Origin of the sequence: Aurantimonas litoralis, assembly GCF_026153195.1 — a bacterium.
GTDB classification, from domain to species: Bacteria; Pseudomonadota; Alphaproteobacteria; order Rhizobiales; family Rhizobiaceae; genus Aurantimonas; species Aurantimonas coralicida.
Genome location: NZ_JAPFBM010000003.1, coordinates 1 through 54699, shown reverse-complemented (window position 1 = coordinate 54699; position 54699 = coordinate 1). Strand labels below are relative to the sequence as shown.

60 protein-coding genes, 1 tRNA gene and 3 pseudogenes (1 of these 64 only partly in view) are annotated in these 54699 nt (G+C 62.3%); 16 read left to right on the top strand and 48 right to left on the bottom strand.

Going from position 1 to position 54699, the window contains the following annotated elements:
• The 12 genes from N7I30_RS07765 to N7I30_RS07710 all read right to left on the bottom strand — a co-directional run.
• A protein-coding gene (locus N7I30_RS07765) for a lytic transglycosylase domain-containing protein (protein ID WP_498637917.1) crosses the window boundary here: on the bottom strand, positions 1–330 show its 5' portion. 381 nt of this gene lie to the left of the window's left edge; 330 of the gene's 711 nt are visible here — the first part of the coding sequence; its start codon is at positions 328–330; its stop codon lies beyond the left edge, outside the window.
• A gap of 4 nt (positions 331–334) precedes the next feature.
• Complete coding sequence (locus tag N7I30_RS07760; RefSeq protein WP_009450545.1) at positions 335–670, bottom strand: DUF736 domain-containing protein; 336 nt, start codon at positions 668–670, stop codon at positions 335–337.
• A 35-nt stretch (positions 671–705) separates the two neighbouring features.
• Positions 706–1251: a S26 family signal peptidase gene (locus tag N7I30_RS07755; RefSeq protein WP_498638468.1), complete on the bottom strand. Its 546-nt coding sequence runs from the start codon at positions 1249–1251 to the stop codon at positions 706–708.
• On the bottom strand, positions 1248–1766 hold the full coding sequence (locus tag N7I30_RS07750; protein WP_009450547.1) for a DUF2840 domain-containing protein: 519 nt from the start codon (positions 1764–1766) through the stop codon (positions 1248–1250). The genes N7I30_RS07755 and N7I30_RS07750 overlap by 4 nt, the downstream gene beginning before the upstream one ends.
• Positions 1763–2017, bottom strand: a complete 255-nt coding sequence (locus N7I30_RS07745) for a hypothetical protein (RefSeq protein ID WP_009450548.1) — start codon at positions 2015–2017, stop codon at positions 1763–1765. Before N7I30_RS07745 ends, N7I30_RS07750 begins: the two co-directional genes overlap by 4 nt.
• On the bottom strand, positions 2014–2667 hold the full coding sequence (gene parA, locus N7I30_RS07740; protein WP_035746336.1) for a ParA family partition ATPase: 654 nt from the start codon (positions 2665–2667) through the stop codon (positions 2014–2016). Before parA ends, N7I30_RS07745 begins: the two co-directional genes overlap by 4 nt.
• Positions 2664–3809, bottom strand: coding sequence for a replication initiator protein A (locus N7I30_RS07735; protein ID WP_009450550.1), 1146 nt, complete (start codon positions 3807–3809; stop codon positions 2664–2666). Before N7I30_RS07735 ends, parA begins: the two co-directional genes overlap by 4 nt.
• 19 nt (positions 3810–3828) lie before the next feature.
• On the bottom strand, positions 3829–4110 hold the full coding sequence (locus N7I30_RS07730; RefSeq protein ID WP_035746363.1) for a helix-turn-helix transcriptional regulator: 282 nt from the start codon (positions 4108–4110) through the stop codon (positions 3829–3831).
• A gap of 136 nt (positions 4111–4246) precedes the next feature.
• Positions 4247–4744 carry a DUF2285 domain-containing protein gene (locus tag N7I30_RS07725; RefSeq protein WP_198647107.1) on the bottom strand — a complete coding sequence of 166 codons (498 nt, stop codon included), beginning with the start codon at positions 4742–4744 and terminating at the stop codon, positions 4247–4249.
• Positions 4680–5012: a transcriptional regulator domain-containing protein gene (locus tag N7I30_RS07720; protein WP_219436409.1), complete on the bottom strand. Its 333-nt coding sequence runs from the start codon at positions 5010–5012 to the stop codon at positions 4680–4682. The genes N7I30_RS07725 and N7I30_RS07720 overlap by 65 nt, the downstream gene beginning before the upstream one ends.
• A 128-nt stretch (positions 5013–5140) precedes the next feature.
• Positions 5141–5416, bottom strand: a complete 276-nt coding sequence (locus N7I30_RS07715) for a DNA -binding domain-containing protein (protein WP_498637912.1) — start codon at positions 5414–5416, stop codon at positions 5141–5143.
• A 60-nt stretch (positions 5417–5476) separates the two neighbouring features.
• On the bottom strand, positions 5477–5743 hold the full coding sequence (locus N7I30_RS07710; protein WP_498637910.1) for a helix-turn-helix domain-containing protein: 267 nt from the start codon (positions 5741–5743) through the stop codon (positions 5477–5479).
• Positions 5744–6062: 319 nt separating this feature from the next.
• Here N7I30_RS07710 and N7I30_RS07705 point away from each other — a divergent pair, with 319 nt between their 5' ends.
• Both N7I30_RS07705 and N7I30_RS07700 read left to right on the top strand, forming a co-directional pair.
• Positions 6063–6383: a helix-turn-helix domain-containing protein gene (locus tag N7I30_RS07705; RefSeq protein ID WP_498637908.1), complete on the top strand. Its 321-nt coding sequence runs from the start codon at positions 6063–6065 to the stop codon at positions 6381–6383.
• Entirely contained in the window at positions 6361–7602 is a 1242-nt protein-coding gene (locus tag N7I30_RS07700; protein WP_498637906.1) for a type II toxin-antitoxin system HipA family toxin, read from the top strand. Before N7I30_RS07705 ends, N7I30_RS07700 begins: the two co-directional genes overlap by 23 nt.
• A 94-nt stretch (positions 7603–7696) precedes the next feature.
• Here the strand turns inward: N7I30_RS07700 and N7I30_RS07695 are convergent, their stop codons facing one another.
• On the bottom strand, positions 7697–8023 hold the full coding sequence (locus N7I30_RS07695; protein ID WP_009450558.1) for a DUF736 domain-containing protein: 327 nt from the start codon (positions 8021–8023) through the stop codon (positions 7697–7699).
• A 567-nt stretch (positions 8024–8590) separates the two neighbouring features.
• Positions 8591–9031 carry a hypothetical protein gene (locus tag N7I30_RS07690; protein ID WP_024899151.1) on the bottom strand — a complete coding sequence of 147 codons (441 nt, stop codon included), beginning with the start codon at positions 9029–9031 and terminating at the stop codon, positions 8591–8593.
• Between the two features lie 229 nt (positions 9032–9260).
• Here N7I30_RS07690 and N7I30_RS07685 point away from each other — a divergent pair, with 229 nt between their 5' ends.
• Positions 9261–9761 (top strand): hypothetical protein, encoded by a 501-nt coding sequence (locus tag N7I30_RS07685; RefSeq protein ID WP_015740143.1) that lies wholly within the window; start codon positions 9261–9263, stop codon positions 9759–9761.
• 32 nt (positions 9762–9793) lie between these two features.
• Here the strand turns inward: N7I30_RS07685 and N7I30_RS07680 are convergent, their stop codons facing one another.
• The 12 genes from N7I30_RS07680 to N7I30_RS07625 all read right to left on the bottom strand — a co-directional run bounded on the left by N7I30_RS07680 (position 9794) and on the right by N7I30_RS07625 (position 24084).
• Complete coding sequence (locus N7I30_RS07680) at positions 9794–10720, bottom strand: DUF2493 domain-containing protein (protein WP_498637903.1); 927 nt, start codon at positions 10718–10720, stop codon at positions 9794–9796.
• Between the two features lie 344 nt (positions 10721–11064).
• A complete protein-coding gene (locus N7I30_RS07675) occupies positions 11065–12102 on the bottom strand; it encodes a DUF7146 domain-containing protein (RefSeq protein WP_498637901.1) in 1038 nt (345 codons plus the stop codon).
• On the bottom strand, positions 12102–16424 hold the full coding sequence (locus N7I30_RS07670) for a strawberry notch-like NTP hydrolase domain-containing protein (RefSeq protein WP_498637900.1): 4323 nt from the start codon (positions 16422–16424) through the stop codon (positions 12102–12104). Before N7I30_RS07670 ends, N7I30_RS07675 begins: the two co-directional genes overlap by 1 nt.
• A 148-nt stretch (positions 16425–16572) precedes the next feature.
• Positions 16573–17217, bottom strand: coding sequence for a DUF8835 domain-containing pootine (locus tag N7I30_RS07665; RefSeq protein WP_498637898.1), 645 nt, complete (start codon positions 17215–17217; stop codon positions 16573–16575).
• Entirely contained in the window at positions 17210–17626 is a 417-nt protein-coding gene (locus N7I30_RS07660) for a hypothetical protein (RefSeq protein ID WP_015740134.1), read from the bottom strand. The genes N7I30_RS07665 and N7I30_RS07660 overlap by 8 nt, the downstream gene beginning before the upstream one ends.
• A gap of 65 nt (positions 17627–17691) precedes the next feature.
• Positions 17692–18225: a hypothetical protein gene (locus N7I30_RS07655; RefSeq protein WP_498637896.1), complete on the bottom strand. Its 534-nt coding sequence runs from the start codon at positions 18223–18225 to the stop codon at positions 17692–17694.
• A gap of 198 nt (positions 18226–18423) precedes the next feature.
• Positions 18424–18588 carry a hypothetical protein gene (locus N7I30_RS07650; protein WP_015740132.1) on the bottom strand — a complete coding sequence of 55 codons (165 nt, stop codon included), beginning with the start codon at positions 18586–18588 and terminating at the stop codon, positions 18424–18426.
• A 586-nt stretch (positions 18589–19174) separates the two neighbouring features.
• A protein-coding gene (locus N7I30_RS07645) for an IS630 family transposase (RefSeq protein ID WP_498637893.1) occupies positions 19175–20133 on the bottom strand; the annotation gives its coding sequence in 2 pieces (ribosomal slippage) (positions 19175–19789 and positions 19792–20133; 957 coding nt in all).
• Positions 20134–20172: 39 nt separating this feature from the next.
• A complete protein-coding gene (locus tag N7I30_RS07640; protein WP_498637891.1) occupies positions 20173–20370 on the bottom strand; it encodes a hypothetical protein in 198 nt (65 codons plus the stop codon).
• 96 nt (positions 20371–20466) lie between these two features.
• Complete coding sequence (locus tag N7I30_RS07635) at positions 20467–22605, bottom strand: ParB/RepB/Spo0J family partition protein (protein ID WP_015740130.1); 2139 nt, start codon at positions 22603–22605, stop codon at positions 20467–20469.
• 124 nt (positions 22606–22729) lie between these two features.
• Positions 22730–23125 carry a DUF2958 domain-containing protein gene (locus N7I30_RS07630; protein WP_498637889.1) on the bottom strand — a complete coding sequence of 132 codons (396 nt, stop codon included), beginning with the start codon at positions 23123–23125 and terminating at the stop codon, positions 22730–22732.
• Entirely contained in the window at positions 23122–24084 is a 963-nt protein-coding gene (locus tag N7I30_RS07625) for an ArdC family protein (protein WP_009450571.1), read from the bottom strand. The genes N7I30_RS07630 and N7I30_RS07625 overlap by 4 nt, the downstream gene beginning before the upstream one ends.
• 201 nt (positions 24085–24285) lie before the next feature.
• On the opposite strand from N7I30_RS07625, the gene N7I30_RS07620 reads away from it, so the two are divergent.
• The 4 genes from N7I30_RS07620 to N7I30_RS07605 all read left to right on the top strand — a co-directional run bounded on the left by N7I30_RS07620 (position 24286) and on the right by N7I30_RS07605 (position 27985).
• Positions 24286–25413, top strand: coding sequence for an IS110 family RNA-guided transposase (locus tag N7I30_RS07620; RefSeq protein WP_498637888.1), 1128 nt, complete (start codon positions 24286–24288; stop codon positions 25411–25413).
• 406 nt (positions 25414–25819) lie between these two features.
• A complete protein-coding gene (locus tag N7I30_RS07615) occupies positions 25820–26413 on the top strand; it encodes a DUF6088 family protein (RefSeq protein ID WP_009450572.1) in 594 nt (197 codons plus the stop codon).
• On the top strand, positions 26406–27422 hold the full coding sequence (locus N7I30_RS07610; RefSeq protein WP_498638467.1) for a nucleotidyl transferase AbiEii/AbiGii toxin family protein: 1017 nt from the start codon (positions 26406–26408) through the stop codon (positions 27420–27422). Before N7I30_RS07615 ends, N7I30_RS07610 begins: the two co-directional genes overlap by 8 nt.
• A 23-nt stretch (positions 27423–27445) precedes the next feature.
• Positions 27446–27985 (top strand): hypothetical protein, encoded by a 540-nt coding sequence (locus tag N7I30_RS07605; protein WP_498637886.1) that lies wholly within the window; start codon positions 27446–27448, stop codon positions 27983–27985.
• Here the strand turns inward: N7I30_RS07605 and N7I30_RS07600 are convergent, their stop codons facing one another.
• The 10 genes and pseudogenes from N7I30_RS07600 to N7I30_RS07555 all read right to left on the bottom strand — a co-directional run bounded on the left by N7I30_RS07600 (position 27986) and on the right by N7I30_RS07555 (position 35597).
• Positions 27986–28588: a plasmid pRiA4b ORF-3 family protein gene (locus N7I30_RS07600; protein ID WP_498637884.1), complete on the bottom strand. Its 603-nt coding sequence runs from the start codon at positions 28586–28588 to the stop codon at positions 27986–27988.
• Positions 28585–29232: pseudogene (gene tnpC, locus N7I30_RS07595) on the bottom strand (IS66 family transposase); the annotation flags it as partial. The pseudogene tnpC (N7I30_RS07595) and the gene N7I30_RS07600, both read right to left, overlap by 4 nt.
• A gap of 57 nt (positions 29233–29289) precedes the next feature.
• On the bottom strand, positions 29290–30183 hold the full coding sequence (gene istB, locus N7I30_RS07590) for an IS21-like element helper ATPase IstB (protein ID WP_498637882.1): 894 nt from the start codon (positions 30181–30183) through the stop codon (positions 29290–29292).
• Positions 30180–31697, bottom strand: coding sequence for an IS21 family transposase (gene istA, locus N7I30_RS07585; RefSeq protein ID WP_498637880.1), 1518 nt, complete (start codon positions 31695–31697; stop codon positions 30180–30182). Before istA ends, istB begins: the two co-directional genes overlap by 4 nt.
• Before the next feature lie 187 nt (positions 31698–31884).
• Positions 31885–32897: pseudogene (gene tnpC / locus N7I30_RS07580) on the bottom strand (IS66 family transposase); the annotation flags it as partial.
• Positions 32898–32956: 59 nt separating this feature from the next.
• A complete protein-coding gene (tnpB, locus tag N7I30_RS07575) occupies positions 32957–33307 on the bottom strand; it encodes an IS66 family insertion sequence element accessory protein TnpB (protein WP_107755220.1) in 351 nt (116 codons plus the stop codon).
• Entirely contained in the window at positions 33304–33696 is a 393-nt protein-coding gene (gene tnpA / locus N7I30_RS07570) for an IS66-like element accessory protein TnpA (RefSeq protein ID WP_107755219.1), read from the bottom strand. The genes tnpB and tnpA overlap by 4 nt, the downstream gene beginning before the upstream one ends.
• Before the next feature lie 59 nt (positions 33697–33755).
• Positions 33756–33986 (bottom strand): annotated as a pseudogene (locus tag N7I30_RS07565) (IS481 family transposase); the annotation flags it as partial.
• A 114-nt stretch (positions 33987–34100) separates the two neighbouring features.
• Positions 34101–35270, bottom strand: coding sequence for a cation:proton antiporter domain-containing protein (locus N7I30_RS07560; protein ID WP_498637877.1), 1170 nt, complete (start codon positions 35268–35270; stop codon positions 34101–34103).
• A gap of 57 nt (positions 35271–35327) precedes the next feature.
• Positions 35328–35597: a thioredoxin family protein gene (locus tag N7I30_RS07555; protein WP_498638465.1), complete on the bottom strand. Its 270-nt coding sequence runs from the start codon at positions 35595–35597 to the stop codon at positions 35328–35330.
• Positions 35598–35661: 64 nt separating this feature from the next.
• Here N7I30_RS07555 and N7I30_RS07550 point away from each other — a divergent pair, with 64 nt between their 5' ends.
• A complete protein-coding gene (locus N7I30_RS07550) occupies positions 35662–35832 on the top strand; it encodes a hypothetical protein (RefSeq protein ID WP_498637875.1) in 171 nt (56 codons plus the stop codon).
• Positions 35833–35918: 86 nt separating this feature from the next.
• Here N7I30_RS07550 and N7I30_RS07545 read toward each other — a convergent pair whose 3' ends face one another.
• The 7 genes from N7I30_RS07545 to N7I30_RS07515 form a co-directional block, all read right to left on the bottom strand.
• A complete protein-coding gene (locus N7I30_RS07545) occupies positions 35919–36479 on the bottom strand; it encodes an NADH dehydrogenase ubiquinone Fe-S protein 4 (protein WP_498637873.1) in 561 nt (186 codons plus the stop codon).
• Between the two features lies 1 nt (position 36480).
• Positions 36481–37101, bottom strand: coding sequence for a hypothetical protein (locus N7I30_RS07540; RefSeq protein ID WP_037094075.1), 621 nt, complete (start codon positions 37099–37101; stop codon positions 36481–36483).
• A 211-nt stretch (positions 37102–37312) separates the two neighbouring features.
• Positions 37313–37960: an HdeD family acid-resistance protein gene (locus N7I30_RS07535; RefSeq protein ID WP_092156202.1), complete on the bottom strand. Its 648-nt coding sequence runs from the start codon at positions 37958–37960 to the stop codon at positions 37313–37315.
• A 26-nt stretch (positions 37961–37986) separates the two neighbouring features.
• Positions 37987–39129, bottom strand: a complete 1143-nt coding sequence (locus N7I30_RS07530; RefSeq protein ID WP_353392154.1) for a sigma-70 family RNA polymerase sigma factor — start codon at positions 39127–39129, stop codon at positions 37987–37989.
• 77 nt (positions 39130–39206) lie between these two features.
• Positions 39207–42113, bottom strand: coding sequence for an ATP-dependent Clp protease ATP-binding subunit (locus N7I30_RS07525; protein ID WP_498637867.1), 2907 nt, complete (start codon positions 42111–42113; stop codon positions 39207–39209).
• A 63-nt stretch (positions 42114–42176) separates the two neighbouring features.
• On the bottom strand, positions 42177–44009 hold the full coding sequence (gene ftsH, locus N7I30_RS07520; protein ID WP_498637865.1) for an ATP-dependent zinc metalloprotease FtsH: 1833 nt from the start codon (positions 44007–44009) through the stop codon (positions 42177–42179).
• 14 nt (positions 44010–44023) lie between these two features.
• On the bottom strand, positions 44024–44455 hold the full coding sequence (locus N7I30_RS07515) for a MarR family winged helix-turn-helix transcriptional regulator (protein ID WP_024845974.1): 432 nt from the start codon (positions 44453–44455) through the stop codon (positions 44024–44026).
• A gap of 201 nt (positions 44456–44656) precedes the next feature.
• On the opposite strand from N7I30_RS07515, the gene N7I30_RS07510 reads away from it, so the two are divergent.
• From N7I30_RS07510 to N7I30_RS07485, 6 genes are all read left to right on the top strand, one after another.
• Entirely contained in the window at positions 44657–45085 is a 429-nt protein-coding gene (locus tag N7I30_RS07510) for an Hsp20/alpha crystallin family protein (RefSeq protein WP_498637863.1), read from the top strand.
• A 14-nt stretch (positions 45086–45099) separates the two neighbouring features.
• Complete coding sequence (locus N7I30_RS07505; protein ID WP_028720459.1) at positions 45100–45498, top strand: Hsp20/alpha crystallin family protein; 399 nt, start codon at positions 45100–45102, stop codon at positions 45496–45498.
• Between the two features lie 20 nt (positions 45499–45518).
• A complete protein-coding gene (locus N7I30_RS07500) occupies positions 45519–46010 on the top strand; it encodes an Hsp20/alpha crystallin family protein (RefSeq protein WP_498637859.1) in 492 nt (163 codons plus the stop codon).
• A gap of 72 nt (positions 46011–46082) precedes the next feature.
• Positions 46083–47036 carry a YfdX family protein gene (locus N7I30_RS07495; protein WP_498637857.1) on the top strand — a complete coding sequence of 318 codons (954 nt, stop codon included), beginning with the start codon at positions 46083–46085 and terminating at the stop codon, positions 47034–47036.
• 221 nt (positions 47037–47257) lie between these two features.
• The gene (locus tag N7I30_RS07490) at positions 47258–47749 is read left to right on the top strand and encodes a phosphate-starvation-inducible PsiE family protein (protein WP_377764424.1); all 492 of its coding nucleotides are present in this window, start codon (positions 47258–47260) and stop codon (positions 47747–47749) included.
• A 287-nt stretch (positions 47750–48036) separates the two neighbouring features.
• Positions 48037–48806 (top strand): IS5-like element ISPak1 family transposase gene (locus N7I30_RS07485; RefSeq protein WP_498637855.1). Its coding sequence is split into 2 segments (ribosomal slippage): positions 48037–48373 and positions 48373–48806, totalling 771 coding nucleotides; the frame shifts between segments, so codons are not numbered across the junction.
• Between the two features lie 184 nt (positions 48807–48990).
• Here N7I30_RS07485 and N7I30_RS07480 read toward each other — a convergent pair.
• Positions 48991–49500, bottom strand: coding sequence for a GNAT family N-acetyltransferase (locus N7I30_RS07480; protein WP_498637853.1), 510 nt, complete (start codon positions 49498–49500; stop codon positions 48991–48993).
• Positions 49501–49504: 4 nt separating this feature from the next.
• Positions 49505–49804 carry a type II toxin-antitoxin system TacA family antitoxin gene (locus tag N7I30_RS07475; RefSeq protein WP_024707726.1) on the bottom strand — a complete coding sequence of 100 codons (300 nt, stop codon included), beginning with the start codon at positions 49802–49804 and terminating at the stop codon, positions 49505–49507.
• 257 nt (positions 49805–50061) lie between these two features.
• Here N7I30_RS07475 and N7I30_RS07470 point away from each other — a divergent pair, with 257 nt between their 5' ends.
• Positions 50062–50298, top strand: coding sequence for a hypothetical protein (locus N7I30_RS07470; protein WP_498637850.1), 237 nt, complete (start codon positions 50062–50064; stop codon positions 50296–50298).
• Positions 50299–50317: 19 nt separating this feature from the next.
• Complete coding sequence (locus N7I30_RS07465; RefSeq protein ID WP_498638463.1) at positions 50318–52021, top strand: recombinase family protein; 1704 nt, start codon at positions 50318–50320, stop codon at positions 52019–52021.
• Here the strand turns inward: N7I30_RS07465 and N7I30_RS07460 are convergent.
• From N7I30_RS07460 to N7I30_RS07450, 3 genes are all read right to left on the bottom strand, one after another.
• Positions 51978–52054, bottom strand: a tRNA-Met gene (locus N7I30_RS07460). The genes N7I30_RS07465 and N7I30_RS07460 overlap by 44 nt on opposite strands.
• A 252-nt stretch (positions 52055–52306) precedes the next feature.
• A complete protein-coding gene (locus tag N7I30_RS07455) occupies positions 52307–53974 on the bottom strand; it encodes a long-chain-fatty-acid--CoA ligase (protein WP_024351956.1) in 1668 nt (555 codons plus the stop codon).
• Between the two features lie 213 nt (positions 53975–54187).
• Positions 54188–54397: a YMGG-like glycine zipper-containing protein gene (locus N7I30_RS07450; protein WP_024351957.1), complete on the bottom strand. Its 210-nt coding sequence runs from the start codon at positions 54395–54397 to the stop codon at positions 54188–54190.
• Between the last annotated feature and the right edge of the window lie 302 nt (positions 54398–54699).

Genomic DNA, 54699 nt, shown 5'->3' with positions numbered 1-54699 from the left:
GCCTGCGAAGATGTTATCGCGCGGATCGTAAGGGTCGCGCCCGAGACCATGGCGGCGGCGCAGGCCCGCCCAGGTATCGGGCATGACCTGCATCAGTCCCATCGCGCCCGCCGATGAAATTGCGCGCACATCGCCCGCGCTTTCCACGCGCAGCACGGCTCGAATCCAGTGCTCTGGAATGCCGAAACGCTGTGACGCCTCGGCAATGAACGCAGCATGGGGATGCGCGGTGACAGGCGCAGGTTGCAGCGTGACCTGCGCCATGGCCGGCATCGAGCCGCTGCCAGCCGACAGCAGGGCCGTGAAGAGAAGAAAGGTGCGGGATCGCATGATCTCAGTCGCGATCTTCGCGGGGCCGCGGGCGGCTCCAGTGCAGCGACCATGACGAACCTGCATCGTCGTCGCGGAACAGGTTGGCGCGGATCGGGTGCGGTAAGGCCGGATCGTCGAGCAGCACCGAGAGATATTCGCCAGCCTTTTCGCCGGTGCGTTTCCATGCAGCACCGACCTCGGGACCGTCATGCTCAATGTAATGGACGCGATAGTCCGGCGCATTCTCCGCATCGGAATGTTCAGCGGGCACGATGACGAGATCGCGCTTCATGGTGAGCGTGACGAGCTGACCGGCGAAGCCGGATGCGTCACGCGCAAATTGACCGATCTGTGGCATGGTATGTCTCCTGTGTTGGTGGGTTTGGCGTGGGTTCAATGCGTGACCGCCCGCCATTCGTAGCGGCCATCGCCTTCCTCATCGGTCCAGAGCGGAAGCGCCCGGCCGATGACGGAACTGGCGGGAACAGGTCCGAAGTAACGGCCGTCGAGGCTGTCCCGGATTTCCCAATTCATGAGGAAGAGTTCGCCGTCGCGGATGATGCGGCAGCCCTGCCAGACCGGCAGATCGCGTCCCATCCGGTCGCGCTCCAGTGCATCGCCCATCTCGACGTTATCGACGGTGATCGTCGCACCGCTGCGGCAGACGCGCTGTCCCGGCAAGCCGAGGACGCGTTTCAGCAGCGGCACGTCCCGCCCGATATAGCCGCGCTCGACCATGAACCGCTCCAGCGGTTCGGGCGGCGCGATGACGACGAGTTCAGGAACTTCGACCACATCGGCAGGAACAACTGTGTAGAAGCCGATGGGCGCGCTGGCGGTCGCATTCCAGATCAGCCTGGTTGGCGGATCGGCAACGGCCGTGGCGACAAGCGTACCGACGGCCAACATGGACACGGCGAGGATATGAGGGCGGCTCATGGTGCGATCCTCCGGCGGCTGACCCATGCGGCATGGCGTTCCGGCGTGTAGGGGTTGGGGTCCTGACCGGCGATCATGCGGTTGTGGACGTGCCGCCAATGGTCCGGCGCAGCATCCGCAGGATCGACGCCAAGCGCGTCCACGGCGTCGATGGCGGCCAGCGCTTGCTGCACCTTTGGCCAGCCATCAATACGCAGCAGGATCTCGCCGCCGGGGCGAACGAAGGGCACGGTCTGGAACGGCTCGCCACGCCCGACAGCGCGCAGGATGTCGAGCCGCGAAACGATGGTGCCGTAGTCGTTGGAGGCCCAGCGGACGAAGGCGAAGATGCTTTCGGGTGCGAAGCCGACGAGACTGCGGCGGCGGTCGATGATCTGCTCAAAGCTCTTGTGGCCGAAGCGTATCCAGTGCTCAACCTTCCGCTTCTGGAAGGCCAGTTCGACAAGTGTGGTGAAGGGCGCTGGACCGTCCGCCAGCGGATGTTCATGCGCACCACGCCCGGTTTTGCCGGTCATGGCCGGTCTCCTTCGGTGGGTGGAAACTCGCGGCCCAGCAGCTCGCGCAGCATCACGGCGACGGTGACGCCGCGCCGGAAAGCGGCCACCTTGATGCGCCCGCGCAGTTCGGGTGTGATGTCGATGGTCAGGCGGGCGGTAAACGCCTCGGCAGCCATCTTTCCGGTTGCCGGCGCATCGGCGGCCCTGACCCAGCTATCGGGATTACCCGGACGCGATGCGAAGCCGGATTTGGCGGGTGGACGTGTCATCGCACAATCCTCCCGATCCCGAGGCTATCGATCTCGGCCACCAGCGCTGTGACCTCCTGTGCAGCCCGTTCGCCGCCATCGGTCTCTGAGACCAGTCGCCCAGTTTGTGCGGCTTCAGCAAAGGCGACGCGCTGGCCGATGGTCGTGGCCAGCAACGGCGGATCTTGGTCCGCCAGTGTCTCAGCCGTTTCGCGGGCGATGACGGTGCGCGCAGCGCATCGGTTCAGCAGAAAACGGGCGGCCAGTTCAGGACGATAGATGCGTGCTTCGTTCAGAAGCGCCAGCATCTCGGCGGAGGCCCAGCCGTCGAAAGGAGATGGCTGCACCGGGACCAGCACCAGATCGGCTGCAAGCAGCGCTGAGCGCATCAGACCAGCGACACGGGGCGGACCATCGATGACGACATGGTCGGCGTCACGCGCCAGCTCCGGCGCTTCCCGGTGCAGCGTATCGCGGGCCAGGCCGATGACACTGAACAGCCTTGGCAGCCCTTCATGGCCACGCCGCTGCGACCAGTCGAGTGCGGAGCCTTGCGGATCGGCGTCGATCAGGATGACGCGTTTGCCTTCCGCAGCCCACGCACCGGCGAGATGCAGCGCCAACGTGGTTTTTCCGACACCGCCTTTCTGATTGAGGAGAGCGACGATCATCGCTGTCCTCCCGGCTTGCCAAGAGGAAGTTCAGGCGTGCTTGTTGACGCGGGCGATCCTTGCTTTGGGGGTGTCAGCTTGCCTTTATGGGCACCCGATCTGAGGGCCGCACCAGCCTTCGCGATGAGCTTTTCCACATCGCGCCGCCGCTCTTCAAAGTTAGATTCTGTGTTAGACTCTAAGTTAAGGGCGCGATTTTCGCTTTTGTTACCGAAGGATAGGAGGTGTTTGGGTTCCCGATAGCACGAGCCTCCGGTTCCTGATGGCACGATAGTCCGGGTTCCCGATAGCACGAGACTATCCACAGGTTTTCCACAGGCCGGGACAGGCTCGAAAGCGAGCAGCATCCGGCCGCCGGTTTCGACCTCGGCGAACAGGGTGTAGCCGGGCAGTGGCTGGCGGCGGATAATGTCGCGCAGCTCGAAGGCGAAGCGCTTGAACGGCGACAGACTGCCCGATTTCTGGTGCAGGTGACGGAAGTCGAACCGCCAACCGTTTTTCTGTCGCCCACCATGCTTGCGCACCAGGCGATAGAGCCAGCGATCCAACCCGCCGGTCAGATTGAAATAGGCCCGGTCGATGGTGAGGATCAGGGCGTCATCCAGAACCGCACTGTAGAACCAGTCGGGCACGATCATCTCGATGCCGTCCGGACGGCCATTGGCATCGGTCCGCTCGTGCCATTCGTTGATCCACGAAAAGCGATGTCGCCGTCCATTCGCGCGCTGGCGGATCGAGGTTGCAACCGTGGTCGATTGCAGCCGGTCCAGCGCCGCCTTTAGGCGCTGATAGTCCCTCAGGGAGGTTCCGCGCCCTGTGAATGTCAGGATTTCATAGGGCGTTGCCGCCATCAGGCGCGACGTGCGCAGACCGGCGTCCCGCGCTTCCACGATCTGGCTGGCCGCCCAGATCAGTATATCGGCGTCCCAGATCGTCGCCATACCGTGATCGGGAACAGCTTCGACACGGATCGAGACGTTGCCCAAGGCAAAGTCAATCGGGCGGATACGGTGCGATTTGGAAAGGGAAAAGAAAGGATAGGCCATGAGATCCTGCGCGTCTCGTGGTGCGAATTCCCCGGGAAGCGCCCGAAACAGATCGAGTTGCCCGCGTTCCGAGGCGGATGGGTGCTGCGCTGCCATCAGGGGCTGACCGCCGTGTTCAGCGCGTGATGCGCTTGGGCGAGGTGAATGCGGTCGGCGGCATAGGTTTCGCCGGGAGAACTTGTCCGCGTGGGTCCGACGTGGAGGTAACCGATCCGCGCGCAACCCAGGCTGCGAGATCCTCGACCGAATAGACAACGCGGCCGCCGAGCTTGTGATAGGCAGGTCCCGTTCCGTAGGTTCTGTGCTTTTCCAGCGTGCGCGCGGACAGACTGAGGAAATCGGCGGCTTCCTTGGTGCGCAGATAGCGTGGCGGCAAGGCGGCGAGATCAGGTCGCATGGGGTGGCCTCCGTGGTTGTGCAGGATGCCGCTGACGATCAACGGCATGACATGCGCACGGTGGCGAAGGCGCGGCGGCATGGGGGATGAGGAAGATCGAAGGGGTAGAATCCTCACCCTCGATCAGACGTCAGTGTCAGGGTTTGCGACGATGGCGCAAAAGGTCCTGATAACCGCCGTCGATCAGCGCGGCGGCAGATCGGACAAGGGCGATGACAGAGGCGCGCAAAGCCGATGTCTTCCACGGCTCAGCGCGAACGCGCGCCTCTCCGTAGATGGCGATGGCAATCTCACGATAGGTCGCGTGGTTGGCGTTTCCGTCGGCAGCTTGCATCATCAGGCGAAACCGCCGGCGCTGATACGGCGTCATCCTGGGGTCGCGGCGCGCGGGTTTCCCGGCCAGCATGTGCCAGAGCCTGAGAATGGCTTCGAGCCGATCCGGCAGATTTTCGTCAAGTGGCAGAATGATCGCCGGCTGCGAATTGGCATCGGTGTCGGCGAGGATCAGATATTGAACGCCGTCTCTGGCGTCGCAGACACCATATGTCCCCTCTGGTCCGCAGATGGCATCAGCAAGATCTACCGATAAGGCGGACGGAGAAGGCGGAAGAAAATCGGGCGCTGCCCCGAGCATCAGCATGTCCGGATTGGCAACAGGCGACCAGATGACCGGTTGGTCGAGCGCGGAAAAGCCGGGGTCTGCCGGGAAATCGCAACCCCCAGCGATGTTGGACATCATCCGCAAAGGGAAGATGCCCGGCGCCTTGCGCTACAAGATCATCGAAACTGGCCTGGTAGGAGGCGTTACGCCGCAGGCATTCCCAGGCGACACCCTCAACGGGCAGCGCATCGTAGAATTCATACTGGTTCTGGTCTCGCCAGCGGGATGTATCCGGCTTCATTGCTCCGCTCCTGGTTGAAACTGCACAGGTGGAGCGTGAAAGAATTGCGGCGCTTCTACCGGGATGGAAGCCGGGACAAAGACATGGGGTGATGCTCTGAGGGCATCACTGGTGTGACGGCGCCGAGGTCAGGTCCGATCTGTCGGACGGCGGAGCAGCTGGCGATAGCCGCTCTGTGTCATCCAGCGCGCGCGGGCCAGATGGCTGTCATGGACCTGCCGGGCGCGCACTGGTTCCAGGGCGGGGTCGATACCGAACAGAATGTTGACGGCTTCGGTCCATTCCGCACCATCGGCGTCAGCATCAAGCAGCCGCATGTAGAGTTTGACGTGCGCGCGATCATATTCGGTCAGCTCGTCGCCGACAGGCGCGATGTCGTCAAAGGGGACGACTGCGAATGTCATGTCGAGGGCCGCCGCAGGGCGCAGGCCGCCGCAGCGGATTGATGATGTCGCCGGCGCCGGTCAGGCGTCACGGATCTGTCGGTATCTCTTCTCGTCTTGGTCATGAACCAGCAATACTCCTTGCCCGCGATCCGTGGACAGGAGAACAATCCCTGCTGCTTCAAGCGCCCGGCGCACCTGATCCCGCGTTGTCTCATACACCTCGACCCGGTTCTCGGACTCAAGGCGTTTCAGGGCAGTCAGCGATATTCGGGCCTTGTCAGCGAGCGTCTCCTGCGTCCAACCCAGCAACGCGCGTGCGGCCCGCGACTGTCGAGCGGTGATCATGCATGATCACCTCCCATCGCGACCGGCGCGCATTCCAGAACTACGGCTATTTTAGTCGCCTTCGCCCGATACGCCATACGAAATCGTCGAATCTGGCCAGGGCGTTATTTGCACGTCGCACCATGCAGTCCGACTGATTCGCCTGCATGCCGCAATTGCAGCACTTGTGTTGCCCCAAGTGCCGACCAGCGCTGGATGATCCGCAAACGATTCACGAGAAATAGTCATGATATGTTTGGGGATCATTTTCGTTGCATTCTACACTAGATATGATACCTATCCAGATCAGTGCAGCAGAAATGATCTGTAAAGGCATCACATGAAGGCGGAAGCAGAAACACTGAGGCTGATCGGCGACCATTTTCACCGCGCGCGGCTTGCAGCGGGGCTGACCCAGGAGCAAGTAGCCGATCTTGCCGGCATTTCGCGCCCGCGCTACCGCGACATCGAGACGGGGGCAGCAGCCGCGCGCACCACGACTTTGATCAACATTGCCAGGGCGCTTGGGCTGGAAATGATACTGGTCCCGCAGGCAATGGTGCCCGCCATCGAGGCGCTTTTGCGCCCCGATGCCGAGGATGATCATCCGGCCTTCAGCCCGCAACCGGAGAGCGACGATGACAGCCGCCCGTACCGCTGAGACCATCACCGCGCTGGACGTGTTCCTGAACAGTGCGAAGGTTGGCACGATCGTCAGGACGCCGGGTGATTTCAACGCCTTCAGCCTTGATCCGGCCTATCGCGCGACCGGCGGTATTCCGGTTCTGAGCCTGTCCCTGCGCGCGGCATCAGGGGGCTTGCGCAAGGATCCGCGACCTGTCGCAGGTAGCCTGCCGCCCTTCTTTGCCAACCTGCTGCCCGAAGACCGGCTACGCGAGGCGATGGAAAAGCACCATGCGGGCAATGTGCGGCCGGGGAATGATTTCGATCTCCTGGCAGCTCTAGGCGCGGATCTGCCGGGTGCCGTTCGGGTGCTGCCCAGTGACGGTCAACCCGGCATCGGGGCGGTGCCATCCCAAGGGCGGCCCAAGGCCCGCTTCTCGCTGGCAGGCGTGCAGATGAAGCTCTCGGTGATGAAGAACACCGGCAAGGGCGGTGGACTGACCTTGCCGCTTGGGGATGACGAGGGGCAGTATATTGCGAAATTCCCCTCGACCGCCTTTCCGGGCGTCTCGGAGAACGAGTTTGCAAACCTCGCACTTGCCGAAGCCATCGGCATGGACGTGCCCGAGCGGGAACTGGTCAGCCGGGACCAGTTCGAGGGGATTCCCGAAGAGTTCGAAACACTTGCCGAGGGGCTGGTCCTGCTCGTGCGGCGTTTTGATCGCGGGACAGACGGGCAGCGCATCCATATCGAGGATTTCGCGCAGGTTTTCGGCCTGTACCCGGCGCGCAAATATGATGGCGCCGCCTCCCACGACATCGCCTCTGTGCTGAATGTTGCGATCTCGCCGTTCACCGCGCTGGAGTTTGTTCGGCGGCTGACCTTCTCGGTGGTCATGGGCAATGGCGACATGCACCTCAAGAACTGGTCGCTGATCTATCCGGGCGACGGCGACACGCCCGCTCTTGCACCGATCTACGACATGCTTTCGACCGTTCCCTATATTCCGGCAGATGGGCTGGCGCTGTCTCTGGGCGGCGAGCGAGCCTTCAAGGGCCTGGCTCCGGCCCGCTGGAAGACGTTTGCCAATCGGGCAAGGCTTCCCGAGCCAGCCGTGCTCAAGGCCGTTGTCGAGACGGTGCGGCGGATTGATGCGAAATGGTGGACACTGCCGGAACGCGAGGCGGTCCCCCCGCTCGTGCTGGAACGGATCGACGCCCATGTGAAAACCATGATCCCGATCCTGACCGGCTGAGCAGTTCCAGCCCGGACAGGTCACCGGGCCTGGCGGCTTTCCCGCGGGCACGGGAAAGGCCCCGACCTTGCGGTCGGAGCCTTTGTTCCGCGCCTCAGTCGCCGCGGCGACCGTTGGGGCGGGACCAGATGAGGGAGAAGGTTTCGCCGTCTTCTTCGTCGAAGAGGTTGGCGTAGATCGGAGCGTTGAAGCTTGGATCGTCCAGCTTGAGGCCCAGATAGTCGCGGCCCTCGTTGGAGCGCTTGGACCAGGCGGCGCCGATTTCAGCGCGACCGACCAGAACGCGGTGGCTGGGGGCGTTCTCGCCGGTGGCGCGCAGGTCGGGGATGATGCGCACGCCCTTGGCCTGGACGCTGAGGGTGACGATTTCGCCGGTGAATTCGTTCGAGCCGGTCTTCTTGAAGGTGCCGATGGTTGCCATTTTAAGTCTCCGATTTCCGTTTCCGAGCCCGCACCATTGCGGCCTCTATGGCGATCGACCGGCCGGAGACGAACGCTGGCGCACCCCAAAGGGGCTGGACAGCACAGGAGAAACTTTCTTGTTCCGCGCGGAATGTCGGCTTTGCCGGCAGGGGAAGAAAGTTGTGACGACGCTGTTGCGCTAGAGCGGTCGAAGCGCATCGCGCTGGTTTTCGGCCAGATCAGGCCATTGAAGAGGCCGTTTGGAGCGGTCGAGACACGGGGGTTGAACGGGGACGGTGGCAACCTCGAGGCTCCATCAGGATGACCAGACCGGCGCACCGGCTTGTCTGGTCCCCCGCGTTTCAGGCCGTGCACATCCTTTTCTCCGGCCTGTGCTATCGGCATTGCCCCAACCGGTTTTCGGTCAGTCCTCGAATGCTGGCACTGAACGTCCTGCGCTCCTATGGGCCGTGCCTGTGCCTCACGCTGATCAGAGATTTACACGCCATCTACCCGCCCGCCTCCTGACGAAGACGGCAGATGATCCGTATCCGCTTCTGGTCCTGTCTCTACGGGTCACTCCAGTTCAGGTGCGTGCAAGGTTCCCGTCCGCAGGGCCGGTTGCCGCCATGCCTGCAACGCGCAGGAATGCTGTCACGCCCACCGCGACCGCACCGACCACCGAGAAGATGATCTGCCAGGTCTCGGACGGCATCATGTGTTTGACGATCCCGAGCGTAGCGTAAAACCCGGCCGTGCCCGCCGGGGCGACGAAGGCCAAAGCGATCAGCAGCCGTGCCCAGATCGGACGAACCAGCATGAGCAGGCCCTGACCGACCGCCAGTGTCAGACCCGCAGCGATAAGACCGATGAGGATGCCGCCAGGCCAGCCAGCGCCCGTGCCATAGGCCCATATGCCTGCGTTCAGGCCGATAAAGAACGGCAGGGCGAAGACGGCGAGATTGAACAGCAGCCAGCACATGGTACCGATGGCTGCAATGGAAACAAGAATTCCGAGAACGATCATGGTGGTGTCTCCGTGCAAAAGGTTGGACGGTTGCGCCTTCCACCACCACCACGGCGCAGCCACAGAATAGCAGCATTCCTCTCACCGGGCGAGATGAGATAGATTTTAAGGTCAAGCCTCTCTGTAAACTCGCCGCTTGAACAAGAAAGCTGATGCGTCTGGTAGACCAGTATCGGCTCTACCTCTACGGTGGTTATATTGTTGGGTGGAAGGCTGCGGGTTAAAGTCTATGGCAGAAATCGATTGGTCAGATCGAGCATTTTACGACGATGGCGAATGGGTAAGCTGGTCAGACATCGATGAGCAGCTTCGTCACAAGGAGTGGGGAGCGAAGTATCCAAACGCCATCCGATCAATGATCCCGTATTTTGAGGACCTGATCTCACTCGCTGAGAGCTACCATCTGGAGACTGGCCTGCATTTGTCCGTGTATGGCGATATCGGCGAATTGTTCGGGGCCATCACCTACGGCATTAAGTTGAACAAGACCTACGCGCAGGGTTCGGACGGCAGGCTCGAAAACGATCATGTCGAAATCAAAACCATCACACCTTTCAAGACCAAGGACGTAGTGATGGTGGATACATCGAGGCATTTCAACAAGTTGCTCGTGGTCAAAATAAATGCAGAGTTCCAGGTCTCCGGGCGAATGGTCAGCCGCAAGCAATTGCCAAAGCGCTCAGGCCGTTACCTCCGGATTCGCTGGGAGGACCTGGCGCTCTTGCAGTAGTGCGCAATGGCGTTATGCCGAACCGGCAGCGCTCACGCGCTGCCGGTCCCGAAGCGATAGACCGGGATGCCCATCTTCCGAGCCTTATCGGCCAGGTTGTCCTGAATGCCAGTGCCGGGGAAGATGATGACCCCGATCGGCATCGTGGAGAGCATCTGGTCGTTGCGCTTGAACGGTGCTGCCTTGGCATGTTTCGCCCAGTCGGGTTTGAACGCGACCTGTGCGACCTTGCGGCTATTGGCCCAGGTTGCCGCGATACGTTCCGCGCCCTTGGGCGATCCACCGTGCATCAGCACCATGTCCGGGTGCTTGGCGTGGACCTGATCGAGCTTGGCCCAGATCGTCCGGTGATCGGTGGTGTCACCGCCCGAGAAGGCGATCTTCGGTCCGGCGGGCAGCAGCACCTCGTTGTCGGCCCGGCGTTTTGCGGCGATGAAGTCGCGGCTGTCGATCATGGCCGAGGTCATCTGGCGATGGTTGACCCGTGAGCCGGAGCGTTGCGACCAGGGCGTACCGGTGGTGCGCAGATAGATGTCGGCGGCGGCATCGCGGAAGGTTTCCATGCTATCGCGGCGCTCGATCAGACTTTGGCCCGCGCCGATCAGGGTTTCGAGCTGGACGGATTTGACCTCGCTGCCATCCTGTTCGCGCTGAAGGCGCTTCTGTGCCTGCTCGTTATCGTCGAGTTTAGTCTCGATCCGCTCGACAGCGCGGTGGAAGGTGTTGACGGTGGACCAGAGGATCTCGTCGAGGTCGAAATCGAGGCTGGTGTCGGCCATGGTGGAAATCAGGGCGTCGAAGATGTCGGAAACTGCGCCCTGGATGACGTGATCTTCGGGTGTAATCCGGGGATCGGCCTCGTCTTCGGAGGGACGGTAGCCGTAGAGTTCGAGTTCTTCGATGGCATGGCCGGTCGGGGACGTGCTGTGATCGGGTTCGAAATCGTCGTGCGCGTACATGGGATGCTTCCGTCAGTTGGACCGCGACCGTCGCGGCCTTCATGGCGAGACACGCCCACGGGCGCTCCGGTCTGGCAGCGCGAGCCTCTGGCGAGGGCCTTGATGGCAAAGCCCGGCTGATTTGTTTCGCGCTGTAAAGGCGGGGGAGACGGGGTCCCCACGCGACCTGTCGCGTGGGGTGGCGGGCCGCCGACGGAAATCAGTCGGGCGCCGCCATTGCCTGACCGGAGCGTTTGTGGGCCGATCGCCCTCTCGGAAGGCCAAGGCGCGGTCCTCTGCTGATGACAGGATGCAGCCTATGCGCATGACAGGATCGGTACGCCCCGATCACGGTCTCGTGCCGGCTATTCTATTGAAGCCATGAAGCGGCTGACGTCCTCGGGAGCGATTTGCACCCGGATCTCTGCCCGAACGGCATCCAGCCCGTGAGTTGTGAGATCTTCGTTGAAGTCCCCCATCATGGGCGAGAGCGTGATGGTCTCGATCCCGACCTCGTGCGCCCGGTCCACCAGGCTATCGCGGGCGCTGTCACCTGCCGGATCGTTGTCGCGGACGATATAGAGCCTGCGAAGTTGCTGCGGGAACAGGATGGCAGCGAGATGCCCGGCCGAGAGTGCGGAAACCATTGGCATGGTGGGCAGAGCCTGACGCAACGACAGGATGGTTTCGATACCTTCCCCCGCTGCCATGACATCCTGCGTATCCCCGTAACGAACTGCATGTCCGAGCAGGTCGCCCATTGCCTTCCTCGGTGGATCGACGGGTGCCTTGCCGGAACCGTCAGGGGCCAGCCATGTGCGGTGTGCGCCGGTAATCCTGCCATCGAGGTCGGTGACGGCGGCGATCATGGCGGGCCAGGCTTGCGTCGGGCCATCGTCCTCGGGCCGCCAGTAGCAGTTGGGATGAAAGCGCAGATTTGCGGTTTGGCGTAAATCCGTAATGCCGCGTCCGCGTAAATACGCTTCTGCGGTGCTGCCGATCAGCGGCTGTGTCATGCGCCAGAGTCGGCGTGCGGCCTCCGATGATCCCGATGGTGCTGGCGGACGGGACTGACGGGGTGGCGGCTGTGGTTCAGGATGCGGCAGGCTGAGGAAGCGCCGGGCCTCTTCGGCAACGTCGGCGAAGTCGATCAGACCGAGCGAATCCCGGATGACATCGAGCAGATCGCCATATTCACCCGTGGCCGAGTCCTGCCATTTACCGGCAATGCCTTTCACGCTGTCGTGCAGCCGGACGAACATGGAGCGGCCAGCCGTGTTTCGGACATCGCCAACCTGCCAGTAATTGCCCTGTTTGCGACCATTCGACAGATAGTGACGGCACACCGCCTCGGCCTCTCGGCCGAGACGCTGCGCCAGTTCGGAAGCGTTGAGACGCGCCATTATGCGGCCTCCCGCTCACCGATGCGCTCAACCGGGAAGCGGTCAAGCAGTTTACCGGTGATCTCCGGTCCCGTTGCATCGACAGGCACGAAGAAGCGCAGTTTCCACGAGATGATCTCGCTGAAGAGGCCATAGGCCCGCAACCGGTCGCGCATCGCGTCAGTAAAGCCGGTCAGTTCGATCCGGTTGGCGCCCATGACCCGGACGCGGCGCAGTTGCAGCCCCTCGGCGAGATCAAGGATCGTGCGACCTTCGATCAGCGCGGCATAGGCGGCATCGGGTGTCAGGCTGCTGGTAACGCCACTGGTCGAGGCATTGGCAGCCCATGCCGGCGATACCCGGCGACCGATGATGCGTTCGCCCTCGTCGGTCTGCAGCCGATAGACGCGGGAGGAGTCCTGCGGCAGCCGTTTCCAGATCGGCAGAAGCAGCCCAGTCACCATATGCAGAATGCTGTCGGTGAACTCCGGCACCTCGGCCAGTTCTGCCTTCCAGGCCACGGTGAAGTCGGCACGGTCGGCCTCGATCCAGTGGGTCTCGCCCATCGCCCGAACCGGAATGTTCATCGCCTCCATGGGCCGGATCAGCCGCACGCGCCGTTCGATCTCGCCATCATCCAGCATGACGCTGGTGGTCGGGATCTGCACGGCGGCACGACCGGATCGCTCGTTGATGAGCAGTTTGGCACGCGGATCATCCAGTTCAGCGACGGCCGCATCGAGCGTGACCGGCTGATTGCGTTTGCGCTCGGTGAGCGTCAGGAGCCGGGTTTCCGCGCCGGTGCCCGGATGGGTGTGGATCACTTGCCGGTCGGTGACGATGAAACTTTCGGCCTTCAGCGTTTCCAGCCCCATATCATAGGTGCCGGATGCAATCGCCCCGTCGATACGCGCCTGCAGAAGCTGCTCGAAGGCGGCGAACAGGATGCCCTGCAATTCGATGGTCAATGCTAGCAGGCGGTTGAGGAAGGTGGTGATCGGCGGCAGTTCGTCCTTCACACCATTGCTGTCCATCAGCTTCAGGCCGGTTGCGGATTCAAACCGTTCGAGCGAGCATCCCTCGACCTTGCCGCGCACAATCAGCAGATAGAGCTGGCGCAACGCATCGCGAGCATAGGCGGATTCCAGATTATCCTCGGGACGGAACAGCCCCTGACCGCCGGTCTGGCGCTGGCCGCGTGTGATCGCGCCCAGCGTGTCGAGGCGGCGGGCGATGGTCGAGAGAAAGCGCTTCTCGGCTTTGACATCCGTGGCGATGGGTCTGAACAGCGGCGGCTGCGCCTGATTGGTGCGATTGGTGCGGCCCAGCCCCTGAATGGCGGCATCGGCCTTCCAGCCAGGTTCCAGCAGGTAATGCACGCGCAGCCGCTGGTTTTTCGCAGAGAGTTCGGCGTGATAGCTGCGCCCCGTGCCACCGGCATCAGAGAAGACCAGAACGCGCTTCTGGTCATCCATGAAGGCCGAGGTCTCGGCAAGGTTGGCAGAAGGCGCACGGTTCTCGACCGCAAGACGTGCCGATACCCCGTCACCCTTGCGCACGATCCGGCGTGAGCGGCCTGTGACCTCGGCCACCATATCCGTGCCGAAGCGCTGCACGATCTGGTCGAGCGCTCCGGGGACAGGCGGAAGCGAACCCAGCTGCTCCAGCATCTCGTCGCGCCGCGCCACGGCTTCGCGGCATTCCACCGGCTGACCATCGCGGAAGACGGGGCGTGACGACAGGTTGCCCTCGCCATCGGTGAAGGGTTCATAGAGCTGCACCGGGAAGGAATGCTGCAAATACGAGCCGACATACTCCCTCGGCGTGACATCGACGGAAATATCGTTCCATTCCTCGGTCGGGATCTCGGACAGCCGCCGTTCCATCAGGGCTTCGCCAGTCGAGACGATCTGGATGACGGCGGCATGGCCCGCTTCCAGATCGGCCTCGATGGACCGGATCAGGGTCGGGGTTTTCATGGAGGTCAGCAGATGGCCGAAGAAGCGCTGCTTCGTGCTTTCAAAGGCCGAACGGGCAGCAGACTTCGCCTGCCGGTTCAGCGTCCCCTCGCTGCCGGTGATGTTGGCGGCTTCCATCGCCGCGTCCAGATTCCCATGAATGACGGCGAAGGCGGCAGCATATGAGTCGTAGATGTGCCGCTGTTCGTCCGTGAGCTGATGCTCGATCAGTTCATATTCGACGCCATCATAGGAGAGTGAGCGGGCGGTATAGAGGCCGAGAGATCGCAGGTCGCGGGCCAGCACTTCCATGGCCGCAACGCCGCCAGCTTCGATCGCCTCGACGAACTCGGCACGCGTCTGGAACGGAAAATCCTCACCACCCCAGAGGCCGAGGCGCTGCGCATAGGCGAGATTGTGGACGGTGGTGGCGCCGGTTGCCGAGACATAAACCACGCGGGCGTCGGGCAGCGCATGTTGGAGCCGCAGGCCCGCACGTCCCTGCTGCGAAGCGGCGACATCGCCGCGTTCTCCTTTTCCGCCACCGGCATTCTGCATGGAATGGCTCTCGTCGAATATAATGGCTCCATCGAAATCGGAGCCCAACCATTCGACGATCTGCTTGACGCGGGAAACCTTCTCGCCCCGGTCGTCGGAGCGTAGCGTGGCATAGGTGGTAAAAAGGATGCCTTCCGACAGCGTGATCGGCTTGCCCTGCGGGAAGCGTGACAGAGGCGTGACAAGCAGCCGTTCCATGCCAAGCGCCGACCAGTCGCGCTGCGCGTCCTCGATCAGCTTGTCGGATTTGGAGATCCAGATCGCCTTGCGCCGACCGCGCAGCCAGTTGTCGAGAATGATGGCGGCGGACTGGCGGCCTTTGCCAGCGCCGGTTCCGTCACCGAGCATGAAGCCCCGGCGAAAGCGGATCGATCCGGCAGCATCCTCGGGTGCAGCGCTCACATTGTCGAAATGCTCGTCCACGGTCCATGCACCCGCGAGATGATCGGCATGGGCTTCACCAGCATAGATCACCGTTTCAAGCTGGGCGTCCGACAGACGCGCGCAGATGTCAGCGGGCAGCATGGGCCGGTAGGAAGGCTTCGGCGGTGCGACCGAGGCCATGGCGGCGGATTGCACCAGCTTGGTCGGATGCGGCTGCGCGCCAGCAATGCGCAGCGATTGCAGCGCATACTCCTCATAGATCGCGTCGGACAGGCGAGTGCCTTCCGGTGGCGACCAGTCCACGGTTTCATAGGCAAGTTCGACGCCCTCGAGATCGTTGTCCGGAGCAGCGGCAGGCCGCGGTGCTGCCGAGCGGGCCAGATAGCCTCGCACGGTTTTCGGCGCGGCGGTCGAAGCAGGCACCACGATCTTCGGCAATAGTACCGGCGAACGCTGCGGGACATGCGCCTCGATCCATTCGATCAGCGTAGCAACATCCGGCGCGATCCCTGGAGAGGCCGGAAAAATGCCCGGATCGTCGGCGGGCAGTTTGTCGATAACGGTCAGCCGCGTGTCGATCGTGGTGCCGTGCTTTGCATAGACCGCGCCGTCGACGGCAGCGCTGAACACCACACGGCCACGCGCCTGCAAGCGGATGAAGGCGTCCCGCCATGCCGGAGCTTCGGGGCCAAAGCCTGCGCCGGTGATCGTCACCAGCCGACCGCCCGGTGCAAGACGGGCCAGCACCGAGGCAACATGGCGGTAGGCCGCATCGGCGACACGCCCACTGACATTGGCCATGACCGAGAATGGCGGGTTCATCAGCACCACGGACGGGACGGCATCCGGGGCCAGATGATCGTCGATCTGGGCGGCGTCGAACCGGTTGACGGCAAAGGCCGGAAAGAGCTCGGCAAGCAGTTCAGCGCGGGTATCGGCCAGTTCGTTGAGGATCAGCGAGCCGCCGATGGTCTGCGCCAGGATCGCCAGAAGGCCGGTGCCAGCGGACGGTTCCAGCACCCTGTCATCAGGTGTGATCGCGGCGGCTGTCAGAGCGGCAAGGCCGAGGGGGATCGGCGTCGAAAATTGCTGGAAGTTCTGGCTTTCCTCGGAACGCCGGGTCTGCGTGGGCAATAGTCCCGCGATCTTTGCCAGCACGGAAACCCGTGTAGCCGGAGACGCGGCTTTACGGAAAAGCGCCTTTCCGTATTTGCGCAGGAAGAGAACGGTAGCGACTTCGCAGGCCTCATAGGCCAGCTTCCAGTCCCAGGCGCCTGTGGCATCGGACGCGCCGAAGGCCGTTTCCATAGCACCGCGCAATGTCACGGCATCGATGCGCTGGCCGCGTTCGAGATGGGGGAGCAGAAGACTGGCCGCAGCCAGGATCGCGGGCGCAACCGCCAGCGGCGTGACCGGATCGGCCACGGGAAACACCATGTTCATGTCGGAAACCTCAGGAGAGCAGAAATGGAAGAGCCCGGACAGCGCGCTCTCTTGACCGCCCGGACTCAACCCGTTCCGGCCCGCCTCTGACTCTCAAAGCGCAGCATGCAAAAAGCGCCCCGACCGGATGGCGGGGCGCTTGTCGTCATCAGCCGAAGCGGCGACCGGCTTCGGTGAAAGTGTATTCGTTGGCGGCGATGGTTTCATCGACCGCCTCGTCCGAAGACAGATGATCATATTCGCGCTCAAGCTGGCGGTAGAGCCAGCGGGCCAGATCGCGCAGCGCCTCGATGATCGTCTCCTCGGCATCGCCGGTCATGTCCTGGTATGTCGGACTATCGCGCTCGAGCGAGATCGACATGCAGTATTCGTGGTAATAATGGCCGCGATGGCTGGCATCGGCGCGAAGCTGATAGAAGTTGCGGCGCTGGACCGCCTGAAGGGCATCGGCGATACGATGCAATTCGGTGTCCTGCGGTGCGTGCTCCCGGATAAGGCGCGGAGCATGTTTCCGGTAGGAATACCACGATTCAAAGCACGCACCGTCACCTTGCGACCAGAAGCCCCGGAACCAGATGCAGGGTTCCTGCCGGGTGCCGCCGCCCATCAATCGGACGGTGCGGGTCTTGAGGTTCAACCCGAGGATTTCCGCGATGCGCTGGAAATCCTCATAGACGGCATCGTACCAGTCATAGTCGAAGCCGCCCTCACGATACCAGGCACGGGCCTTGTCCTTTGCCGCATCAGACAATTCGTTGAGGCGATAGACGGTGGTTTCGATGACCTCAGGCATAGGGGTCTCTCCCTTCCAGAACCGAGGAAAGCCAGCCATCGGTATAGATCCAGTCCACTGTCTCGCCGGTGGCGAGATCAAGGACATGCGCCCCACCACCAAATCCGTCGATGCGCGGTTTCGAGCAGCTATTTGCGTACTGGAAACCCCACAATCCACTCAGGCCAAATTCGGCAGCGCAGCGTTTGACGAATTGGATGACATGCTCAGGGTCACCCGTGACATCATCGCGCATCCAGAGTTGCGTACCGCCATGCTCTGGCTGGATGGAGAGCAGGAAGCCATCCGAGGGCGGATCTTCGGCGGCATTGTCATCCGCCAGAGCGTTGTAGAGATTGAGCGCGCGGGCAGCGTTTTCGGGGGTGCCTACGTCGAGGAGGCAGGAAAAGTGCGTGTAATAGTCGGCCATGACGGTCTCCGAACATGACATGGCCCGGCGTATGGCCGAGCCGAATGTGATGGAAAGGGTGAAGCTCAGGCGGCCTGCGGCAGGCGGAGCAGATCGGCCGAGGTTTCGCGCCAGAAGGGATCGACCAACCGGGCCTCCAGCGCAGCGGCGCGGTAACGCAGCCGTCTCGCATCACCGGGGTCCGAGGCCCGGAATGCCATACCGCGCAGGCGGCTGGCCTCGGTCACGATCCTGCGTGCCTCGGCATCGGATGCGACTGGCTGTTGCCAGAGGATAATGCCGGCGCGGATTTCACCGGCGAGGACCAGGCGCTGATCTCGGTCCTGAATGAGCATGATGCGCGGCTGAAAATACGGGAAGCTGTCCGGCCCCGTGCAAATATCACCGCGCGCCACGCGCAAGGCTGCGGCCTGGATGGCCTCTTCCGGTGACGGGCATTCCCCAAGCGGGATCATGCGGTCGAAGCTGTTCGCCGCGTCACTGGCGTCATAGTTGGCGACGCCCAGGCAAGAGATGCGCAGCGGCAGCTTTTGCGCTCGATAAAGCGCGGGCAGAACATCGGCAGCCAGAATCTGACCGATGGAACGGACAAAGGTCATCGGGATCACTCCATGACGGGCGCCGGTGAGCCTCTCTCTCCGACCCTCAACCCGTCACGGCCGAACGGCCCGCACTCTTCCTCTCTGACCGGGGCAGCCCGGTTCCGCCGTCGGCGATGGGCAACCATCGCGACGCGCTGAAGGCCCGGTCGCGGGCTTGTCGCGGCCAGGCCGTCGGGGATGAGGCGCGGTCGCGCCTTACCCCCAAGGATCCAGCTCCAGCTTCACCATGTCGTCGTCGCCGTCGAACTCGGCGGCGGGACAAGCGGCGTGGGTGCCGTCCCCGGCCTGGAACACGACGATCTCGACCATCAGCGTGGCGGCGAGGCTGGCGGCGAAGGCGGTGGCATCTGCATAGGACATGGGTTCCGGCTCCTGTCTTTGGAGGCGGGGGACCATCCCCCGCGCGACAGGCGCCCGAAGTGTCTGACCGGATCTGCAATCACCCTCGGGCGTTCGGACTTTTTCCGAATCCCCGAGGGCGGCACGCTCGCGTAAGCCGACCCTTTACGGGTTGATTGTCAAAGAGACGGATCGGACCAAGGTTTGCGAATGGAAGCGGGGGTGGTGCTTTGCATCTGACAGGATGCCGGATACCCGCCCGCAGATGCTCTGCCGCGCCAGCCTTGCCGCCATGCGGGCATCAGGATCGTGTTCCCATCAGGCTGGAAATGGCCGTCGCTTGCCCATGTGCAGGGATGGCCGGGTTTTGTGGTGAAGCTGGAGGTGGACCTGTGGGGTGAACAGCTATCATCCTCACGGCCCGACACCCCGCGATCGGGTCTTCAGGTCCAAAGCCCATCGGCGATCTCACGCGCGATCATAACGCGGGCCTTCATCATCAGATCGTCGCCTGATGTGTCGACATGACCGAAGAAACGGGCACGAGCGCCATGAGCCGTCCAGTCGGCGTAGCGGCAATATTCACGCGCACTAAAGCCTCCCGCCATTAACCTGAGACATATCCGGCAGCATTGAAGTAGTTCCAACATTCTTGGGGGGCGTAGAGATCGCAGACTTCGGCGATGGCTTCGAACATGTCGGTGAAGGCGCGCGCGCCGATCCGCCTGAGGTGGGCCTTGAGCTTTGAGAAGGCCATTTCGATGGGGTTCAGGTCAGGGGAATATGGCGGCAAGAACAGGAACCAGCAACCGGCGTCCCGCATGGCCTTAGCAGCGGCGGCGTTCTTGTGGGTGGCGAGATTGTCCAGAATGACCACGGTGCCGGGGGCCAGTTCCGGGATCAACACCTTCTCGACGTAGGCCGCGAATGCCGGGCCATCCATCGCGCCCTTGATCACCCAGGGCGCGATCATGGCATCGGCGGTGAGGCCTGCGATGAACGTCTGCGTGCCCCATGAGCCGAACGGGGCGTCCATGACCAGCCGATCCCCGCGCGGTGCCCAGCCCCTCAGGCGGGTCAGGTTTGTCTTCACCGAGGTTTCATCAATAAAGACAACGCGCTCAGGCTGGGCTGACACGGCCGGAATGCGATGTCTGAACCAATCTTCGCGCTGCCGCCTTACCTTGGTTCGACGGCGCTCGGTGGCCACCAGCGACTTTTTTTGTGCGTGTAACCGAGCTTGCGAAGGAACTTGCCAATCGCATTCGGGTGCGCGCGCACGCCGGTTGCGTCATGCAGGGCGGACGCCAGTTCCGGCATCGTGATGTCGCCATCATGCATGATGATTTCTGCAAAGAAGCTTCGATGCGGATCGAGCTTGCCCTTGCCTCTGGGCCGACCTTGAGGCGCAGCGCGGGCTTGACCCGTCTGCCGGATCGAAAACGCCCATCTCGCGCCTGTCGCGGGCGAAAGCTTCAAACGTAACGCCGCCGCGCGCCCGCTTAACCCTTCTTCAATCAACTTCTGAAACCGCGCCCGAAGCGCATCCGGCAAAGGTGCTGACATGATCCATCCCCCCAAACAGGATGAATCACAGATCACGCTTCAAGGGAATCCTCGCGATTCAGGTTTTAGGCGGGCCGCTTTAAGCCGAAAAACCCGCATGTCTTCGGCCCAATGGGGCTTTGGCTCCACAACCACGGTGATGCCGTCGCGGGTTTCCTCCCACGGCAAGCTGCGCTCCGATGGGGGATGTTCGTGATCCTCAAGAAAGATTTGATTGACGTCGATGATGGCGGGCATGGAAGCGCTCCAATGAAAAAGCCCGATCACAAGGACCGGGCGCGTTGCGGAAACGGAGGGTGCAAACGGGGCAGCCGAAGCCGCCCCGCCTGAGAACTATTCAGCAGCGACGATATGCTGTTCTTCCTCTTCGTCAGCCGGGTCGTCATCGCCATCGCCGGAGAGGAAGTCGGGCAGATCGTCGGCTTCTACGTCAGCGCCCGTGGCCGAATCTGTCCCGATTCCGTCATCCACCATGCGCAGCGGCTCGGGCAGCCAGCCGGTTTCGGCCAGCAGGCGTTCGGCCTCTTTCGCCATGTCGCCCTTCTTCAGATGCCCGATCAGATCGGCGGCCCGATCACCGGCCCCTTCGCGCACGGCTTCAAGGATACGGGGCTTGGTCACGCGACCGAGATAATTGCCAACCGTCGGCCGCCAGCCCACGGCTACCATGTCAAGGTCGGTCGAACGGGCGAGCCGGTCAGCCTGCGACAGGCGGATGTCCAGCCCGTGCTGACTAACGCCCGCGCCGCTGTAAGGGTTGGGCTTTTCATAGAGCGCGTTGACACCGAAGCTGACGCAATGGGCGAGCAGATCCATGCGCGAACCGTCGTCCAGATCGGTCAGCCAATCCCAGAGGGCGGCATCGTCTGCCGGGACATGATCGCCCCAGCGTTCGTGGCGGTCAGCGATGGCCTTGGCCGAAGCGCTATCGCGCAGATCCTCGGCCTGAGCGGGCAGATGAACCTCCCGGACCTGGGCTTCGAGGCATCCCTTGCTGGAATGCGGCATGAAGCAATCCATGACCAGCCTGTGCAGCAGTGCCGTCATAGCGACATGCGGGTTTACTGCCACCGCATCCCGCAGCGCCAGCGTCCGATGCGCGGTCAGCTCGCTGACCAGGCGATCGGGCAGCGGCTTGATGGTGTCGGCCTCGTCTTCCTCCTCAGTTTCGACCGCCTGGCCGCCCAGCGTGATAACTGCACCCATGCGGCTTACCTCCGGTTCTGCCCGCTGGATCACCTCGCCGGTTTCCGGGTCAACGATTTCAGCTTCCGGTTCCGCAGGCGTTTCATCCTCGGCGCGAACATAGCCGCGCTCGATCAGCAATGCGCCATCGGCGTCGATGCTGATGAAGACACCCGCCATGCTGATCTGGTCCGGCTCGAAGGTCATCGGACGGCGCTCGAAGGTTTCCAGCGCCTGTTCGATCTCACCGAGGCGGGCGTCGATCTCGTCCGGCAGTTCGTCGGCCTCGCCATATTCCGCTTCAAGCCGCTCATATTCGTCGCGCAATGCCTCGCGGGTGGCGCGTTCATCTTCGGTCAGATCGACCGTCGTGCCGACAATCTGGCGAAGGCCATGGTCGTGACCATAGGGAAAGGTGATGGCGACCTCGATCCATTTCCAGCCCTCGGCGGCGATGGCTTCGGCCTCGGCCTTGAGTTTTTCGCCCACCAACCGGTCGAGCAGCACCGGATCTTGCAGCCAGCCACCATCGTCCTGCTGAAAGAGATCACGCAGCACGCAGCCGCCAGCCTCTTCATAGGCATCGATACCAACGAACACCGCCCGTTTGTCGGCGGCGCGGACCGTGGTTTCGGTCAGCAGGCGTCGGATGTGGTAGGGTTCCTTCTGCCAGCCATCCCTGATCGCTTCCCAGACCTGCTCCTGACGGGCATGGTCAGAACTGACGCTGAAGGCCATGAGTTGTTCCAGCGTCATGCCGTCCTCGGCATAGACGTCGAGCAATGCCGGTGAGACGGAAACCAGACGCAGGCGCTGTTTCACCACCTTGGAGTCCACGAAGAAGGCGGCAGCGATTGTTTCCTCGGTCATGCCCTTTTCGCGCATGGCCTGGAAGGCGCGGAATTGGTCGAGCGGATGCAGCGGTGCGCGCTCGATATTCTCGGCGAGCGATACCTCGTCGATCAGCACATCGGCGCTGGCCTCCGACACCACGCACGGGACCGGCGCGATCTTGGCGAGGCGCTTCTGCTTGACCAGCAGTTCCAGCGCCCGGAAGCGGCGACCGCCCGCTGGCACCTCGAACATGCCGGTTTCCTTGCCCTCGGCATCCACGACCGGGCGGACATGCAGGGACTGGATCAGGCCGCGACGGGCGATAGACTCGGCCAGCTCCTCAACCGAGATCCCGGCCTTGACGCGCCGGACGTTGGACTGGCTGAGCACCAGTTTGTTGAAGGGAATGTCGCGCGAGGACGACAGGATGATCTTTTGAACGGCGGTGGCCATGTCAGTTACTCCATGACGGACGCCGGTGAGCCTCTCTCTCCGGCTATCAGCCCGTCACGAAGCGAAGCGCCGCCCTCTTCCTCTGAAGAGAGCGACGCCAGCCGCAGAACCTGAAACCCGGAAATCAGGCACTCCGGTTTTCTGTATCGGCGGATGTACGGGAAAAGCTCGCGCCGACGCGGTAGAGCAGACGCTCGGCGGCGCGGATGCTGCCGGTCTCACGGGCGGCCTCGGCCCAGACCGAGATCGGGAAATCGCCGGTGAACAGCAGATCGCGCTCGATGCCCATGCCGAAGGGCAGCCGGACTGACTGCATCTCGCCAAGGCTCCACGAACCCAGTTCGGGATGGCCGAGATCCGCCAGGCCGAACATGATGTCGCCATCCTCATCCAGCTCGGTAGCGAGCCAGACGCCTTCACCGAGGGGATTGAAGAACTTCACGACCGGGATGTGATCTTGATCGCGCTGGCGACCATTGGCCAGCAGGCGGTCGTGCTGTGCGCCTGTCAGGAGGATCATGCCGCCGCCCTCCGGTCGGTTTCGCTCGCATCCGACTCCCCGGTGTCTTCGGCAAGCAGATGCGACAGCAGCCAGTCCGCCGCCTTGCTGGCCTGCGAGGCCGCACGGACAATCGCGCGGGAATCCTCGCGCATGACCTCCAGCCACGACCCGATGTAATCGGCATGGCGGACGGTCGGCATGATCCCGAGCGCGGCGCAACTGAAGGCCGCGGTCTGTTCGGCAATCATTTCCTCGAAGGCGTATTTCTTCGAACCGAACGAGCCGGTCAGATCGCGGTTGAGGCGGCTGTGGTGGCCGCTGGCGTGCCCCAGCTCATGCAGGGCCGTCCTGTGCCAGTTGATCGGCTCGAAATAGGCTTGCGGAGGCGGCACCTGCACATAGTCGAGCGACGGCATATAGAAGGCGCGATTGCCGCCAATACGGAAGTCAATGCCGGTGGCCCGGATCAGCGCCTCGACCTGAGGTTCGATAAGGCCCGGCGGCGGTGGCGGCGCGACTGCCGTGATCTCATCGGGTAGGCCATCGCATTGCGCGGCGTTAAAGACCGTGAACCGCTTCAGGAACGGAATGGCATGCGCATCCTCACCCGTTTCGCGGGCACGGCGCTTCTCGTCCTCGGGGGTGAAACGGTCGGCATAAACGACAGTCGTGCCACGCTCGCCCTTCCTGACATTGCCGCCAAGCGAAAGCGCCTGGCGGAACGTCAGCCACGCCTGAGCGGGGAAACCATGCTGGATGACAGCCCCCCAGAGGATGAGAATATTGATGCCGGAATAGGACCGGCCGGTTGAAGCATTTCTCGGCAGGCCCAGCGGGGCGGTATCAGGCGACGCACCCCAAGGCTGGACCCATGGCAACCGCCCTTGCTCCAGCTCGGCGATGATCTTGTTGGTGATGTCGTCGTAAAGGTTGCTGCGCGCGCCACCTTCCGCGAGGTTACGACCCTGTCTGGCCATCGGGATGATCTCCGCGACGGGTGCCGGAAGCCTCTCCTCCAGCTCTTAACCCGTCACGGAAAATCCGTCCGCACTCTCACTCTGAAGGGGGCGTTGCGGGGATCTCCCCGCTGACCTGATGTCCTTCTCCGCGGCCGTCGCCAACATGTGCGACAGTCGTCTATCGCCGTTCGAGGCGATACGACCGAAAGGAGGGAGAGAATGGACGGCAATACTATCTTTGTCGGTTTGGACATCCACAAGGCGACGATCGCAGTCGCCGTTGCCCCGAGTGGGCGATCTCGCGAAGTCAGGTTTCATGGTTCGCTGTCGCATCGACCCGGAACCATGACGGATTTTGCTCGACGATTGCTGGACAAACATCCGGGCACACGGCTTTCATTTTGCTATGAGGCAGGCGCATGCGGCTATGGCTTGGCGCGGGAGCTTACGGACGCCGGCCATGAGTGCCTGGTGATTGCACCGTCGCTCATTCCCACCCGACCTGGTGATCACATCAAGACGGACAAGCGCGACGCGACGACCCTGGCGAAGATGCACCGCGCCGGCGAGTTGATCTCGGTATGGATGCCGGACGCTCAACATGAAGCGGTTCGCGACCTGGTTCGCGCGAGAGAGACAGCCATGTACTGGCGCAATAAGGCTCGCCAGGCCCTGTCCAGCTTCTTGCTGCGGCAGGGCTTTCGCTATGGTGGAAGGAGCGCTTGGACTGTTACCTATTGGCGGTGGTTGGCTTCGATTCAGCTCGAACATCCCGCTCATCAGGTCGCTATGCAGGAATACATCATCGCGATCCAGGAGGCCGACGCGCGCCACGATCGGCTAGTGAAGCAGATCGAGGCCGTGGTTCCAGGATGGTCTTTGGCTCCTCTCGTGAAGGCGCTGCAGGCGATGCGCGGCATTGCTCTGATCACGGCGGCCACCATCGTGGCGGAGATCGGGGATCTCGGCCGCTTCGATACACCGCGACGGTTGATGGCCTATCTGGGCCTGGTGCCTGCCGAACATTCCAGTGGTCCCAAGATCCGGCGCCGAGGCATAACGAAGGCCGGGAACACTCGCGTACGTCGGCTACTGGTCGAAAGTGCATGGACCTATTGCCGTTCTCCACGGGTCGGCGAGGAGATACAACGGCGCCAAGAGGGCCTCGACCTCGCCATCGTGAAGATCGCTTGGAAAGCGCAATTGCGGCTTCATAACCGCTATCGTCGCCTCTCCGCGTCCGGGAAGCCGAAGAATGTGGTCATCACAGCTGTCGCGCGCGAACTGGTCGGCTTCATCTGGGCGATTGGTCAAGAGGTCGGTCCAGCTCCGGCCGCGGCGGCATGATGCACCTGCCCATCCCGATTCCTGCGTAGCATTGGGGGCGGGGCCGGTCAGGAGAATCCTCGGCCCCCTTCTCGAGGCCGGTTTCTTACCGACGCCCGTCCGCTGACAGAGGAAGCTCCGAGACGAATACCGTGGTCCTGCGGTAGCCAACCCGCGCATGAGTGACTGATCCACCGTCGTTTCGAGCCCCGCCTCCAACCCTGCGCAGGACTCCATATCTACCTTGTCCGCCCCGCCGTGAATCGCTTTGTCACGAATCCAGCCTTGACAAATGGACATGAGAGAAGGGGTAGGCAGAGACCAAGGCTCGGCCGCAGGGGAAGGCTTTCCCCCTATTCGGTATGTTCCCCTGCGCTTCCTTGAAAACTGTCAGAAACTCGCGTATATTTCCAACAGGAGAAAGACGATGACACGGCTGACCGAACAGATTCTGGCACATGCGACGGGACTTCCCGAAGGGATGCCCGTGTCCGCCAAGGGCCTGCTCCACCTCGGAAACCGGGCGGCCGTGGATCAGGCATTGTCGCGTCTGTCCGAGCGCGGGCAGCTCATCCGCGCCGGTCGTGGCGTCTATCTGCGCCCCATCGCCAGTCGGTTTGGCACGCGCGCACCTTCGGTCGAGCAGGCTGTCGAGGCCCTCGCGACCCAAAAAGGGGAGATCATCGTCTCGAACGGAGCCGCCGCGGCGAACGCGCTTGGCTTGACGACGCAGGTGCCCGTCCGCTCGGTCTATCTGACCTCCGGACGCAGCCGAAAGATACACCTCGGCAAGCAGGTCGTCGAATTGCGGCACGCGCCGCGCTGGCAACTGGCCCTGGCCAACCGCCCCGCAGGCGAGGCCGTGCGGGCGCTGGCCTGGCTCGGCCCCGAAAAGGCGGAGGCCGCGCTCACGACCTTGAAGCGGAAGATGCCGCCTGGTGTGTTCGGCGAACTGGTCGCCGCCGCGCCGCAGCTTCCGACATGGCTCGCGCAGAGCGTCGGAAAGGCGGCCTATGGCTGACGTTTTCCTCCAGCTTTCGGCCGAGGATCGGCGTGACGCGTTGAGCGTCGTCGCCGACCGTTCGGGTCGTCCCACCCATCTTCTCGAAAAGGATGTGTGGGTGGTGTGGGCGCTGGCGACCCTCTACGCGGCACCGCTCGGCGAACATCTGGTGTTCAAGGGCGGGACGTCGCTGTCAAAAGCCTATCAGGTCATTCGCCGTTTTTCGGAGGATGTGGATCTGACCTACGACATTCGGGCGATTGCGCCCGATCTGGTCGGGGACAATGGCGAGGGTCTGCCGAAGACACGAAGCGAGGAAAAGCGCTGGTCCAGCGAGGTCCGCCGGCGTTTGCCGGCCTGGGTCGCAGAGACGGTGCAGCCGGTAATCGCGAAGGCCCTGGCCGCTGAAGGGCTGGCGGCGGCCGTCCGCGTCGAGGATGAGAAGCTCTTCATCGACTATGAGGCGACCGCAGCCGGGTCCGGCTATGTGGCTCCAAGCGTCATGCTGGAGTTCGGCGCGCGCTCGACGGGCGAACCCGCGAGCCTGCGCGACGTCGTCTGCGACGCGGCCGGCCTGATCGACGGCCTGGTGTTTCCGACGGCGCGGCCGCGCGTCATGCACGCGGAGCGGACCTTCTGGGAGAAGGCGACCGCCATCCACGTCTTCTGCCTCCAGGAGCGGCTGCGCGGCGACCGCTTCGCGCGACATTGGCACGATGTTGTCCGACTGGACGAAGCCGGCTTCGCGGAAGCCGCTTTTGCCGATCGCGACCTGGCCAACGCTGTCGCCCGGCACAAGTCGATGTTCTTCGCAGAGAAGGCCGCCGACCGCACGCCGATCGACTATGCAGCGGCTGTCAGCGGCGGCTTGCAACTCGTGCCGGTCGGCGATGGCGCGAAGGCGTTGGAGGATGACTATGCCCGCATGGTTGAGGATGGACTGCTCTTCGACGACGAGGAGCCGTTCGAAGCGCTCATGGCGCGGTGCGCTGATATAGCCGCGCGCGCGAACAGAGCAGCCAAGTAAGAAACTGGGAGGACCGGGGGTATATGAGCGAAGTCGAAGAAGAGCGAAAATTCCAGTTTCTGCGGGACGGCGATGCCGAGCCATCTGAACTGGACTGGAACAAGGGGATCGAGAGCGCCCGCAAGGCGATTTCTGAGGCCATGAACGCCAAAAATATCGCATTTCTGCTCGGCGCCGGATGTTCTTCCCTGATGAAGGACAAAAAGGAACTCGGCATTGCGACCATGGCGCCGCTGGCCAAGGAGTTTTGCGGCGAAACCATCGAGGCACGCGCGGCGGGATTCTACAGCGATCCGCCAACAGCCGGCGCTGTACCGGCGCCGTGGCGGCTAACCAAAGACGAACTCGACTATCTCGATGCGCTCGGGGTCGACCTGGCGAAGGATTACAGCCGTAACCTGGAACGCTTGATGGAGGTGCTGTTCGCGCAACGGTTCGTGCTGCGCCAGAGCGAGAATCCCGATCTTCACCCCTATCGCGCTGTTCTCGACGGCATCATCAAGAAGGTACGTGTGCCGCCGGAACGTAAGCATCCGCCGAAGGCCGCAGCCGTGCTATATTGATCAGAGGCTTCTGGGTGCGGCTTTTGGTTTGCGCGGCTTTGGTGCCCATTTTTTGGCGAGGCGCTCGAAGTTGTCGAGGATACGGCCGATCTCTGCCTCGTCGGGGTCGAACTTTCCCCCATACCATTCCAACATCCGGTCGTGCTCTTCGTGCTCAGGGTCGGCCATGGCTTCGAGGAAGTCGGCGTAGCCTGGGAAGCCACCCACATCTTCAGGGGGACAAGCACCGATGGCCCTGACAAGGCGTGGGTAGTCGGCACCCGGCATGGCATCATCGATTTTCTCGACCTTGATCACATGGTGCCAGTTGTCGCCAAAGTCATAGATGTAATGGATGGTCTTGGTGCCGACATCTTCGAGCACATCGAGCAGGCTGGATTTGTTCGCGGGCAGCGGGCCATCGTAATAGCCGTCAGGATCAGGCACACCCCAGCCGACGCCACCGGCCCGGAACTCATAGAGGTGACTGTCGGTCCATCCCATGGCGGCCTGGATCACCTCGTGCAGACGGCTCAGCTTGATCTTGAGCGGCACATCGAAGCGCCGCAGCACCTGAGGTTCGACGTCGGACAGTGTGACCTTGAGGCGCGCTACCAGTGTCATGCGGCAATCCTCTTCAATTCGGTTGCGGCTTTCCAATGCCAAGGGAGCAATTCATGCACCCGTGACATCGGCATGTCCGGCAGACGTGCGAACACATCGGCCAGCCATGCCTGCGGATCGATGTCATTCATCTTTGCCGTGACGATGAGGGTATACATAAAGGCCGCCCTGTCACCACCGCGCTCGGACCCTGCAAATAGCCATGACTTTCTGCCCATTGCGATACCGCGCAGAGCGCGTTCGGCGGCATTGTTGGTCAGGCAGAGGCGCCCGTCATCAAGGAATGCAGTGAAGGCTTCCCAGCGGCCTTCTTCGTCCAGCATGTAGTTGATCGCCTTGACGACAGGGTTGTGCTTTGACATCCGGGCCCGCTCGGCCCGCATCCAGTCATGCAGATCGTTGACCAGCGGCACAACCCGCTGCTGGCGAACCCCCAGGCGCGCTGCGGCTGACAGGCCGTTAATCTCACGCTCGACATCAAAGATGGCGTCGATCCGCGTCACAGCGTCCAGAGCGATAGGCGAGATTTCTTCTGCAACCTTTTTGCCCTTGCGGGCGATGGCCTTGATGTCAGCCAATTCAAAGAACTTGCGTCTGGCATGGCTCCAACACAGCGCAGAACGCACCGGACCTGGACTGCGATCTGCCAAAATATAGCGCGACAATCTGGATGAGACGCTGGCGACAATCAGGATGAGATTCTATGTCGCGGCATTGGTGAGGTTATCATCCTGATTGTCGCTGGCAAGATTTTCTTCGCCTGTTGTTTGTCGTTCCGCGTCAATCATGGAGGTATTGCTGATTGTCGCGTATGAGGCAGGCCTGCCTCTCTTGCGTTTTGCCTCCATTGCGGTGCGCCGTCTGTAGCTTTCCACGTTCATCTCGAAGATGGTCGCATGGTGGACAAGCCTGTCGACGGCGGCGAGCGTCATTGCGGGGTCGGGGAAGACCTTGTTCCATTCGCCGAAGGGCTGATTGGCGGTGATCATGATGGACCGCCTCTCGTATCGCGCGGAGATCAGTTCGAAGAGGACGCTGGTTTCGGCCTGGTCCTTGGTGACATAGGCGAGATCGTCGAGGATGATCAGGTCGAACTTGTCCAGTTTAGCAATGGCGGCCTCGAGCTGCAGTTCCCTGCGGGCCACCTGCAGCTTCTGGACGAGATCTGTGGTTCTCGTGAAGAGCACCCGCCATCCGTTCTCGATCAGTGTCAGGCCAATGGCGGCCGCGAGATGGGATTTGCCGCCGCCGGGCGGCCCGAACATCAGGACATTGGCACCCTTGGCCAGCCAGCTATCTCCCGCCGCCATGGCCATGACCTGTGCTTTCGAGATCATTGGAACGGCGTCGAAGTCGAAGCTGTCTATTGTCTTTCCGGGCGGCAGGTGCGCTTCGGCAAGGTGTCGGGCGACCCTGCGGTGGGCGCGTTCGGCCAGTTCGTGCTCAGCAATAGCGGCCAGGAAGCGGGCGGCCGGCCAGCCCTCCCGGTCAGCCTGTTCGGCAAATTGCGGCCAGAGCATCTTGATGGTTGGCAGCCGCAGGTCGTTCAGCATGATGGAGAGGCGGGCCTCATCGACGGTATGGGAGTTCGTCATGCCGGTACTCCTGCTGCATCCACCGTTTTGACAAGCGCTTCATAGCTGTCCAGAGACACGGTTTGCACGGTGACGACCGGCAGACTGCCTGCGTGCGGTGTGAACTTCCCTCGCAAGGCGACAAGGTCCGGAAGTCCACCGTCCCCGAGAACCCGGCTCAACTCGCTGGCCAGTTCCGCCTCACAGCCGCGATCATGCGCCAGGGCAAGCAGTTCGACTGTGATCTTGCAGGCCTGCCGTTCGGGCAGCCGGTCGATGAGCGCTTCGAAGGCCCGGCGGTATTCCTGGCGCGGAAAGAGCTTGTCGCGATAGACCAGCCTCGATAGCGCCATGGGCTTTCTGCGCAGCGAATGGATGACATGGTGATAGTTCACGACCTGGTCATGCTTGCCGTTGGCCCTGGCCCGCCCTCTGGGCAGGGTCAGCAGGTGGGTGCCGCCGGTGAAGACCTCAAGGCGATTGTCGAACAGACGCACGCGCAGCCTGTGCCCGATCAGGCGGGAGGGCACGGTGTAGAAGACCTTGCGCAAGGTGAAGCCGCCGGTGCTGGAAACGGTGACGATCACCTCCTCGAAGTCCGTGGTGCGGCGCGCGGGCAGCCCCTGCAGATAGGACCGTTCGGCTGCGATACGCTTGCCGCGGGCAGCATTGCGGCGCCCCACGATCTCATCGATGAAGGCGCGGTAGCCATCGAGATCGTCGAAGTCGGCGCAGCCCCGCATCAACAGCGCATCCCGGATCGCGCTCTTGAGATGGCCGTGGGCGCTTTCGATCGAGCCGTTCTCATGCGCCACCCCCTTGTTGTTGCGGGTCGGCGTCATCCGGTAATGGGTGCACAGGGCGTCATAGCGCGTCGTGAGATCCGCCCGCGCGTCGGCATCGAGGTTGCGAAAAGCCGCCGACAGACTGTCGCTGCGATGGGAAGACGGCGCTCCGCCCACCGACCAGAGCGCATTCTGCAACCCTTCGGCCAGGGCGACAAAGCTCTCTCCGCCAAGGATGACATGGGCATGCTCGAAGCCCGACCACGGCAGGCGGAAGTGGTAAAGCAGGTGATCCAGGGGCTGACCGGCAATGGTCACGTCGAGCGCCCCCATGTCGGTGAAATCCGACAGTGCGAGCCGGCCGGGCTCGTGAACCTGTCTAAAGATCACCTCCTGTTCCTCGCCATGCACCGCCCGCCAGGCCCGGATCCGCCGCTCCAGCGTCCGGCGGATACCCGGCGACAGGTCAGGGTGGCGGCGCAGCATCTCCTCAAAAATTGCGACCGGCCGAAGACCCGGGGCTGATTGCAAAAGCGGGATGACTTCAGCGTCGAAAATGTGCTCAAGCGGGTCCGGGCGCCGCCGGCCTCGCGGCTGCGCCCTCTGCGATGGCAGTTGGGGATCTTTCGAAATGCGGTATCCGCTCGCCCGGCTCATACCGGCCCTGGCCGCGGCGACTTCGATGGGGTGGTCCTGTCTCAGCTTCATGAAAAGTCTCGTCTGTTGATCGGTTACATGGCGCCCCGGCACAAAGATGGTTCTCCATTCCTGAAAACCACAAGCCTACCGGGCCGACCGCGATCACAGACCCAAAAACGGGCGAAGCGTCGTGCGTGTGCCTCCGGTCGGGCTACGCCCTCCCTCCGACACACGCACGACGCAACGTCTCATCCTGTTTGTCGCGGAATCTCATCTTGATTGTCGTGCCGCATGCCAAAAAAAGGTCATTGTAGCCGCCATAGACGTCCGATTGCAGCACGCCATGCCATCCAGCCAGATGTCGGGTCGGATGCTCCTTGCGACGATCTGTCGAGAACTCGAAGAGGGCGGCAGGTGGCGCACCCCCATCCCAAGGACGGTCATCGCGCACGTAGGTCCAGAGCCGCGCCGTCTTCGTGCCGCCGCGGGCCAGCAGCGGCACGGTTGTGTCATCGCCATGCAGACGGCCCCCGTCCAGCACGTGACGCTCGATCAGCGCATGGATGGGTGCCAGTGCCGCACAGGCATGACCGATCAGATCAGCCAGAGTGGACAGGCTAAGCTCAATCCCCTCCCGCGCAATGCGTTCAGATTGCCGGTTCAATGGCTGGTGCTGTCCATATTTGTCAAAAGCGATCATCGCGATCAGCTGCGGCCCAGCCCAGCCGCGTGGAATGGCGTGGAACGGGGCCGGCGGCTGGCTGATCTTCTCGCAGGCCCGGCAGGTGAACTTCTCGCGAACGGTCTGGATCACCTTCCACTGACGGGGATCACTTCAAGCGTCTCGGTGATGTCCTCGCCCATCTTCACGATCCGGTCGGAACCACAGCAGGTGCAGCTGGTCGGCGCCTCGACCACAACACGCTCACGCGGCAGATGGTCTGGAAAGGGTTTGCGCACCGGTTTACGCCGCGTGAAGGCGCGCACCGTGCTGGTCGTGTCCGCAGCAGCGGCCACTTCAGCCGCCAGCGCATCCTCGGTGGCAGCTGCTTCCAATTCTTCAAGCTGCAATTCCAGCTGATCAATCAGCCGTGCGCGACGCTCGGAGGAGATGCCGTATTTGTCGCGCCGCAGCTTGGCAATCTCCAGCTTCAATTCCTGGATCATCGCTTCCGTGCAGGATGCCAAGGCGCGGGCCTGCGCCAATTCGGCTTCCGCCGCCTGTGCACGGGCGTGTGCAGCCTCAGCCGAGGCAGTCTGCGCAGCAAGTGCGGCGCGCAATTCGGCGATTTGCAAGGCGGCATCTGACATGGCAGATGCCTATCATGAACACGGCGAAAGGCCAATAAAAACAGGCGCTGCTGTGCAAATTATCCAGCCCTTTCAGGCCTTTGCGTCCAGCGCGGGTTCCTCCAGTCGATCCCTTCCAGAAGATAGCCGAGCTGGGCTGCGGAGATCGCTACCGCCGTGCCACCCTGGCTCACAGGCCAAATAAACTTGCCTGCCTCGAGGCGTTTCACATACAGCGACATGCCGACCCCATCATGCCACAGCAATTTTACCAGATCACCTTTGCGACCCCGGAAGCAAAAGATCTCACCCGCATGCGGATCACGCCCAAGACCCTGCTGGACCGCCAAAGCCAAGGTGTTCATTCCACGCCGCATGTCCGTCACGCCACCTGCAATCCACACCTTCGTGCCAGCCGGAAACGCAATCATGGCCGCACCATCAAGCCATTGAGCAGACGCGCAGCAGCCTCCATGTCAAAGCCGGAGGGGATCGTCACACGACACCGAGGGCCAAGGTCGATCGTCAATACAGGCGCTGGCGGCGCTGGAACATCATCAGGGCCAGAACAGTCTGCTACCTGAAGGACGCGCAAAAATTGCGGCATAGCCCCAAGCAGCCCATGCTTGTGCCTATATCGCCAATCGTAAAGCTGTGATCGCGAAATATCATGGCGCCGCGCGACCTCAGCCAAAGTCACGCCACCGCCATGACTTTCCTCAACGATGCGGATTTTCTCGTCATCCGTCCAACGCCGACGACGGCCGGTATCAGAGACCGACAAAACTTGAATACGGCGAGTGTCTTCGTGTGCGTCCATAAGGACACTCGATAAACGTTCAGCCCGCTCAACAGCCAGACGGCCCTCCGCGAATGCTTACGCCGGAACGCAACGACCATTGCCTCTTCTGCCTCGGTCAAGGTCGTTGAACGAGGTTCCTTTGGCCCGGTCTTCAGATCCTCGACCGTCGCCCGTTTGCGCCACTTCGCCACTGTCTTGGGATTGATGCCGAACTCCCGGCTCAGCGTCGCGAGCGAAGCCTGCGATCGCTGTATTGCTGCTCTGACAGCGTGCGTGGTCGTGGCGCTTCCGTGACGAACTTGTCCCATAGTGCCTCCTTCCATTCCTGAGAAAGGATCGCACCATCAAACCATGGGATCAAACACATAGAGTGTCAGCATTTCTCGCCTTGGCCACCGCAAAAATATGGCTGCCATACTTTGTCAACAGGGCCTAATGTCGACTGATCCTAAGCCTGACCCCGCCCATCTAATCATAAGACTTCCAGCCAACATGCTCACTCCAATCGCGAGGAGGAGGGGGCCGGCGAACTCCTCGGCCACTGTACCCGACGTCGAGGAAACCGATAGCAACATCAGGCTGAATTCTCCCCCGTTGGCCAGGATGACTCCGGTCCGCAATGAGGTCTGAAGCGCTTCGCCGAATAGTCGGGCGACGACGAAAACAATCAGCGTCTTTCCGCAGAGTATTATTGCAAGCCAGACCAGCACGGCAGGCCATTGAGATGGAAGGATCCAAAGTGGCAATTGAGTCCCGATACCGACGAAGAATATCCCGACAAACAAATCGCGGAAAGGCCGTATCTCGTTCTCGACAGCATGGCGCGCGTCTCCCTCGCCAATGATCATGCCGGCCGCGAATGCGGCGAGTGCCGGAGAAAGGCCGGCGGTGGCCGCGACAATCGCGGACCCTAGTGCAATGGTGAGCGCGAGAAGCTGGGCAAGTTCCGGATCGCCACGCGACGCTACCCAACGGGCCAGCAACTGCAACGGGCCACGCGCAATGAACAGAGCTGCAACCAATGCCGTTGCACTGGCGACGACCGTTATCACGCCATGTCCCTCGGCGGCTCCGCTCATCGAATCGTGCAGAAGCAGGAATGCTACAGCTGCCAAGTCTTGAAACAGAAGCACTGCAATGGCCAGACGCCCTTGGGCCGATCCCAGAGCGTTCGCGCTTGCGAGCACCTTGAGGCACATGGCCGTGGATGACATGGCAACGGCCCCGCCGATGAGGATTGCGGGGACGGGCGCGAGATCGAAGATCAGACTCGCTATCAACGACACCGATATCGTCGTGACTGCAACCTGCGCGGCTCCAAGACCGAAGACATGCTTCCTGAGCGTTACGAGCTTCTCGAACGAGAATTCCAGGCCAAGAGCGAACAGCAGGAGTACGACTCCGATTTCGCCAATACTGCTCAGGGCAGCGTTTTCGGCAATCAGGCCGAGGCCGGCAGGTCCGATGACTATGCCGGCAAGAATGTAACCGACGATACTGGGCACGCCGATCCGTGAACATATCGTAACGAGCACGAACGCGGCAAAGACCAACAAGGCCGCACTTTCAATAAATCCGGTCACGCCATGCATGTTCTTGTCCTTCTTCTCCTGATGGCATGGCGCAGGTAAGGCCAATACCTGTAAACTCTAGACGTGCGACCGCGCCCACTGCGCTATCTGCGCGGCAGGCATTGCACCGCTCGTCCTCGCGATTTCCTTGCCGCTCCTGAACAGGATCATGGTGGGAGTGCCGCGGATCCCGTAGCGGCCGGCAATCTGCTGTTCGGCCTCGGTGTCGAGCTTGCCCAGGCGGACATGGGGTTCGAGCGAGCGCGCCGCCGCCTCGAACTGGGGCGCCATCATCTTGCATGGCCCGCACCACTCGGCCCTGCGTGAATCTACCCGGTCCGAGCCGATCTTCGACGGCGGGGCCGAAGATCCACAGCGTCCACATGTTGAGGATGAGGTGAAGCCAGCCCGCATGAAGGAAGATGTTGGTCAGGAACGGGGTCCAGTCGGACGGGGCGACGAGGCGGAGCTGACCGAAGACGCGCGACGGCACCAGCGCGAACTCGAACAGGAACCGGTCCAGCACGCGCGGCGGCAGGCCGCTCTGGCAGAGGAAAGCGAGAAGGCTGATCCCGACGACTGACCAGACGGCCACGGGGGGTATCTGCGAGCAACGGTATTGGCCCATGGAAACATCTCATTTCCCCGAGCGCATGCAGCTGGCCGTCATCACGTCGTCTTTCTTGCAATTGTCACAGCCGTCCACGCCGGAGGATCAGAGGCGGGGAAGGATTCGAGCGAGGCTTCGAGGACCGGATCGAAACTCTCCCTGTCGCTGGTAGACGGGTCGGGCGTGCTCTCATGCTGGACGCCTCTTGAGAGGCGGCGATCGGGGCGGAACGGGACCCGGAAGGCTCCCGGGGCATCGACGCCCCTGTGCAGCCGGTGGCGCGTCTCACCCGCCCAAGGGTTCGCCATCCGGGCTCCCCCAGCGTCCTCGCGCACGACATAATGCCAGTCCTGCCGCTCTGCGAAGTCCACGGCGCTGTCGCGATCCGGAAACTTCAGCCGGATCGAACGATAGGGATCGTTGCTGGAGGTATATCCCATCAGCGGCTCGACCTGCAGCGGCCGAGACGGCTCGAATTCCAGTATCCAGTAGTTGGGCCGCGGCGCCGACGTCATCGCGGAACGAGCCGGTCGGTAAATGATCGCGGTCGGAACGTCCCAGGATGGCAGATCGGTTCCGGGAATTTTCGGCGGGAATGGTGGGCGATTATGGCCGCGCATATCAGTTCTCCCGGGTGTCGGTGGATACGAGAAGGTGACGTTCGAGATCGTCGAGTTTTTCCATTCGCCTCGAATTCAGGCGAACGGCGCGTTCGGTGTTCTGCGAAGGAAAGGCAGCAGCGTGCAGGACGTCCGACCGCATCGCTATCGTGAGATCGGCGACGGCATTCATCACGCCCTCTCCGTCCCCGTCCGAGAGCGTGCCGTCAGCAAAACCGGACTGCAAGCTCTCCAGTACCTGCTCGAAGCTGGACACGACCCCTGCACTCGCGACCACAGCCAGCTTGTGGCTGAGAACACGCAGTTCATCGATCAGCTTCGCATCGTGCCTTGCGGTTTCCACGATCTCTGCGACCTTCTCGATGCAGGCCATGTAAATGTCGCATTGCTGCTGGAGGATGATGACCCTTCCTTCCTTGCGAAGCTCGAGATCGGTCTGGCGATTGAGAAGCGCCGCGGTCAGAATGATCGTCACGACAGCGCCGAGGAAGATGAGCGTCATCTCCTGCGCGAAAGGCAGTATGTCTTCGGCAAGATACATCGAACGAAAAACGAAAACGATGCCGATGCCCAAGGCAGCGGCCGCAGCAGCAAATGCCAAGTCAGGCAGGCGGTTCGACATCAGCACCTCGCATTTTCGGTGTCAGGTGGCATGCACGGCTTCGCATCGGCGTCCGGCGCCTCTGCGTCCCGGTGCCGCAGGAAGATTGGCGTCGGACCGCTGCCGAACGGATTGAAGCCGGTGCTCAGGCAACGGTCGAAGATCGTTTCGTCCCATCGGGTGAAATCGTGCTCCTCGCCGGCAAGTCGCCCGTCATCCACCACAGGGCACCTCACGCCTTTGCCGATGGGGGAGCGTTATCGAAGGCCGCACCGTCCGAACGATCCGCCTTGCGAAGCCGTAGCCCGAGGAGGATCATCATCACCCCGAAGACCGCGGCGTAGAAGCCGATCAGCCAGCCGAGCGCGAGGAAGCTTTCGACCGGGCGCGTCAGCAGCATCCAGGTCACGACGACACCGAGAACGACCGAGAGAAGGCCGCTGAGGATCAGCCAGATTTCGCCGTTGATTTCCTTTCGCAGGCGGATCGCTGCCGCGATCTCGAGGGCACCCGAGAACACGGACCAGAATGCGATGCTGGCCCAGAGGAATGTCGCAAGCACAAGCGTCGCGACAAAAGGCGAGACAACCACGACGACGCCCGTGGCGATGCCCAGAATGCCGCTGAACATCAGCCAGCCCCAGCGTTCGCCCTTGCGGATGTTACGTATCGCGGCGACGAGGCCGAACACGCCGTCGGCAAAGGCGAACGCGCCGAAGACCAGCGTGAGCGCCAGAAGCGCTTCCGCAGGCATGACGAAGGCTAGCACTGCGATGATCAATGCGAGCACGCCGCGTAACACGAATGCCCACCAATTCCGGGACAGGCTGCACAGCATGTCCTGCATCTTGTCGGTCGGGTTTTCAGAGGCTGTGGTCATTGGTCGATCTCCTATTCAGTTCCATGTCAGGTGTCGGAGCCGGCCTCCTCGCCGGTTAGGGCGGCGGCCACGCGGCGGCGATCCTCGATCGGCTGAGGCAGACGCTGCGTGTGAGCGATTTCCCGTTCGATGGGCGCGCGGCCTGATGGATCTCTGACCAACCCGGCTTCGGCAAGCCTCGCGCGTAGGGTCGCGCCCGCATTTTCTGCGATCTCGGCGACCACTGTCTCGGTCAGGCCGAAAAGGTCTGCCGTCTCCGCGATCGTAGCGCTGTCGAGGTGGAGCCGATAGAGAACGCGGCGTTCGACCGACGGAAGATCGGCGATTGCCCGGTGCAGCACCATGGCGATCTTATGCCGATCCGCTTGGCTCTCGGGGTCTGTGCCGCCGTCGTCGGCGAGGAGGTCCTCCAGCATCAGCACTTCGTCGGGCTGGTAGAACTCGAACATCGCCTGATCCGCCTCAGTGGGTTCCTCGGCCGGAGTCTCGGGTTTCGCGTCGATCGAGGCGGCGTCCTCCGGCACCGCGCGGCGCGCGGCGCGCGCCTCGGCCTCGATGCTCTCGAAAGCCAGTTTCAGCAGCCAGTCGCCTATGGAAAACTCGGTGGGCCGCTGCTCGAACCTTTCCAGTCCCTTGAGGATCGTCGCATCGACAAGATCGCGAACGCTGAGGTAACCCTCCGGCACAGATCCGCTGCATTCGAGATAGATCAACTCGCGCCTGACGGTGTCGTAGACCGTATCGAGATGATCCTCGATCAGGTCGAAGAAGAGTTGGCGCCGCTCCGCCTCCGCCGCATCCCGCGCGGGCGGCAGCGGGGCGCCGATCCGGCGCCGGCGGGCGGGACGCTTGTATTCAGGCTCGTGCTTGAGGCGCGCCACATGCCGATCGACCTGGTGGCGCAGGTCGGCAAAGGCCTTGCGCAGGACAGGCTCGATCTCGAACCCCTCTTCCTGCGCCGCGATCACGCCCGAGGGCAGTTGCAGGCGCAGGCTGACCTGGATGCGCGTTTTGCCCCTCGTCTGGGAGGCGACGACTTCGAGCCGGACGAGATCTTCGCTGAAGCGTACAAGATGAGGTTCAAGTTGCCGCACCTCTTCCTCGATGACCTCAGGCGCGCGCTGTTGCCCGTGCCGGTCAAGATTGCGAAATGCTCTGATGACTTTCATGCCGTGGATCCTTCCTGTAACCCTCCGACGAAATGAGCCGGCGCGACCGTCATCGCGCCGGCCAGTCCTTCACGACGTCACCCGGTAGACTTATCGCCCTTGGACTGCTCCTTATCCTTGGCGTCGACCGGGACATCGGGCGTCGGAGCGTCCGCCTTGTTTTCGGCAACTGCGCTGGACTCGCCGATCCCGGCTTGGGCCGGATCGTCCGGGCTGTCGTCACCGGTGTCCTTTACGATCTTTTCGAACACGACCTTCTGTTCGTCCGCTGACCAGGCGACGCGGACCTTGTCGCCATCCTCGATCCGCCCCGAGAGCAGTTCGCGAGCCAACTCGGTCTCCAGCTCCGACCGGATCAGCCGGCGTAGCTCGCGGGCACCGAATTCGGGGCGGAAGCCGACCGCGCCGAAGTGATCCACGACGCTCACATCGAGTTCGAGTTCGACGCCCTGGGTAAGGGCGGTCCGCTTCACCCGGTTGAGCTGCAACTCGACGATCTGGCGGATCTCCGACTGATTCAGCGAATGAAAGACGATGATCTCGTCGATCCGGTTGATGAACTCTGGCCGGAAATGACCGCGCAACACCTCCATCAGTTCGGATTTCTGCTTGGCCTCGTCGAACTCCCTGCTGCCGCGCTTCTTGAGGTTGCGCTGGATGATGTCCGAACCGAGGTTCGAGGTGGCGATGATGATGGTGTTAGTGAAGTCCACCACGCGGCCCTTGCCATCTGTCAGGCGGCCATCGTCGAACACCTGCAACAGGATGTTGTAGACATCGGGATGCGCCTTTTCGATCTCGTCGAGGAGCACGACCGAGTAGGGCCGACGGCGCACCTTCTCCGTCAGCTGCCCGCCTTCGTCGTATCCGACGTAGCCCGGAGGTGCGCCAACCAACCGGGCAACCGAGTGGCGCTCGCCATACTCCGACATGTCGATACGGATCAGCGCATCCTGGTCGCCGAAGATCACCTCTGCGAGCGTCTTGGCCAATTCCGTCTTGCCAACCCCGGTTGGCCCGAGAAACAGGAAGGTCGCAGTCGGACCGGAACCTTCGCGCAGACCCGCACGCGCCAGGCGCACCGCATCGGCCACGGCGCGGATCGCTTCTTCCTGGCCAATGACGCGCTCGTGCAGCTTCTCCTCGAGCTTGAGGAGCTTGTCCTTCTCCTCGGTGGTGAGCTCCGTGACTGGAACGCCGGTGATCTTGGAGACGATCTGCGCGACGTGATCGGCGCGCACCTCGGCGGTCGCCGAAGCCTGGTCGCGCTTCCAGATTTCCAGAAGCTCGTCCAGCTCCTTCTGCTTCTGCTCCAGCTCCTTCTTCAGTTCCGCTGCCCGGTCGAATTGCTTGCGGGCTGCGGCATAGTCCTGCTCGCGCTTGATCTGCGCGACCTCGGCTTCCAGCTCCTGGACTTCCACGGGGCGCGCCGTGGCGCTGATCTTCACCCGCGCGGCTGCCTGATCGATCAGGTCGATCGCCTTGTCGGGCATGAAGCGACCGGTGATATAGCGATCCGAAAGCTCCGCGGCGGCGATGATGGCCTCGTCGGTGATCGTCACCTTGTGGTGCGCCTCCAGCGTGTCGCGCAGGCCGCGCAGGATCATGATGACCTGAGCTATCGTGGGTTCCTCGACATAGACCGGCTGGAACCGTCGCTCGAGCGCCGCGTCCTTCTCGATGTATTTCTGGTACTCGTTGAGCGTCGTCGCACCGATCAGGTTCAGCTCGCCCCGCGCCAGCGCCGGCTTGAAGGTGTTGGCGATGTCGAGACCACCTTCGCCACCGCCCTGGCCGGCGCCGACGATGGTGTGGATCTCGTCGATGAACAGGATCAGGCTGTCCTTCTCCTCGGTGATCTCCTTGAGGATCTTCTGGACTCGCTCCTCGAACTCGCCGCGATACTTCGACCCGGCCACCATCGAGTTGATGTTGAGCTCGACCAGCCGCTTGTCGCGCAGCGCCTCGGGCACTTCGCCCGCGACGATCCGTTGGGCAAGTCCCTCGACGATGGCGGTCTTGCCCACGCCGGGCTCGCCGATCAGCACCGGGTTGTTCTTTTTCCGGCGGGCCAGCACTTCGATCGTCGTCTCGATCTCGCGGGCGCGGCCGATGACGGGATCGAGCTTGCCCTCGCGGGCGAGCTTCGTCAGGTCACGGCTGAACTGGTCGAGATCGGGGGTGTTCGACGGAGTCTCGACGCGGCCTTCCTCGGCACCCTTGCCGACCACCTTCGTCACCTGCTGACGCAGCGCCTGCGGCGTCAACCCCAGCTTGCGCAGCATCGCCGCCGCGAGGCCTTCGCCCTCTTCGGCAAGGCCGATCAGCAGGTGCTCGGGACCGACATAGGAATGGCCGAGTTCGTTCGAGGCGATGAAGGCCCGGTTCAGCGCGTCCTTCAGGCGAGGACTGACGCCGATTTCGCCTTCCGTCTTGGCGTCTCCACGCTTCGCTTCCTTCTCGATCTGGCGCCGCAGATCGTCCACATCGACCTTGAACTGTTCCAGGATCGTCTTGACGACGTCAGACGAGGTCAATGCCAGAAGCAGATGTTCGGTGTCGACCTCGCTGCGCCCGAATTCCCCGGCCTTCTGTGCTGCATCCTGCAGCAGCTTGTTGCCCTGTTCGCTCAGCCGGTCGGCGATGGTGCGTCCGCCGCCGCGCCGCGATCCACGCCGCGGCGCGCCCTCGCCGAAAGTGGCGTCGACGACAGCGTCATCGCCGTCACCCATGGAGCCGAGCGTGCCGCCTCGCAGCGGACTGTCACCAAAGAGGCTGCCGAAACCGCTCTCGCCGAAGAATTCGTCAAGAAGGGAACGCCGTCCGAACAGGGACTCCAGCGGCGAGGCGCTGCGCCCCGACCGGCGCGCCATTTCGCTGTAATGCTGGTCGCAAAGCTCCATGTTCTGAACCCTGCCGTTCACCGAGGCGCGCACGCGCGCCGTCGCCGGGCGACCGCAAATATCGCAAGCTCCGTTTGCCATTCGTCTTCTCCGTTTCTTTATCCAGTCAGGGTTGTTCGCCGATCATCTGCGCCAGTGACAGTGTCACGCAGCGACCGCTTCCGTTCGTTTCAGCTTGGACCCAATTACCACCAGATCGGGCTCGTCCAGTGTCTCTCGTTGCAGGAGATCCTGCGCCGATTGCTCGAGAAGATCCAGATTGGATTCAAGAAGGGTGAGGGTGCGCTTGAACACGCCATCCACGATGTCGCGCACCTTTATGTCCATTCGCTCGGCCGTGGCCTCGCTGTAGCGGCGGTTGAGCCAGGACGCCTGGTCGCCGGTGCCGAGAAAGCCGGGCCGATCGGTGTCGTAGCTGACTTGCCCGAGGTCTTCGTCCATCCCGTACCGCGCGACCATGGCGCGGGCGATGTCGGTCGCCTTGACCAGATCGTCCGCCGCCCCGGTCGAGACATGATCGTAGATGATCTTCTCTGCCGCGCGCCCGCCCAGCAGGACTGCGATCTTGTTCTCGAGTTCCTCCCGCGTCATCAGGAAGCGGTCCTCGGTCGGGCGCTGGATGGTGTAGCCGAGCGCGCCAATCCCGCGCGGTATGATCGAGACCTTGTGCACCGGGTCCACCCCCGGCAGAGCCATCGCCACCAGCGCGTGCCCCATCTCGTGGTGCGCCACGATCTCGCGTTCGCGCGGATTGAGCACGCGGTTCTTCTTTTCCAACCCCGCGATGATGCGCTCGACGGCATTGTTGAAGTCGTCCATCGTCACCGCATCAGCCTTGCGGCGCGTGGCGAGCAATGCTGCCTCGTTGACGAGATTGGCGAGGTCCGCGCCGGAAAAGCCGGGAGTAAGCGCTGCGACCTTCTCGGCATCGACGTCTGGGGCGAGCTTCACCTTTTTCATGTGCACGCCGAGAATCTGCACGCGTCCCTTCTTGTCGGGCCGATCCACCAACACCTGCCGGTCGAAGCGTCCCGCACGCAGCAGCGCGGGGTCGAGGATCTCGGGCCGGTTGGTGGCGGCCAGGAGCACGATGCCCACCGAAGGGTCGAATCCGTCGAGCTCGGTCAGAAGCTGGTTCAGCGTCTGCTCACGCTCATCATGGCCACCGGCGATCTGGCCGGAGGAGCGCGCCCTCCCAAGAGCGTCGAGTTCGTCGATGAAGATGATCGCCGGGGCGGATTTCCGGGCCTGCTCGAACAGGTCGCGCACCCGTGCGGCACCGACGCCCACGAACATCTCGACGAACTCGGAGCCCGAGATCGAAAAGAAGGTCACGCCGGCCTCGCCTGCCACCGCGCGCGCCAGAAGCGTCTTGCCGGTTCCCGGCGGCCCGACGAGCAATATGCCTTTGGGGATATGTGCGCCCAGCTTTCCGTATTCGGCGGGGTTCCTGAGGAACTCTACGACCTCCTCGAGCTCGGCCTTGGCCTCGTCCACACCGGCCACGTCGGCGAAGCTGACGCCGGTTTCTTTTTCCATGTAAACCTTGGCCTTGCTGCGGCCGACCTGCATGAACCCGCCGAAACCCTGTTTGTCGGCGAACTTACGGAACAGCAGCATCCAGATTCCGAAGAAGACAAGCGCTGGCGCCACCCAGGAAATCAGCGTGCCGAGAAAGGTGTTCTGAGGAACGCCCGTGATCTCGACGCCGGAGCGGTCGATCCGCTGCAGGATCGCGGGATCCACGACCGTGGTGACGAACTGGCTCTTGCCGTCGACGGGGTCGGTGAAGGTGCCGGTGATGGTGTCCGCGCCGACCGCGACGGACGCGATCCTGCCATCCTCGAGATAGCTCTCGAACTGGCTGTAGCTGATCGGTGCGACGGATTGCCAGCCGGCGATCAGGTTCTGGATGAAAAGCACGGCTATGAAAGCCACCACCCAGTACCAGATGTTATATTCGGTCTTCCTTTCCATGCCGCTTGTCCCTTTCACTGGCGCCCGAGCCGCGCCCTGATCCGCTCGAGCAGCGCCAGCAGGATGCGCCTTTCGTCTGCCGACAGATCCTGCAGGATTTCATGTTCGAGCGCCGATTGCCGCGGCGCGAGTTCCTCCAGCATCGCCCGGGCCTTCGACGTTGCGGTGACGATCTGCGACCGCCTGTCGTCGAGCGAGGGCGACCGCTCGACCCAGCCGCCCCGGACCATGCGATCGACGAGCTGGCCCGCAGTGGCCCGGCCCACCTCCAGCCGCCCGGCCAGATCGCCGATGGTCAGCCCGGGCGAATCCTCGACATGTGCCGCCCCCATCCAGGACAGGCGGGTCAGGCCGCTGTCGCCAATCTCGTTGTCGATCCGCTGCTGGATGAGCTGCGCGACCCGGTGGATCGTCGTCCCGATCAGGGCGAGATCAGAAGTGATCAAGGGTATCTTTCCTCCGTCTGCATGAGAAACAGGATAGACTGCGGTCCACCAAAGTGCAATGCAAGCATCATATATGCTTGCATAATAAATGGAACCGCCTATCTTGATGGGTGGTCTCCGAACCGACATCCAGCCGGCACCGTTGCCCGGTCGGACCATGCCGCCGGTTCGGGGGCATCGATCAGCAACAGGAGGCCAGCAATGCTCTATCCGACATATCTGCGCCGCAGCGATCCCTTCGCGCTGATGCGCTCCATGATGCGCGATCTCGACCGCAGTTTTTGGCCGTCGCCGTCTCGCGCGGTATTCCCAGCAGTGAATGTCTGGCAGGGTGCGGAAGCCGTCGCCGTTACTACCGAAGTCCCTGGCATTGAGCCGGGCGACATTGAAATTTCGGTTAAGGACAACGTCCTGACGCTGTCGGGCGAACGCAAGGCGCCCGAGGTTCCCGAAGGTGCGCGCTGGCACCGCAACGAACGCGGTTATGGCAAGTTTTCCCGCGCTATCCGCCTGCCATTCGCGGCCTCGGATGACAAGGTCGAGGCGAGGATGACGAACGGCGTATTGCGGATCGTCATCTCCCGGCCCGAGGCAGAAAAGCCAAAGAAAATCGAGATCAAGGCAGCCTGAGAGGAGCTGGAACGATGAGCACCGACATCACGCAAGCCATCGAAAAGACGCCGACCGACGCGCCCGAGACCGCCGGAGGCGGCCGCATCTACCGCCCGCTGACCGATATCGTCGAGACCGATCAGGGTGTCTCCATGATGCTCGAAATGCCTGGGGTCGCCGCCGATGCGGTCGAAATCACACTCGAAAACCGCGTGCTGACGATCCGCGGCAAGGTTGAGCCGATGCGGCCAGAAAACCTGGAACTTGCCTATGCCGAATATGGCGAGGGTGATTTCGAGAGGGCCTTCACGCTTTCCGAGGATTTCGACCCCGACAGGATCGAGGCCGAGATGCGCGGAGGCGTCCTCACCCTGACGCTCCCCCGAGCCCCTGAAGCGCAGCCAAAAAGGATCGCCGTCAAGGGCGCCTGAAAACCGAAGGAGACACCATCATGCAGATCAAGGACCTGATCCCCTGGGCGCGCAAGGACGGCGCGCCAGACGCCAAGAGCAGCGAAGACAACCCGATGGCGACGCTTCAGCGCGAAATGAACCATGTGTTCGAGAACTTCTGGAACCGTGTCGGTCATTTCGAATGGCCCTTTGGCAGCGGCGAAGCCAAATCCGACGTGGTCGAGACCGACAAGGCGATCGAAGTATCGATCGAGCTGCCGGGCATGGAGATGAAGGACATCGAGGTGACGGTCAACGATGACATGTTGACTGTGAAGGGGGAGAAGAAGATCGAGCGCCAGGAGGAGAAAAAGGGGTATTACCTGTCCGAGCGCAGCTACGGCGCGATCTACCGGACAATTCCGCTCCCTCCCGGTGTGGATGGCGAAAAGGCGCAAGCCTCCTTCAAGAACGGGGTTCTGACGATCAAGCTGCCCCAGACTCCCGAGGCGCAAGCCAAGGTCAGGAAAATCGCGGTCAAGGAGGCCTGAGCCGGGCATTGATCGTGCCGACTCTGCGGCAAAACCGCCGTAGAACCAATCACAGCCGAAAGGAACAGACTGATGAAACTCAGGAATCTTTACGCGGGAACAGCTTTGGCCCTGCTGATTGTCAGCGCCGGCCCTTCCTGGTCTCAGGATACGGCTCAGGCGGAAGCTGAAGCGCAGGCGGTCAACCGGGAGCAGGTCGAAGAGAGCGTGACCGCCGAAACCGATTCACAGATCGCCGATAAACGCACCGCCCTGATCCAGGAGGCGGTCGACGCGCTCGATGAAACGAACGCTGCGATCGCCGCGATCGAGAAGGGCGATACAGATGCGGCGATTGCTGCGCTCGCGTTGGCCACGGGGAAGCTCGAGACCGTCGTCGCGCGTGAACCGGATCTCGCTTTGGCGCCCGTACGGATCGATCATTTCACCTATGACGTTCTGGGCAGCGTCGAAGCCGTCCGAAAACTCGGCAAACAGATCGAGGACTTGGTCGACGATGGGAAGTTCCAGGAAGCGAGACCGCTGCTGAGCGGGTTCGCGTCCGAGGTTGTCATCCGGACAACCAGCCTTCCGCTTGCGACCTATCCCGACGCGATCCTTGCAGCGACGGCACTGCTTGATGACGGAAAGACCGACGAAGCGATGACGGTACTCAACGCCGCACTGAGCACCCAGGTGGTGACCGACACAGTGGTCGCCCTGCCTCCGCTCAGAGCCGTAGCGATGATCGAGAAGGCCAAAGCTCTGCTCAATGACGACGGTGAGGCGGCAAACGACAAGGCCGCTACTGAAGATAAAGCCGCTACTGAAGATGCCGATCTGACGGCCGCCGACTATGTTGAGGCGGCACGCCAGGAACTCAAAATCGCCGAAGCGCTCGGCTACGGCCGCGAAAGCGATTTCGAGGATCTGTATGAGGCGCTGGATGAGTTGGACCGTCAGATTGAGGCGCAGGAGGATACCGGAGGGATCTTCGAAACGATTGCGACCCGGTTCAAGGAACTTCGAACGCGCATCTTCAACTAAAAGAGAACCTCTAATGGAGCCCCGCCGCAAACGAGACCAGCGGCGGGGCTCTTTCGCAGGAAGACTGAGGAACGATCGATAGTCTGGGCCCAGAGTCCCGGTTCTCGACACATAACAATTGGTTCCTGGCTCCATCGCAGGTAAAGAATTCCCGAATGATCCCGGTCTGCGGCGAAGCCAGGGAGAGCTTGTCTATTCGGGGGGAACTTCGAGGGGTACTGATGAAAGACCTGAAACCATCCCGGCTAACCCGTGAACAATGGTCGGCGATGACGCTCTACGAGAAGTTCGAACAGGTCGTCATTTTCGTCCTCAGCGCCATCATTGCGGTTATCGTCGTGGCGTCGGTTTGGGCGCTGATGCGCGAGGTCGTGAACCGGTTGGTCTTGGGAGCGTTCAACACGCTCGATTACGCCACCTTCCAGGTGGTGTTCGGAATGATCTTCACCGTTGTAATTGCGCTCGAGTTCAAGCGCTCCCTTCTTGTGGCGACAGAACGCAGCTTCGGCATTCTCCAGGTCCGCACGATCGTGCTGATCGCGCTCCTCGCGATCGCGCGCAAATTTATCATCCTCGATCTTGGCGAGACGGAGCCAGCCAAGATTGCCGCCCTCGCGGGCGCGGCTCTTGCGCTCGGAGCAGTCCACTGGCTGGTGCGCGATCAGGACCGGCGCGAAGAGCCCGGTGCTAAAAATGCCGAAGGCGATCAATGAGCCGAAGCGTTTTCGTTCGACTTGTTTCATCAACCTCTGCCGCACTCATCATCATAAGGGCACCTCGATTTTTGACCTTTTCCGGTCGCGGGTCGCGGGCTCGGCGGCTTGAAATGGGCGTGATGCCACCCGTCAGTGCCCTTGTGCGCTACGAGGTCTTTGATGCTTTGCCTGTCGCGCGCGGCGTTTCGTGCCGCACGACTTGATTTCCGCGCCCCTGGGTTAGGGTCAGGACCCATTGATTTCAGCCGCGCGGCATGATTCAGGCTCCGCAAGGAGACTGGATCATGAGCAACCTTTTCTGGCTGACGGATGCGCAGATGGCCCGCCTTCAGCCGTTTTTCCCGAAGAGCCACGGCAAGCCGCGCGTCGATGACCGGCGTGTTCTCAGCGGCATTATCTTCATCAATCGCAATGGCTTGCGGTGGTGCGATGCGCCCAAGGAGTATGGTCCACCGAAGACCCTCTATAATCGTTGGAAGCGCTGGGGCGAGAAAGGCGTCTTCGCCCGGATGATGGAAGGCCCGGCCTCCGAGGCGGCCGTTCCGAAGACGGTGATGATAGACGCGACCTATCTGAAGGCGCATCGCACGGCCTCCAGCCTGCGGGCGAAAAAAGGGGGCCCGGCGACCAGAGGGGCCGCCTGATCGGCCGCACCAAAGGCGGCATGAACACCAAACTGCACGCCGTCACCGACGCTGATGGGCGGCCGATCCGGTTCTTCATGACTGCAGGTCAGGTGAGCGACTACAGCGGTGCTGCGGCCCTGTTGGGCAGCTTGCCGGCGGCAGAATGGCTGCTGGGCGACCGTGGCTATGATGCCGATTGGTTCAGAGATGCGTTGAAAGACAAGGGGATTAAGCCCTGCATACCGGGACGGAAGTCCCGTGGAAAACCCGTCAAGTATGACAAGCGCCGCTACAAACGCCGCAACCGGATCGAGATCATGTTCGGGCGGCTGAAGGACTGGCGACGGGTCGCAACCCGTTACGACAGATGCCCGAAGGTCTTCCTCTCAGCCATCGCCCTCGCCGCAACCGTCATGTTCTGGCTATGAATCGAGAACGAGTCCTGACCCTAGCGGTCATGGTTCTTGCAGCTGGCATCCTGCAACGCGTGGTTCTGGAGGCGGAAGCGGATTTCCTTCGAGATCCTCGCCTTGCCGGTCACCGTCTTGAATGTCCGGCGTAGGTCCTTGCCTCAAATTTAGCAAGGAAGACATCCACGAAACATTGGACCATTCACCTTCCAGCCTCACGGAGCGACGCAGCAATATCGCTGATCGAGCGAAACAGGACCAGTCCATCATCTCTGGCAGGCTCAAATCCTCGACGCTGCCAGAATCCGGCAGCCTCCCCGTCGACGGCGTTGACCATCAATGCCCGCCCACCGATCAGCGATGCGGCCTGAACGCAGCGTTGGAGGGCGTGCTTCACAAGGCCAGTCCCGATGCCCAACCCTGCCGAGCCGATATCGGTCGCGAGCTGGCCAAGCAGCATGCAGGGAATTGGATTAGGGGGCTGCCCCGTCCGGATGGAGCGCGGTAGCACCGATGGCACAACGGCTGTTGGTGCAAGGCCGTAATATCCCACCACACGCCCTGCCTCATGCACGACGAGAACGGCGGTAAAGCCCTTCTGCTGATTGGAGCGCGCGCGGGTTTTCAGCCAGCGGTCGAGCGTCGGCTTGCCACAGGTAAACTCAGAAACATCGTGGGCGGCGGAAAGCGGCTCGGGTCCTGAAAGCAGCAAGGGATTACCGCTTCGCCGCGTAGCCGGGCTCCCACGGCGCAGGCCGCTTCAGCACTTCAACCATCTCCGGAACAGGAGCGGCCGGGCGCGACAGCACATCCATGAACTGAGCAAAGCCTTCCGGGCTCATCCGGATCAGGCCCTGCTCCATGACGACCTCCTCGGCCGCGCGCACAGCGGCATCTCGCACGAAATCGGTGCGCGAACGGCCGCGCAGGCTGGCGGCACGATCGATCATGGCAACATCGGCCTCGGGCAGACGCATTGAGATCGGATATTCCTTGCGTTCGGCAGTGTTGGCCATGGCGATTCTCCTTGGTCGGAAGATGGCATCTTGTATCTCTAAATACAATACGATAAAGTCGCATCCACAAGCAACAGCTTCCGATGGGGTAGTATCGAGGCGAAAGATGACGGCGACAGCGATCGATTCCGACAGGTCATTTCACTATGCCACGGCACGCCAGACCACGCCGCCGCACGCCATGACACGCGTCGGCATACTGATCGCCGCCAAATGTTCGCCCGTAAATTCCATTGCTTATACCGGGCACGGGACGAATGCTGTCAGTTATGACCTTGCGAGCCTCACAAAACACAGCAAAGATGACAGGAGGAGAGCGCGAAGCGCTGCTCGAATCTTTGCTGCTGGACGCGCCGGAGTTGACGTTTACGCCGCGCGGCAGTCCCGACCCTCGCCTTCTGCGTCTGGTCGGCATCCTGGCAAAGCAGGCGGCACGGGAATGCTTTGCCGAGGAAGTGAAGTTATCCAGGCAAAGGAGGAAGCGCACCTCCTGATGCGGATGGGAGCAATGTTTTGAAAGTCGCGATCTACGCCCGTTATTCTTCTGACAATCAACGCGACGCTTCCATCGCCGACCAACTTCGCATGTGCCGCCTCCATGCCGAAAAGCAAGGTTGGCACGTCATCGAAGAATATACCGACCACGCAATCTCCGGCGCTTCGCTGATCCGTCCGGGCATCCAGGCTCTGATGACCGACGCCATGGCTGGTCGCTTCGACGTGATCCTCTCAGAGGCTATGGATCGCCTCTCGCGTGATCAGGAAGACATCGCCGGAATCTTCAAACGCGTGTCCTATGCGGATGTGAAGATATTCACCCTGTCGGAGGGCGAGGTCAGCCATCTGCATGTCGGCCTCAAGGGCACAATGAATGCCCTCTTCCTCAAGGATCTTGCCGACAAGACCCGCCGCGGCCAGCGCGGCCGTGTCGAGGCTGGCAAATCGGGTGGCGGCAATTCCTATGGCTACGATGTGGTCAAGAAGCTGGATGCCAATGGCGAACCCATTCGCGGCGACCGCACCATCAACGAAGACCAGGCCGCCGTCGTTCGCCGCATTTTCCGCGACTACGCGGCCGGCAAGTCGGCCAAGACCATAGCCTTTGCACTGAACAAGGACGGCATTCCGGCTCCTTCGGGCGGCGACTGGGGTTTCAGCACGATCAACGGCAACCCGAAGCGTGGCAACGGCATCCTCAATAATGAGATGTATGTCGGCAAGATCGTCTGGAACCGGCAGCGCTTCGTAAAGGACCCGAACACCGGAAAGCGGCAGGCGCGCCCCAACCCCGAATCGGAATGGGTCATCCAGGAGACACCAGAGCTTCGGATCCTCGACGATGATCTCTGGAATGCTGTGAAGGCAAGGCAGGAGAAGAACAAGCTCACCCGCGACGACAACGGCTGCACGGATGTCCGCACTGTCAATCATCGGCGGCGCCCAAAATACCTCTTCTCGGGCCTCACCAAATGTTCATGCTGTGGTGGCGGGTACTCCGCGATCTCGGCAACGCTGATCGGATGCTCTACAGCTCGCAATAAGGGCACCTGTAACAACCGCGTCAATATCCGTCGCGACGAGTTGGAATCGCGCGTGCTGAATGCGCTGCGCACCCGACTCGTTGACCCTGAGCTGTTTGCCCATTTCTGCGAGGTGTTCACGCAAGAGATGAACCGCCTACGAATGGAAGGCCGCGCCGGTATTGCCTCGGCGGAAGCCGAGATCGCGAAGATTGATCGGGAACTCGAAACCCTGCTCAACCTGATCCTTAAAGGCGGCGCTGCCGACGCTCTCAATGCGAAGATGGTGAGCTTGGAAAAGCGGAAGAAGGAACTGGAACTGTTCCTGGCCGAAGCTGACGAGCCGCCGGCCCTGTTGCACCCGAGCATGGCGCTGCAATACCGCAAGCGCATCCAGCAGCTCTACGACTCGCTTCAGGATGAAGAAGAGGGCAAGCGGGTAGAGGCAGCCGACACCATTCGCTCGTTGGTAGATCAGATCGTGCTGACGCCTGTTGAGGGCAAGGTGGAGATCGACGTTCAAGGCGATCTTGCTGGAATCCTTACGATTTCCGCGCAAACGAAAAACCCCGCCTCGGGGGCGGGGTCTTCGCAAGTAAAGATGGTTGCGGGGGCTGGATCTAATCTTCACTTGTTGCCCGAGCAAGTAAAGATGGTTGCGGGGACAGGATTTGAACCTGTGACCTTCAGGTTATGAGCCTGACGAGCTACCGGGCTGCTCCACCCCGCGCCATCGCCGTGCGGCGCGTTCCGCGTCGCCGGTGACCTCCATATATGCGACAGGCGGATGAATGTGAAGAGGAAATCTCGTGGAATTTCGAGAAAACGAAATCCTCTCCGGCTCACGCGACGCTCGCGGGCCGATCCCTCCTGTCAGGCCCGAAAGGCTAGCAGAGGTGGCGTCGCTTGAGAAGCGTCGCCACCTGCCCTCGGGGCCAAAGCCACGGCGGCCGCTGCCGCCGCTGGTTCAGTTGCCGGCGCTTCAGTTGCGCAATTCGCGCCGCAGCACCTTGCCGACGCCGCTCTTGGGCAGCTCGTCGCGGAACTCCACCTCGCGCGGCCGCTTGTAGCCAGTCAGGTTGTCCCGGCAGAACGCCTTCACCTTGTCTGCCGTCAGCTCCGGATCGCTCGCCACGACGAACAGCTTCACCGCCTCGCCGGAATTCTCGTCCGGGATCGCGATCGCCGCCGCTTCCACGACGCCGGGCATCCGCGTGACGATCTCCTCGATCTCGTTGGGATAGACGTTGAAGCCGGAGACGTTGATCATGTCCTTCTTGCGGTCGACGATCCTGAAGCGCCCGGTCTCGTCCATCACGCCGATATCGCCGGTGCGGAAGAAGCCGTCGGCGGTCATCACCCGGGCGGTCTCGTCGGGGCGGTTCCAGTAGCCGACCATGACCTGCGGACCGCGAATGGCGATCTCGCCGCGTTCGCCCATCGGGACCTCGCCGCCCTCCTCGTCGAGGATCTTCAGCTCGGTCGAGGGGATCGGCACGCCGATCGTGCCGCTGTATTCGGTGGAATCAGTCGGATTGCAGCAGGCCGACGGCGCGGTTTCCGACAGGCCGTAGCCCTCGCAGATCGAACAGCCGGTCTGCTTGCGCCACAGCTCCGCCGTTGCCGCCTGGACGGCCATGCCGCCGCCCACCGACAGGCGCAGATGCGACCAGTCGACACTCTTGGCGTCGGGATGTCGTGCCAGCGCGCCGAACAGCGTGTTGACCGCCGGGAAGGAGTGGAAGCGATACTTCTTCAGCTCCTTCAGCGTCGCGGGAATGTCGCGTGGATTGGGAATCAGGATGTTGCAGCCGCCGGTGCGCATCGACAGCATCATGTTCACGGTGAAACCGAAGATATGGTAGAGCGGCAGCGCGCAGACCGTCGTGATCTGCTCGTTCGCCGGCATGTTCTTCAGCGCCGGCGCGTGCCAGGCTTCCGACTGCAGGACATTGGCAATGATGTTGCCATGGGTCAGCGTCGCGCCCTTGGAAACGCCCGTCGTGCCGCCGGTATATTGCAGCACTGCCGGCTCGTCGCGCTCCGAGGCGACCGCGGTAAAGCTTGCCGCCCGCCCCCGCGCCATGGCGTCGCGAAAGGCGATCGCCCCGTCCAGCTTGTAGGCCGGCACCATCTTGCGCACCTTGCGCACGACGAAATTGACCAGGTGCCGCTTCAATGTCGGCAGCATGTCGCCCATCGACGTCACGATGACATGCTCGACCGGTGTTTCGGCCCGGCAGGCCTCGAGGGTCGAGGCCATGTTCTCCAGGATGACGATCGCCTTGGCGCCGGAATCGCGCAGCTGGTGCGACAGTTCCCGGGGCGTGTAGAGCGGGTTGGTGTTGACCACGATCAGCCCGGCCCGCAACACGCCGGCGACCGCCACCGGATACTGGAACAGGTTCGGCATCATCAGCGCGACGCGGTCGCCCTTCTGCAGCCCCAGCGACTGCAGGAAGGCGGCGAAATGGCGTGACTCCTCGTCCAGCTCCTTGAACCGCATCGTGGCGCCCATGAAGTGGAACGCCGGCTGGTCCTTGTGCTGGATGAACGCTTCGCTCAGCAGTTCGCCGAGGGAATGATAGGGGAAATCCGGCAGCTCGGCCGGAACGCCGTCCGGATAGATCTGCAACCAGGGTTTCTGCATTCTCGACACCTCCCGTTGTCCGCCCATACCGATAGCGCAGACTGGGGAGAAACGGAACGCTCTACCGTTTACGTCAACGGAAATTCTGCGGCTTTTCTCGGAAGGCAGGAATGCGCGATGATCGGCTGCCATCCGTGCGAGACAGCGCCGCGCCGATGGCGACCCGGCCGGCAAGGCGGGCCGGATCGCTTTGGAATGTCGGGACTGACCCGACTAGAGGTTCCGGCCGATGGCGCCGCCGGCGACCGCACCGCCGACGCCGCCGATGACCGCACCGCCGGTACCGCCGACCGCATTGCCGATGACGGCGCCGCCGACACCGCCGACGGCCGCGCCGCCGATGGTCTTCTGCGTCCGGCTGCAGCCGGCGGCCGCAAGCATCACGGCCATGACGACGGTGACGGTGTAGAGCTTGGTGTTCATGCCGCAATTCTCCCTGCGAAGGCCCGCCATTCGTCGCGAATGCGGTGTCCTCAAAGAACTAAGCCGACGGAATGATGCGGCAAGAACGCGGCACGGGTTTTGGAGTGTCGCCGGATCACGGTCCCGTCAGGGTCGCAGCAGCCACTCTCGAAGCCCCGAACGCAAAAAGCCCCTCGGCTGTGGAGCGCGAGGGGCTTTGGTGCTTGGTGTGAAGAAGATTTTATCGACAACTTGCGATTTGCAGACCTGGCGGCGACCGACTTTCCCGCGTCTTGAGACGAAGTATCATGGGCGCTGGGGCG

What these genes read in the sequence shown, in the direction of transcription:
- N7I30_RS07760 (WP_009450545.1), bottom strand. Translation starts at nt 670, where the DNA reads ATGCCACAGATCGGTCAATTTGCGCGTGACGCATCCGGCTTCGCCGGT.
- N7I30_RS07755 (WP_498638468.1), bottom strand. Translation starts at nt 1,251, where the DNA reads ATGAGCCGCCCTCATATCCTCGCCGTGTCCATGTTGGCCGTCGGTACG.
- N7I30_RS07750 (WP_009450547.1), bottom strand. Translation starts at nt 1,766, where the DNA reads ATGACCGGCAAAACCGGGCGTGGTGCGCATGAACATCCGCTGGCGGAC.
- N7I30_RS07745 (WP_009450548.1), bottom strand. Translation starts at nt 2,017, where the DNA reads ATGACACGTCCACCCGCCAAATCCGGCTTCGCATCGCGTCCGGGTAAT.
- parA (WP_035746336.1), bottom strand. Translation starts at nt 2,667, where the DNA reads ATGATCGTCGCTCTCCTCAATCAGAAAGGCGGTGTCGGAAAAACCACG.
- N7I30_RS07735 (WP_009450550.1), bottom strand. Translation starts at nt 3,809, where the DNA reads ATGGCAGCGCAGCACCCATCCGCCTCGGAACGCGGGCAACTCGATCTG.
- N7I30_RS07730 (WP_035746363.1), bottom strand. Translation starts at nt 4,110, where the DNA reads ATGCGACCTGATCTCGCCGCCTTGCCGCCACGCTATCTGCGCACCAAG.
- N7I30_RS07725 (WP_198647107.1), bottom strand. Translation starts at nt 4,744, where the DNA reads ATGCTCGGGGCAGCGCCCGATTTTCTTCCGCCTTCTCCGTCCGCCTTA.
- N7I30_RS07720 (WP_219436409.1), bottom strand. Translation starts at nt 5,012, where the DNA reads ATGAAGCCGGATACATCCCGCTGGCGAGACCAGAACCAGTATGAATTC.
- N7I30_RS07715 (WP_498637912.1), bottom strand. Translation starts at nt 5,416, where the DNA reads ATGACATTCGCAGTCGTCCCCTTTGACGACATCGCGCCTGTCGGCGAC.
- N7I30_RS07710 (WP_498637910.1), bottom strand. Translation starts at nt 5,743, where the DNA reads ATGATCACCGCTCGACAGTCGCGGGCCGCACGCGCGTTGCTGGGTTGG.
- N7I30_RS07705 (WP_498637908.1), top strand. Translation starts at nt 6,063, where the DNA reads ATGAAGGCGGAAGCAGAAACACTGAGGCTGATCGGCGACCATTTTCAC.
- N7I30_RS07700 (WP_498637906.1), top strand. Translation starts at nt 6,361, where the DNA reads ATGACAGCCGCCCGTACCGCTGAGACCATCACCGCGCTGGACGTGTTC.
- N7I30_RS07695 (WP_009450558.1), bottom strand. Translation starts at nt 8,023, where the DNA reads ATGGCAACCATCGGCACCTTCAAGAAGACCGGCTCGAACGAATTCACC.
- N7I30_RS07690 (WP_024899151.1), bottom strand. Translation starts at nt 9,031, where the DNA reads ATGATCGTTCTCGGAATTCTTGTTTCCATTGCAGCCATCGGTACCATG.
- N7I30_RS07685 (WP_015740143.1), top strand. Translation starts at nt 9,261, where the DNA reads ATGGCAGAAATCGATTGGTCAGATCGAGCATTTTACGACGATGGCGAA.
- N7I30_RS07680 (WP_498637903.1), bottom strand. Translation starts at nt 10,720, where the DNA reads ATGTACGCGCACGACGATTTCGAACCCGATCACAGCACGTCCCCGACC.
- N7I30_RS07675 (WP_498637901.1), bottom strand. Translation starts at nt 12,102, where the DNA reads ATGGCGCGTCTCAACGCTTCCGAACTGGCGCAGCGTCTCGGCCGAGAG.
- N7I30_RS07670 (WP_498637900.1), bottom strand. Translation starts at nt 16,424, where the DNA reads ATGAACATGGTGTTTCCCGTGGCCGATCCGGTCACGCCGCTGGCGGTT.
- N7I30_RS07665 (WP_498637898.1), bottom strand. Translation starts at nt 17,217, where the DNA reads ATGCCTGAGGTCATCGAAACCACCGTCTATCGCCTCAACGAATTGTCT.
- N7I30_RS07660 (WP_015740134.1), bottom strand. Translation starts at nt 17,626, where the DNA reads ATGGCCGACTATTACACGCACTTTTCCTGCCTCCTCGACGTAGGCACC.
- N7I30_RS07655 (WP_498637896.1), bottom strand. Translation starts at nt 18,225, where the DNA reads ATGACCTTTGTCCGTTCCATCGGTCAGATTCTGGCTGCCGATGTTCTG.
- N7I30_RS07650 (WP_015740132.1), bottom strand. Translation starts at nt 18,588, where the DNA reads ATGTCCTATGCAGATGCCACCGCCTTCGCCGCCAGCCTCGCCGCCACG.
- N7I30_RS07640 (WP_498637891.1), bottom strand. Translation starts at nt 20,370, where the DNA reads ATGCCCGCCATCATCGACGTCAATCAAATCTTTCTTGAGGATCACGAA.
- N7I30_RS07635 (WP_015740130.1), bottom strand. Translation starts at nt 22,605, where the DNA reads ATGGCCACCGCCGTTCAAAAGATCATCCTGTCGTCCTCGCGCGACATT.
- N7I30_RS07630 (WP_498637889.1), bottom strand. Translation starts at nt 23,125, where the DNA reads ATGATCCTCCTGACAGGCGCACAGCACGACCGCCTGCTGGCCAATGGT.
- N7I30_RS07625 (WP_009450571.1), bottom strand. Translation starts at nt 24,084, where the DNA reads ATGGCCAGACAGGGTCGTAACCTCGCGGAAGGTGGCGCGCGCAGCAAC.
- N7I30_RS07620 (WP_498637888.1), top strand. Translation starts at nt 24,286, where the DNA reads ATGGACGGCAATACTATCTTTGTCGGTTTGGACATCCACAAGGCGACG.
- N7I30_RS07615 (WP_009450572.1), top strand. Translation starts at nt 25,820, where the DNA reads ATGACACGGCTGACCGAACAGATTCTGGCACATGCGACGGGACTTCCC.
- N7I30_RS07610 (WP_498638467.1), top strand. Translation starts at nt 26,406, where the DNA reads ATGGCTGACGTTTTCCTCCAGCTTTCGGCCGAGGATCGGCGTGACGCG.
- N7I30_RS07605 (WP_498637886.1), top strand. Translation starts at nt 27,446, where the DNA reads ATGAGCGAAGTCGAAGAAGAGCGAAAATTCCAGTTTCTGCGGGACGGC.
- N7I30_RS07600 (WP_498637884.1), bottom strand. Translation starts at nt 28,588, where the DNA reads ATGACACTGGTAGCGCGCCTCAAGGTCACACTGTCCGACGTCGAACCT.
- istB (WP_498637882.1), bottom strand. Translation starts at nt 30,183, where the DNA reads ATGACGAACTCCCATACCGTCGATGAGGCCCGCCTCTCCATCATGCTG.
- tnpB (WP_107755220.1), bottom strand. Translation starts at nt 33,307, where the DNA reads ATGATTGCGTTTCCGGCTGGCACGAAGGTGTGGATTGCAGGTGGCGTG.
- tnpA (WP_107755219.1), bottom strand. Translation starts at nt 33,696, where the DNA reads ATGGACGCACACGAAGACACTCGCCGTATTCAAGTTTTGTCGGTCTCT.
- N7I30_RS07560 (WP_498637877.1), bottom strand. Translation starts at nt 35,270, where the DNA reads ATGCATGGCGTGACCGGATTTATTGAAAGTGCGGCCTTGTTGGTCTTT.
- N7I30_RS07550 (WP_498637875.1), top strand. Translation starts at nt 35,662, where the DNA reads ATGAAGGAAGATGTTGGTCAGGAACGGGGTCCAGTCGGACGGGGCGAC.
- N7I30_RS07545 (WP_498637873.1), bottom strand. Translation starts at nt 36,479, where the DNA reads ATGCGCGGCCATAATCGCCCACCATTCCCGCCGAAAATTCCCGGAACC.
- N7I30_RS07540 (WP_037094075.1), bottom strand. Translation starts at nt 37,101, where the DNA reads ATGTCGAACCGCCTGCCTGACTTGGCATTTGCTGCTGCGGCCGCTGCC.
- N7I30_RS07535 (WP_092156202.1), bottom strand. Translation starts at nt 37,960, where the DNA reads ATGACCACAGCCTCTGAAAACCCGACCGACAAGATGCAGGACATGCTG.
- N7I30_RS07530 (WP_353392154.1), bottom strand. Translation starts at nt 39,129, where the DNA reads ATGAAAGTCATCAGAGCATTTCGCAATCTTGACCGGCACGGGCAACAG.
- N7I30_RS07525 (WP_498637867.1), bottom strand. Translation starts at nt 42,113, where the DNA reads ATGGCAAACGGAGCTTGCGATATTTGCGGTCGCCCGGCGACGGCGCGC.
- ftsH (WP_498637865.1), bottom strand. Translation starts at nt 44,009, where the DNA reads ATGGAAAGGAAGACCGAATATAACATCTGGTACTGGGTGGTGGCTTTC.
- N7I30_RS07510 (WP_498637863.1), top strand. Translation starts at nt 44,657, where the DNA reads ATGCTCTATCCGACATATCTGCGCCGCAGCGATCCCTTCGCGCTGATG.
- N7I30_RS07505 (WP_028720459.1), top strand. Translation starts at nt 45,100, where the DNA reads ATGAGCACCGACATCACGCAAGCCATCGAAAAGACGCCGACCGACGCG.
- N7I30_RS07500 (WP_498637859.1), top strand. Translation starts at nt 45,519, where the DNA reads ATGCAGATCAAGGACCTGATCCCCTGGGCGCGCAAGGACGGCGCGCCA.
- N7I30_RS07495 (WP_498637857.1), top strand. Translation starts at nt 46,083, where the DNA reads ATGAAACTCAGGAATCTTTACGCGGGAACAGCTTTGGCCCTGCTGATT.
- N7I30_RS07490 (WP_377764424.1), top strand. Translation starts at nt 47,258, where the DNA reads ATGAAAGACCTGAAACCATCCCGGCTAACCCGTGAACAATGGTCGGCG.
- N7I30_RS07475 (WP_024707726.1), bottom strand. Translation starts at nt 49,804, where the DNA reads ATGGCCAACACTGCCGAACGCAAGGAATATCCGATCTCAATGCGTCTG.
- N7I30_RS07470 (WP_498637850.1), top strand. Translation starts at nt 50,062, where the DNA reads ATGCTGTCAGTTATGACCTTGCGAGCCTCACAAAACACAGCAAAGATG.
- N7I30_RS07455 (WP_024351956.1), bottom strand. Translation starts at nt 53,974, where the DNA reads ATGCAGAAACCCTGGTTGCAGATCTATCCGGACGGCGTTCCGGCCGAG.
- N7I30_RS07450 (WP_024351957.1), bottom strand. Translation starts at nt 54,397, where the DNA reads ATGAACACCAAGCTCTACACCGTCACCGTCGTCATGGCCGTGATGCTT.